This window comes from Rhodanobacter sp. C05 (assembly GCF_002001165.1).
GTDB lineage: Bacteria > Pseudomonadota > Gammaproteobacteria > Xanthomonadales > Rhodanobacteraceae > Rhodanobacter.
Window position 1 is genome coordinate 1 of the sequence record NZ_MUNQ01000013.1, and the last position, 55,822, is coordinate 55,822.

General features: G+C 63.5%; 53 protein-coding genes and 1 pseudogene. 21 read left to right on the forward strand and 33 right to left on the reverse strand.

Features of this window, described 5'->3' with window-relative positions; all coding sequences use genetic code 11:
- From B0E51_RS19880 to dnaA, 6 genes and pseudogenes are all read right to left on the reverse strand, one after another.
- Positions 1-226: pseudogene (locus tag B0E51_RS19880) on the reverse strand (energy transducer TonB); the annotation flags it as partial.
- 203 nt (positions 227-429) lie between these two features.
- Positions 430-1,809, reverse strand: a complete 1,380-nt coding sequence (locus B0E51_RS12760) for a tetratricopeptide repeat protein (protein WP_343124666.1) — start codon at positions 1,807-1,809, stop codon at positions 430-432.
- A 145-nt stretch (positions 1,810-1,954) separates the two neighbouring features.
- Positions 1,955-4,387: a DNA topoisomerase (ATP-hydrolyzing) subunit B gene (gene gyrB / locus B0E51_RS12765; protein WP_077445285.1), complete on the reverse strand. Its 2,433-nt coding sequence runs from the start codon at positions 4,385-4,387 to the stop codon at positions 1,955-1,957.
- A 97-nt stretch (positions 4,388-4,484) separates the two neighbouring features.
- Positions 4,485-5,564: a DNA replication/repair protein RecF gene (recF, locus tag B0E51_RS12770; protein WP_077445286.1), complete on the reverse strand. Its 1,080-nt coding sequence runs from the start codon at positions 5,562-5,564 to the stop codon at positions 4,485-4,487.
- A gap of 95 nt (positions 5,565-5,659) precedes the next feature.
- The gene (gene dnaN, locus B0E51_RS12775; protein WP_077445287.1) at positions 5,660-6,760 is read right to left on the reverse strand and encodes a DNA polymerase III subunit beta; all 1,101 of its coding nucleotides are present in this window, start codon (positions 6,758-6,760) and stop codon (positions 5,660-5,662) included.
- Between the two features lie 255 nt (positions 6,761-7,015).
- On the reverse strand, positions 7,016-8,350 hold the full coding sequence (gene dnaA / locus B0E51_RS12780; protein WP_077445288.1) for a chromosomal replication initiator protein DnaA: 1,335 nt from the start codon (positions 8,348-8,350) through the stop codon (positions 7,016-7,018).
- 190 nt (positions 8,351-8,540) lie between these two features.
- On the opposite strand from dnaA, the gene rpmH reads away from it, so the two are divergent.
- From rpmH to mnmE, 4 genes are all read left to right on the forward strand, one after another.
- Complete coding sequence (rpmH, locus tag B0E51_RS12785) at positions 8,541-8,675, forward strand: 50S ribosomal protein L34 (RefSeq protein ID WP_008211413.1); 135 nt, start codon at positions 8,541-8,543, stop codon at positions 8,673-8,675.
- 14 nt (positions 8,676-8,689) lie between these two features.
- Positions 8,690-9,058, forward strand: coding sequence for a ribonuclease P protein component (gene rnpA, locus B0E51_RS12790; protein WP_143525911.1), 369 nt, complete (start codon positions 8,690-8,692; stop codon positions 9,056-9,058).
- Positions 9,059-9,154: 96 nt separating this feature from the next.
- Positions 9,155-10,879, forward strand: a complete 1,725-nt coding sequence (yidC, locus tag B0E51_RS12795) for a membrane protein insertase YidC (protein ID WP_077445289.1) — start codon at positions 9,155-9,157, stop codon at positions 10,877-10,879.
- A 75-nt stretch (positions 10,880-10,954) separates the two neighbouring features.
- On the forward strand, positions 10,955-12,304 hold the full coding sequence (gene mnmE, locus B0E51_RS12800; protein WP_077445290.1) for a tRNA uridine-5-carboxymethylaminomethyl(34) synthesis GTPase MnmE: 1,350 nt from the start codon (positions 10,955-10,957) through the stop codon (positions 12,302-12,304).
- Here mnmE and rbsK read toward each other — a convergent pair whose 3' ends face one another.
- Positions 12,305-13,198: a ribokinase gene (gene rbsK, locus B0E51_RS12805; RefSeq protein WP_077445291.1), complete on the reverse strand. Its 894-nt coding sequence runs from the start codon at positions 13,196-13,198 to the stop codon at positions 12,305-12,307. It abuts the gene before it with no gap.
- Between the two features lie 116 nt (positions 13,199-13,314).
- The gene (locus B0E51_RS12810) at positions 13,315-13,755 is read right to left on the reverse strand and encodes a hypothetical protein (RefSeq protein ID WP_143525912.1); all 441 of its coding nucleotides are present in this window, start codon (positions 13,753-13,755) and stop codon (positions 13,315-13,317) included.
- Positions 13,756-13,952: 197 nt separating this feature from the next.
- On the opposite strand from B0E51_RS12810, the gene B0E51_RS12815 reads away from it, so the two are divergent.
- Positions 13,953-14,642 carry a glutathione S-transferase N-terminal domain-containing protein gene (locus B0E51_RS12815; RefSeq protein ID WP_077445293.1) on the forward strand — a complete coding sequence of 230 codons (690 nt, stop codon included), beginning with the start codon at positions 13,953-13,955 and terminating at the stop codon, positions 14,640-14,642.
- Between the two features lie 42 nt (positions 14,643-14,684).
- Here the strand turns inward: B0E51_RS12815 and B0E51_RS12820 are convergent, their stop codons facing one another.
- From B0E51_RS12820 to B0E51_RS12855, 8 genes are all read right to left on the reverse strand, one after another.
- Entirely contained in the window at positions 14,685-15,302 is a 618-nt protein-coding gene (locus tag B0E51_RS12820) for a hypothetical protein (RefSeq protein WP_077445294.1), read from the reverse strand.
- Positions 15,303-15,352: 50 nt separating this feature from the next.
- Positions 15,353-16,690 carry an ATP-dependent protease ATPase subunit HslU gene (hslU, locus tag B0E51_RS12825; protein WP_077445295.1) on the reverse strand — a complete coding sequence of 446 codons (1,338 nt, stop codon included), beginning with the start codon at positions 16,688-16,690 and terminating at the stop codon, positions 15,353-15,355.
- 127 nt (positions 16,691-16,817) lie between these two features.
- Positions 16,818-17,354 carry an ATP-dependent protease subunit HslV gene (gene hslV / locus B0E51_RS12830; protein ID WP_077445296.1) on the reverse strand — a complete coding sequence of 179 codons (537 nt, stop codon included), beginning with the start codon at positions 17,352-17,354 and terminating at the stop codon, positions 16,818-16,820.
- Between the two features lie 68 nt (positions 17,355-17,422).
- Positions 17,423-17,755, reverse strand: coding sequence for a GlpM family protein (locus B0E51_RS12835; RefSeq protein ID WP_077445297.1), 333 nt, complete (start codon positions 17,753-17,755; stop codon positions 17,423-17,425).
- A 22-nt stretch (positions 17,756-17,777) separates the two neighbouring features.
- Entirely contained in the window at positions 17,778-18,662 is an 885-nt protein-coding gene (xerC, locus tag B0E51_RS12840) for a tyrosine recombinase XerC (RefSeq protein WP_077445298.1), read from the reverse strand.
- Between the two features lie 6 nt (positions 18,663-18,668).
- Positions 18,669-19,355 carry a DUF484 family protein gene (locus tag B0E51_RS12845; protein WP_077445299.1) on the reverse strand — a complete coding sequence of 229 codons (687 nt, stop codon included), beginning with the start codon at positions 19,353-19,355 and terminating at the stop codon, positions 18,669-18,671.
- A 94-nt stretch (positions 19,356-19,449) separates the two neighbouring features.
- Entirely contained in the window at positions 19,450-20,298 is an 849-nt protein-coding gene (dapF, locus tag B0E51_RS12850) for a diaminopimelate epimerase (RefSeq protein WP_077445300.1), read from the reverse strand.
- 13 nt (positions 20,299-20,311) lie between these two features.
- The gene (locus B0E51_RS12855) at positions 20,312-20,491 is read right to left on the reverse strand and encodes a lipoprotein (protein ID WP_077445368.1); all 180 of its coding nucleotides are present in this window, start codon (positions 20,489-20,491) and stop codon (positions 20,312-20,314) included.
- Positions 20,492-20,609: 118 nt separating this feature from the next.
- On the opposite strand from B0E51_RS12855, the gene B0E51_RS12860 reads away from it, so the two are divergent.
- On the forward strand, positions 20,610-21,299 hold the full coding sequence (locus B0E51_RS12860; protein ID WP_077445301.1) for a hypothetical protein: 690 nt from the start codon (positions 20,610-20,612) through the stop codon (positions 21,297-21,299).
- Between the two features lie 201 nt (positions 21,300-21,500).
- A complete protein-coding gene (locus B0E51_RS12865; RefSeq protein WP_077445302.1) occupies positions 21,501-21,773 on the forward strand; it encodes a hypothetical protein in 273 nt (90 codons plus the stop codon).
- Positions 21,774-21,862: 89 nt separating this feature from the next.
- Here the strand turns inward: B0E51_RS12865 and B0E51_RS12870 are convergent, their stop codons facing one another.
- Positions 21,863-23,356 (reverse strand): efflux transporter outer membrane subunit, encoded by a 1,494-nt coding sequence (locus B0E51_RS12870; RefSeq protein WP_077445303.1) that lies wholly within the window; start codon positions 23,354-23,356, stop codon positions 21,863-21,865.
- A gap of 143 nt (positions 23,357-23,499) precedes the next feature.
- A complete protein-coding gene (locus B0E51_RS12875; RefSeq protein ID WP_143525913.1) occupies positions 23,500-23,973 on the reverse strand; it encodes an N-acetyltransferase in 474 nt (157 codons plus the stop codon).
- Positions 23,974-24,218: 245 nt separating this feature from the next.
- Here B0E51_RS12875 and B0E51_RS12880 point away from each other — a divergent pair, with 245 nt between their 5' ends.
- Positions 24,219-25,703 (forward strand): RimK family protein, encoded by a 1,485-nt coding sequence (locus tag B0E51_RS12880; RefSeq protein WP_077445304.1) that lies wholly within the window; start codon positions 24,219-24,221, stop codon positions 25,701-25,703.
- A 19-nt stretch (positions 25,704-25,722) separates the two neighbouring features.
- Here the strand turns inward: B0E51_RS12880 and B0E51_RS12885 are convergent, their stop codons facing one another.
- A complete protein-coding gene (locus B0E51_RS12885; RefSeq protein ID WP_077445305.1) occupies positions 25,723-25,977 on the reverse strand; it encodes a hypothetical protein in 255 nt (84 codons plus the stop codon).
- A gap of 154 nt (positions 25,978-26,131) precedes the next feature.
- Here B0E51_RS12885 and aroE point away from each other — a divergent pair, with 154 nt between their 5' ends.
- Together aroE and B0E51_RS12895 are read left to right on the forward strand one after the other, a co-directional pair.
- Positions 26,132-26,962, forward strand: a complete 831-nt coding sequence (gene aroE / locus B0E51_RS12890; protein WP_077445306.1) for a shikimate dehydrogenase — start codon at positions 26,132-26,134, stop codon at positions 26,960-26,962.
- A gap of 219 nt (positions 26,963-27,181) precedes the next feature.
- On the forward strand, positions 27,182-27,697 hold the full coding sequence (locus B0E51_RS12895) for an energy transducer TonB (RefSeq protein ID WP_254424517.1): 516 nt from the start codon (positions 27,182-27,184) through the stop codon (positions 27,695-27,697).
- A 12-nt stretch (positions 27,698-27,709) separates the two neighbouring features.
- On the opposite strand, the gene B0E51_RS12900 is transcribed toward B0E51_RS12895, so the two are convergent.
- From B0E51_RS12900 to B0E51_RS12910, 3 genes are read right to left on the reverse strand one after another with little or no spacing between them, the layout of a single operon-like run.
- Positions 27,710-28,039 carry a phosphotyrosine protein phosphatase gene (locus tag B0E51_RS12900; RefSeq protein WP_077445308.1) on the reverse strand — a complete coding sequence of 110 codons (330 nt, stop codon included), beginning with the start codon at positions 28,037-28,039 and terminating at the stop codon, positions 27,710-27,712.
- On the reverse strand, positions 28,039-28,572 hold the full coding sequence (locus B0E51_RS12905) for a gamma carbonic anhydrase family protein (protein ID WP_077445309.1): 534 nt from the start codon (positions 28,570-28,572) through the stop codon (positions 28,039-28,041). The genes B0E51_RS12900 and B0E51_RS12905 overlap by 1 nt, the downstream gene beginning before the upstream one ends.
- Complete coding sequence (locus B0E51_RS12910; protein WP_077445310.1) at positions 28,569-30,335, reverse strand: patatin-like phospholipase family protein; 1,767 nt, start codon at positions 30,333-30,335, stop codon at positions 28,569-28,571. The genes B0E51_RS12905 and B0E51_RS12910 overlap by 4 nt, the downstream gene beginning before the upstream one ends.
- A 142-nt stretch (positions 30,336-30,477) precedes the next feature.
- On the opposite strand from B0E51_RS12910, the gene B0E51_RS12915 reads away from it, so the two are divergent.
- Positions 30,478-32,520, forward strand: coding sequence for a M3 family metallopeptidase (locus B0E51_RS12915; protein ID WP_077445311.1), 2,043 nt, complete (start codon positions 30,478-30,480; stop codon positions 32,518-32,520).
- 111 nt (positions 32,521-32,631) lie between these two features.
- Here the strand turns inward: B0E51_RS12915 and B0E51_RS12920 are convergent, their stop codons facing one another.
- Entirely contained in the window at positions 32,632-32,841 is a 210-nt protein-coding gene (locus B0E51_RS12920; protein ID WP_008438719.1) for a cold-shock protein, read from the reverse strand.
- Positions 32,842-33,178: 337 nt separating this feature from the next.
- Here B0E51_RS12920 and xth point away from each other — a divergent pair, with 337 nt between their 5' ends.
- The 3 genes from xth to B0E51_RS12935 all read left to right on the forward strand — a co-directional run bounded on the left by xth (position 33,179) and on the right by B0E51_RS12935 (position 35,659).
- Complete coding sequence (xth, locus tag B0E51_RS12925) at positions 33,179-33,946, forward strand: exodeoxyribonuclease III (protein ID WP_077445312.1); 768 nt, start codon at positions 33,179-33,181, stop codon at positions 33,944-33,946.
- On the forward strand, positions 33,943-34,620 hold the full coding sequence (locus tag B0E51_RS12930) for a YecA family protein (RefSeq protein WP_077445313.1): 678 nt from the start codon (positions 33,943-33,945) through the stop codon (positions 34,618-34,620). Before xth ends, B0E51_RS12930 begins: the two co-directional genes overlap by 4 nt.
- A 205-nt stretch (positions 34,621-34,825) precedes the next feature.
- Positions 34,826-35,659 (forward strand): pirin family protein, encoded by an 834-nt coding sequence (locus tag B0E51_RS12935; RefSeq protein ID WP_077445314.1) that lies wholly within the window; start codon positions 34,826-34,828, stop codon positions 35,657-35,659.
- Between the two features lie 117 nt (positions 35,660-35,776).
- Here the strand turns inward: B0E51_RS12935 and B0E51_RS12940 are convergent, their stop codons facing one another.
- The 7 genes from B0E51_RS12940 to B0E51_RS12970 form a co-directional block, all read right to left on the reverse strand.
- Positions 35,777-36,598 (reverse strand): carbohydrate ABC transporter permease, encoded by an 822-nt coding sequence (locus B0E51_RS12940; RefSeq protein WP_077445315.1) that lies wholly within the window; start codon positions 36,596-36,598, stop codon positions 35,777-35,779.
- Positions 36,595-37,482 (reverse strand): sugar ABC transporter permease, encoded by an 888-nt coding sequence (locus B0E51_RS12945; protein WP_077445316.1) that lies wholly within the window; start codon positions 37,480-37,482, stop codon positions 36,595-36,597. The genes B0E51_RS12940 and B0E51_RS12945 overlap by 4 nt, the downstream gene beginning before the upstream one ends.
- A complete protein-coding gene (locus B0E51_RS12950) occupies positions 37,479-38,765 on the reverse strand; it encodes a sugar ABC transporter substrate-binding protein (RefSeq protein WP_343124667.1) in 1,287 nt (428 codons plus the stop codon). The genes B0E51_RS12945 and B0E51_RS12950 overlap by 4 nt, the downstream gene beginning before the upstream one ends.
- A 41-nt stretch (positions 38,766-38,806) precedes the next feature.
- Complete coding sequence (locus B0E51_RS12955; RefSeq protein WP_254424518.1) at positions 38,807-40,306, reverse strand: glucoamylase family protein; 1,500 nt, start codon at positions 40,304-40,306, stop codon at positions 38,807-38,809.
- A 45-nt stretch (positions 40,307-40,351) separates the two neighbouring features.
- The gene (locus B0E51_RS12960) at positions 40,352-41,872 is read right to left on the reverse strand and encodes a tryptophan halogenase family protein (protein ID WP_077445319.1); all 1,521 of its coding nucleotides are present in this window, start codon (positions 41,870-41,872) and stop codon (positions 40,352-40,354) included.
- A gap of 120 nt (positions 41,873-41,992) precedes the next feature.
- Entirely contained in the window at positions 41,993-44,986 is a 2,994-nt protein-coding gene (locus B0E51_RS12965; protein ID WP_077445320.1) for a TonB-dependent receptor, read from the reverse strand.
- Between the two features lie 66 nt (positions 44,987-45,052).
- Positions 45,053-46,075 (reverse strand): LacI family DNA-binding transcriptional regulator, encoded by a 1,023-nt coding sequence (locus tag B0E51_RS12970; RefSeq protein ID WP_077445369.1) that lies wholly within the window; start codon positions 46,073-46,075, stop codon positions 45,053-45,055.
- A gap of 598 nt (positions 46,076-46,673) precedes the next feature.
- Here B0E51_RS12970 and B0E51_RS12975 point away from each other — a divergent pair.
- Positions 46,674-47,135, forward strand: a complete 462-nt coding sequence (locus B0E51_RS12975; protein ID WP_077445321.1) for an SPFH domain-containing protein — start codon at positions 46,674-46,676, stop codon at positions 47,133-47,135.
- A 171-nt stretch (positions 47,136-47,306) separates the two neighbouring features.
- A complete protein-coding gene (gene rsmG / locus B0E51_RS12980; RefSeq protein ID WP_077445370.1) occupies positions 47,307-47,936 on the forward strand; it encodes a 16S rRNA (guanine(527)-N(7))-methyltransferase RsmG in 630 nt (209 codons plus the stop codon).
- Between the two features lie 11 nt (positions 47,937-47,947).
- On the opposite strand, the gene B0E51_RS12985 is transcribed toward rsmG, so the two are convergent.
- The gene (locus B0E51_RS12985; RefSeq protein ID WP_077445322.1) at positions 47,948-49,303 is read right to left on the reverse strand and encodes a GH1 family beta-glucosidase; all 1,356 of its coding nucleotides are present in this window, start codon (positions 49,301-49,303) and stop codon (positions 47,948-47,950) included.
- A 133-nt stretch (positions 49,304-49,436) separates the two neighbouring features.
- Between B0E51_RS12985 and ugpC the strand changes: the two genes are divergently transcribed.
- The 5 genes from ugpC to B0E51_RS13010 all read left to right on the forward strand — a co-directional run bounded on the left by ugpC (position 49,437) and on the right by B0E51_RS13010 (position 53,729).
- Positions 49,437-50,528 (forward strand): sn-glycerol-3-phosphate ABC transporter ATP-binding protein UgpC, encoded by a 1,092-nt coding sequence (gene ugpC / locus B0E51_RS12990; protein ID WP_077445371.1) that lies wholly within the window; start codon positions 49,437-49,439, stop codon positions 50,526-50,528.
- 80 nt (positions 50,529-50,608) lie between these two features.
- Positions 50,609-51,487, forward strand: coding sequence for a ParA family protein (locus tag B0E51_RS12995; RefSeq protein WP_077445323.1), 879 nt, complete (start codon positions 50,609-50,611; stop codon positions 51,485-51,487).
- Positions 51,488-51,490: 3 nt separating this feature from the next.
- Positions 51,491-52,360: a ParB/RepB/Spo0J family partition protein gene (locus tag B0E51_RS13000; protein WP_174570671.1), complete on the forward strand. Its 870-nt coding sequence runs from the start codon at positions 51,491-51,493 to the stop codon at positions 52,358-52,360.
- Positions 52,361-52,579: 219 nt separating this feature from the next.
- Positions 52,580-53,296, forward strand: a complete 717-nt coding sequence (locus B0E51_RS13005) for a glycosyltransferase (RefSeq protein WP_077445325.1) — start codon at positions 52,580-52,582, stop codon at positions 53,294-53,296.
- Between the two features lie 64 nt (positions 53,297-53,360).
- A complete protein-coding gene (locus B0E51_RS13010; protein ID WP_077445326.1) occupies positions 53,361-53,729 on the forward strand; it encodes a DUF488 domain-containing protein in 369 nt (122 codons plus the stop codon).
- A gap of 24 nt (positions 53,730-53,753) precedes the next feature.
- Here the strand turns inward: B0E51_RS13010 and B0E51_RS13015 are convergent, their stop codons facing one another.
- Entirely contained in the window at positions 53,754-54,704 is a 951-nt protein-coding gene (locus tag B0E51_RS13015) for a patatin-like phospholipase family protein (RefSeq protein ID WP_077445327.1), read from the reverse strand.
- 13 nt (positions 54,705-54,717) lie between these two features.
- A complete protein-coding gene (locus B0E51_RS13020) occupies positions 54,718-55,701 on the reverse strand; it encodes a YafY family protein (protein WP_077445328.1) in 984 nt (327 codons plus the stop codon).
- Positions 55,702-55,822: the final 121 nt, after the last annotated feature.

Below are 55,822 nucleotides of genomic sequence, written 5' to 3' on the forward strand. Positions count from 1 at the left end.
TCGGCGGCTCCGGCGGCGGCGGCGGCGGCGGCGGCGGCGGTGGCGGCGGCTCGATGAAGTTCACCTGGACGATGTGTTCTTTCTCTTTGTGGTTCTGGTGCGGCGGAGCCATAGGCGCCACCAGCAACAGAAACGCAAACGCATGCAGCCCGATGGCAACTGCCAATGCCCAGGTGCGTTTCCAACTAAACGGCTCGCGCCCGATTTCTTCGTTACTTGAGGCCATCTGTCACTGTCTGGAGCTGATCAATCGGAAGAGAACGTTGCCGCAGGGCGTAACTCGAACTCGTCTGATGCCTTGACGGAGCTCGCCTCTGGGGAGACGCAGGGAAAGGTTTCAACGGTACAACAGCACATGGCTTTTGTATAGCACCTGCGGGGCAGATAGATGGACGTCCATCTGATCCATCAAAGCCAAAGTGCCCGAACTTATTTGCTGGCACTGACTTCCTTGAGTCGTGCTCTGGCTCTCTCGGCAGTATCCGGTTGCTGTTCGGCCTGCTTCAGGGCAGCAATCGCAGCAGATTTGTTTTTCAGTCCGACCTCGCTTTCGGCCAACTGCATGTACGCAGCACCCTTCTGCTTCACACCCTTGCCAATTCCCTGCTCGAGCATGCTTTTGGCCTGGCTGTACTTGTTCTCGCTCAACAGCAGTTGACCGGCACGCACGGCCGCCTCACCGTCCTTGGCTGTCGCCGAAGCCTTGCTGTAGGCGTCGATGGCCTTGCCGGTGTCGTCGGACATCTCGTAGGCCTGCCCGAACAGCATCTCATTATCCGAGCTGGAGGTGATCACACCCTTGCTCGTGCCTTCATCAAGCACCTGGATCGCCTTGAGCGCATTCGGTTTCGAATCGTCCATGGACTGACCTTCAATCAAGTACAGCTTGGCCAGATTCACGTAATTCGATTCCGTCTTGAGCGTGCCGTTGGCACGCGCTTTTTCCATTATCTGGATCGCTTCGGAATTCTTCTGTGCCTGTATCAGCACGGCGACAACATTATTGAGCGCCTCCGGATCATTCGGACTGGCGGCATACGCCTGTTGAGCCGCCTGCGCAGCCTGATCACCCTGCCCGGACTCGGCATAGCTGGCCATCAGAATCTGGTTCCAGCTCGCTTCCGGTTTGTCCGTCAGCGACTGCGCCTTCTTGATCGCGGCAATCGCTTCGGGGTACTTGCCCAGCCGATAGTCGGCATTGCCTTCGAGCGCGTAGGATTCGGCGGTTTCCCTCTTGCCCTCGGCACGCCACTTGGTGACGGTATCCAGTGCCGGCTGATATTCCTCATCGTTCAGCTGCAGCACTGCCAGCATGTATTCGATCTGGAAATAGTCATCGTTCGGCAAGATTCCGATGGCCAGGGATTTCTGGATGGTGACAATGGCTCCCTTGATGTCCCCATTCTCGTACTGAAGGTTGCCTAGTCCTTGCAATGCCTTGGACTGGGCATATTTGCTCTTGCTGCTGTCAACAACCCCCTGCAGGAGCTGTTGAGCTTTGGCCTTGTCGCCGTTGTTCAGCGCTTCCAGACCTGCATTGAGGGGCTTCTGATCTTTTTCGGTCAGATCGATCTTGGGTGCAACGCGGGTGGCATTCGGATACAACGCTTCCTGCTTGTCCTTCGACGAATGACTGTCGCTGGCCAACACTGGGTTGCCGGCCAGCAGCAGCAGCAAGGCTCCGCCTGCCAGCATCATGAACCCTCGAGCGTGCTTCATAAGTATTCCTTCGTATCGGTCGGCGCGCAGCGCAATGGCGCGGGGGATTACGGAGCGTAACCCGAGCAGGCAAGCGATAACAAGTCGCACTGCCGCATAAAAGATTGTTAAAAATCAATTACTTACAAATAGGCCCGCGCAAGAATGATGGCTTTCGCCCTGTCGTCGCGCATCCGGCACGGCCACCGGCAGCCACGCCTGCAAGATACAGGCGCAGCCCACGCCCAGGAGTGCTTCAGATATCCAGATTCGCCACCTTCAGCGCGTTCGCCTCGATGAAATCGCGACGCGGTTCGACCGCCTCACCCATCAGCATGGAGAACATCTGGTCGGCAGCGAAGGCATCCTCGATGCCGACCTGCAGCATGCGCCGGGTTTCCGGGTTCACCGTGGTTTCCCACAGCTGTTCCGGATTCATTTCGCCCAGGCCCTTGAAGCGCTGGATGGTGCGGCCCTTCTTGGCTTCGTCGAGCAACCAGCTGCGCACCTCGGCAAAGCTGGTGACACCACGCGAAGCGTTGCCCCGGCGCACCACCGCCTCGGGCCGGATCAAGCCGGCCAGTTGCTGGCTGGCGTTGAGGATCGGGCGGAATTCGGCACCGGCGAAGAACGGCTGTGGCAACAGCAGCGTGTGGCTGAGGCCGTGCTGGTCACGCACCACCTCGATTGCGGCCGGTTGTTCGCCGTGCGCCGGACGCAGCGAAAGTCTGTAGCGTGGCTTGCCCAGTCCGCTGGCAGCCAGCCGCTGCGCGGCACCGTCCAGCCAGGCCTGCATCGCGACCGGATCAGCCCACAGCGCCGCGCTGATCGATGTGTGCTCGATCAGCGCAGTGAGCACGCTGGTGTCGAAGCGGTGGCCGAGGCGGACGATCTGATCCAGCGCACTCTGGTAATCGCGCAGCAGTTTTTCCAGCGCCTCGCCGGTGATCGCCGGCGCGTTCGGATCGGCGATCAGTTCAGCATTGTCGACCGCATTGGAGATCAGGTAGGTATTGAGCGCCGCGTCGTCCTTCAGGTACAGCTCCTGCTTGCCCTGCTTGAGCTTGTACAGCGGGGGCAGGCCGATGTAGATGTGACCGCGCTCGATCAGCTCGGGCATCTGGCGGTAGAAGAACGTCAGCAGCAGGGTGCGGATGTGCGAGCCGTCGACGTCCGCATCGGTCATCAGGATGATGCGGTGATAGCGCAGCTTGTCCGGGTTGTACTCGTCCTTGCCGATGCCAGTGCCGAGCGCGGTGATCAACGTGCCGACCTCGGCCGAGGCCAGCATGCGGTCGAAACGCGCCTTCTCGACATTGAGGATCTTGCCCTTCAGCGGCAGCACGGCCTGGGTCTTGCGGTTGCGGCCTTGCTTGGCCGAGCCGCCGGCGGAATCACCCTCGACCAGGAACAGTTCGCACAGTGCCGGATCCTTCTCCTGGCAGTCGGCGAGCTTGCCGGGCAGGCCGGCGATGTCCAGCGCGCCCTTGCGGCGGGTCATCTCGCGCGCTTTGCGGGCCGCTTCACGGGCACGCGCGGCGTCGACCACCTTGGAGGCGATCGCCTTGGCCTCGTTCGGATGCTCCAGCAGGAATTCGCCGAGTTTCTCGTTGACGACCTGCTCGACCACCGTCTTGACCTCGGACGAGACCAGCTTGTCCTTGGTCTGCGAGGAGAACTTCGGGTCGGGGACCTTGACCGACAGCACGGCAATCATGCCTTCGCGCATGTCGTCGCCGGACAGTGTGACTTTGGCGTTCTTGGCCAGTCCGGACTTTTCGATGTAGCTCTGCAGCGAGCGGGTCAGTGCGGCGCGGAAACCGGTGAGATGGGTACCACCGTCGCGCTGCGGGATGTTGTTGGTGAAGCAGAACATCGTCTCCTGATAGGAGTCGGTCCACTGCATTGCCACTTCAACCGTGATGCCATCCTGTTCGGAGACCAGACTGATCACGTTCGGGTGCAGCGCGGTCTTCAGCTGTGCCAGATGCTGCACGAACGAGCGGATGCCGCCCTCGTAGGCGAACGTGTCATGCCGACCCTCGCCCCGCTCGTCATACAGGTCGATGGTGACGCCTGAATTGAGGAAGGCCAGCTCGCGCAGGCGCTTGGCCAGGATGTCGTAATGGAATTCGATGTTGCTGGTGAACGTGGCCGGGCTGGGCAGGAAGCGCACGAGGGTGCCGCGCTTGCTCGATGGACCGACCACTTTGAGCGGATACAGCGGCTCTCCAAGTGAGTATTCCTGCAGATGCTCAAAACCGTCGCGATAGATCGTCAACCACAGATGATCGCTCAGCGCATTGACTACCGAGACACCCACGCCGTGCAGGCCGCCGGAAACCTTGTACGAATTCGCATCAAACTTGCCGCCGGCATGCAGCACCGTCATCACCACCTCAGCGGTGGAACGACCCTCTTCCGGATGGGTGTCGACCGGAATGCCCCGGCCATTATCGCTGACGCTGACCGAACCGTCCTCCAGGATGGTGACCACCACGGTGTCGCAATAGCCGGCCAGCGCCTCATCGATCGCGTTGTCGACGACTTCAAACACCATGTGGTGCAGGCCGGTACCGTCATCGGTATCGCCGATATACATACCTGGGCGCTTGCGCACCGCTTCCAGACCCTTCAGGACCTTGATGTTGCTTGAATCGTAGTGGGATTCGTCGAGGGAGTCGTTCATGCGTTGACCGTTTCCTGGCGCCAGCGACCCGCCCGACACGGCGCCGTGAAAGGCCGGGCAAAGGGTTATGCAATCTTTGAGTGATGCAACCTTCCGATTATAGCAGGCGCGTCAGCTTGCCCTGTTCCACGTGGAACACTCGGGAAGGCAGTGTCTGCAAAGCCTGCGGTATCTCGGTTCCGGTCAAGAGCACCTGTGCGTTCGCCGTGGTCAATTGCGTCACCACGGCTACCTGATGGGCTTGATCGAGCTCGGAGGCGAGATCGTCCAGACACACCACCGGCCATTCGCCGCGGTGTTCCGCGTACAACTCGGCCTGTGCCAGCATGCAAGCCAGCGCGGTGAGTTTTTCCTGGCCACGCGAAAGGTGCTCACGCAGCGGCGCCTGTTCAAACGCGATTGACCAGTCAGCCCGATGTGCGCCAAGCGTCGTGTGCCCCCGTGCCAGATCCCTGCCCCGTTGTTCGCGCAGCTGCTGGGCCAGGTCCTGATCCTCGGACCAGCCACGGCGGTAACGCAGGTCCAACTGGCCCAGTTCCGGCAGCAATCCGGCGATGCTGGCAAGCAGCTTCGGACGCAGCAAGTCCAGATAGACGCGACGCTGCCGATCGATCTGATGCGCGCATTGCTCGAGTTCGGCCTCCCAGGGTGCGAACAACTCGTCCGCGGAGACCGTGGTCGAGCGCAGCAGGCTGTTTCGTTGTTTCAGTGCACGCTGGTACCGGCGCCAGCTGGACAGAAAATCGTGTTCCACGTGGAACACGCCCCAGTCGAGATAACGACGCCGCTCCTCAGCCGCACCGGCGATCAGCGCATGCGATCCCGGTTCAAAACAGACCACGGCGCATTCGTGCACCAGTTGTCCGATCGTCACGCTCTCGCCGTCCACCTTGGCTTCCCAACGGACTCCGTCTCGCCCGAGCCCCAACCGGCAGGTGCGTTCGTCTGCATGGCACAGTTCAGCGAACACCGAAAGTTGCGGCGTCCCTCGCTGCAACAAGGCTTCACGTGCGCCGCTGCGAAACGAGCGTGCATGAGAGAGCAGGAAGGCAGCTTCCAGCACGCTGGTCTTGCCGGCGCCGTTCGCACCCACAAACAGGTTGATGGCGGGATCCAGCGCAATGCTGATATCGCTCAGGCAGCGCAAGCCACGGATACGCAACTGCTCAAACCGCATTGCGAGACCACCACAAGCAAGAACGCCGGGGAACCTGATGGCATCCCCGGCGTTGCCTGGTTTTGTCGCCCATGGTGACTACCATGCGGCAGGTGTCAGAGCCGCAACGGCATGATGACGTGACGGGCCTGCTCGTTGTCGTGTTCCTGCACCAGGCAGCTGGATTGCGCATCGCGCAGGCTGAGTCGGGCCTTGTCGCCACGCAGAGCAGCCAAGGCATCGAGCAGGTAGCCCACGTTGAAACCGACGGCGAGATCCGAGACATGGGTGTCGGCTTCGACTTCTTCGACGGCCTCTTCCTGTTCCGGATTGTGCGCCACGATGCGCAGCTTGCCCGGTGACAACTCCAGCCGCACCCCGCGGTACTTCTCGTTGGAGAGAATCGCAGCGCGTTGCAGGGCACCCCGCAGCACCTCGCGGTCCAGCGTGGCGTTCTTGTCGGCACCCAGCGGGATCACCGCCTCGTAGTCGGGGAAACGGCCGTCGATGAGCTTGGAGGTAAACACCACATCGCCGCGCCGCACACGCAGGTGGTTGCGACCAAACTCCAGCTCGACCTGACCATCACCGGTTTCAAGCAGGCCGATCAGTTCGTTGACACCCTTGCGCGGAATGATGATCTGGCGACGGGTAGTCACCGAACTCTGCAGCTCGGTCTGTTTCATTGCCAAGCGATGACCATCGGTAGCCACGCAACGCAAAGTGTGTTCCTGCAGATCCAGCAGCATGCCGTTCAAGTAATAGCGCACGTCCTGGTTCGCCATCGCGAAAGCCGTGCGCTCCATCAGGTCGCGCAGGGCTTCCTCGGGCAGGCTGACCTTCTCGACCAGCTCGATTTCATCGATGGTGGGGAATTCGCTGGCAGGTAACGTAGTCAACGTGAAGCGGCTGCGTCCGGCGTTCAATGCCACCCGGTCGCCATTGAGCTTCAGCTCGATACGGGCGCCATCGGGAAGCGCACGTACGATATCGAACAGCTTGCGCGCGGGAATGGTGATCTCGCCGTCAACCAGTTTCTCGGCGTCGGCGGTAGCCACCATCTCGACCTCGAGATCGGTGCCCGTCATCGAGAGCCGGTTGTTGGCTACCTTGACCAACAGGTTGGCAAGCACGGGCAGCGTCTGGCGGCGTTCGACGACGCCCACCACCTGTTGCAGTGGCTTGAGCAGCGCTTCTCGTTGGATGCTGAATTGCATGGCTTGGCTTCCCCTTCTCTGCTGTTCTGTCTTTTAAAAGAAGTTTAGTGGTTGTAGTAGGTGCTGTGGGTAACTTTTTTTCTTCACTATTTCTTTAAAAATCAGTTGCTTGAATAAAAACTAGGCTGTGTCTGAAGCGGTGTTCTCGCGGTGGGCTATATGTGGATAACTTCAGGGGTGAATTCATCCACCCATTATCCACAGCTTCGGCTCCCGGTTATCCATAATTTTTGCGTGAACATCCGGAAACCGGATTTAACCAGTCAAGGTCCGGATCAACTGTTCCCAGTCCTGCCGCATGCGCGCATCGGTTTCGACAAACTTGCGGATCGTCTTGCAGGCGTGCATCACGGTCGTATGGTCGCGACCGCCGAATGCCTCGCCGATCTCCGGCAGGCTGTGCTCGGTCAGCTCTTTCGACAGCGTCATCGCAATCTGGCGCGGCCGCGCCAGCGAACGCACGCGACGCTTGGACAGCAGATCCTGCAGCCGCACGTTGAAATACTCGGCGGTGATCTTCTGGATGTTCGGGATGGTGATTGCCTGGGCATGCGTGGCCAGCAGATCGCGCAGGGTTTCCTCGGCAAAATCGGTGGTGATCGGCTTGCCGTAGAAATTCGCCCGCGCCGCCAGCGTGTTCAGGGCACCCTCGAGGTCGCGCACGTTGGAGCGGATGCGCTTGGCCAGCAGCATCGCCACGTTCTCGTCCACCGCGACGCCCTTTTCATGCGCCTTGGCCAGCAGGATCGCAGCCCGCGTCTCGAAGTCCGGCGGCTCGATCGCCACGCTCAGGCCCCAACCCAGCCGCGACTTCAGCCGTGGCTCCAGCTTGTCCACTTCCTTCGGATAGCGGTCGCAGGTGAGGATGATCTGCTGCTTGGACTCGAACAACGCATTGAAGGTGTGGAAGAACTCCTCCTGCGTGGTGTCCTTGCCGGCGAAGAACTGGATGTCGTCGATCAACAGCGCGTCGACCGAACGGAAGTGCCGCTTGAACTCATCCATGCTCTTGGTACGCAGCGCTTCGATCATCGAGCCGACGAACTGTTCCGAGCGCAGATACAGCACCTTGCAGTGCGGGTTGTGCTCGCGCATCAGGTTGCCGGCGGCGTGCATCAGGTGGGTCTTGCCCAGGCCGGTGCCGCCGTAGAGCAATAGCGGGTTGTAGGCGCGACCGGGATTTGTCGCCACCTGTATCGCGGCGGCCTTGCCCAGCTGGTTGGACTTGCCCTCGACGAAGGTTTCGAAGGTGTAGTGCGGATCCAGATTGTGGGTGAAGGCGGGCGCTGCCGGCTGTTCCGGCCTGGCTCGCGGCGCGGCAGCCGGCTTGGCCACCGACGCGGGTCGGGCCGAGCTGGAACCCACGTCCAGCCGCACCGGCCACGCTTGTCCGGTCAGATGCAGCAACACGGTCTCGATCTGCGGCAAGTAGCGCTCGCGTACGGTATCCAGGGTGTAGGAATTCGGTGCAAACAGCTGCAGACCGTCGGCCTCGTCACGCGCCTGCAATGGCATCAGCCAGGTATGCAGGTCTTCGGCGCTCAAATCGCCTTCGAGACGCTCAAGGCAGCGCCGCCACAGATCACTCATGGGTAAAATCAACCACTTAGCTTGGCGCTTGCGCGCGGAGAATGGGCTAGTCTAGCAGCAGCATCCGCATGGTCACCGTGAGATATCCACATGAGTATCCACAGGACAATGTCAAGCAGCATTTGACAGCGGTGCCGGATACCGGACATACTTTCTGACCTTTTTATCCACATTCCCTTCGGAGTAAGCCATGAAGCGGACCTTCCAGCCCAGCAAGCTCAAGCGCGCCCGCACGCACGGTTTCCGTGCCCGCATGGCCACCGCCGACGGTCGCAAGATCCTCAACGCGCGTCGCGCCAAGGGTCGCAAGCGCCTGATCCCGTAAACAGGCTGGCGAACATGCCAACCGCCGGGTTGCCGCGCGAGGCGCGGTTACGTCGGCCTGGTGAGTTTGCCGCCTTGCGGACAAGCAGCGGACGCGCAGGCGGCCGCTGTTTTCATTTGCGTTTTCGCGATAACGAACTGGGTCATGCCCGGCTCGGGCTGGCGATCTCCAAGCGTGTCTCCAAGCGCGCGGTGGAGCGCAACCGCATCAAGCGGCTGCTGCGCGAATCGTTCCGACGCATCCGTTACCAGTTGCCGGCGATCGACCTGATGGTGATGGCACGAGAGCAGGCGGCCGGTGTACCGGGTCAGCAACTGCTGATCGAACTCGACGGGTTGTGGAAAAAACTGCTGGCAAACCGGCCCGAGCCGTCCAGCCATTGAAGCGGGCGGATGCCGCCGCCACAATCGTACGTTGACCTTTTCCTTTTGCCCTCCGCGGCGTTCAACAGTCGTGGCGTTACCCGGATTTGCTACGCGATGAATCAAACGCGCACCTTCCTCATGTTCGCCCTGATGGCCACGGCCTACTTCCTGTTCCTGGCCTGGGAGAAGGATTACGCGCCGCCGCCGCCGGCAGCAGTCGCCAGCGCGTCGTCCAGCGCAAGCGCCGATGGCAGCGTGCCGGGCGCCATCCCGTCGGCCAGTGCGGCATCCGGCAAGGTCGCCGCGATCGGCGGTGATGCCGTCAATGCCAGCCAGACACCGGCACAGCTGGTTTCCATCACCACCGACGTGCTGCACCTGACCGTGGACACGCGTGGCGGCAGCGTGGTGCATGCGGATCTGCTGGCGTACCCGAACGCACCACGTACCCGCAAGGAGCCAATGCCGGCTCCGACGGTGCTGCTGGATAACGACCCGGCAGAATACTTCGTGGCGCAGAACGGTCTGGTCAGCAGCAGCGACACGGCTGCGCAGGACCAGCCGAACCACCAGGCCGTATTCCAGAGTGCGAAGACGTCATACACGCTGGCCGAGGGACAGGACGAACTGAAGGTCGACCTGTCCTGGCAGGACACGGCAGGCCTCAAGGTCACCAAGACCTACAGCTTCAAGCGCGGCAGTTATGTGATCGGCTTGAGCCAACACATCGACAACGGTGGCAGCCAGCCGTGGACCGGCAATGCCTACCAGCAGCTGCTGCGGGTCGCGCCTCCGGCGGCCGGCAACTGGCTGACCAATATGTCCCACCCGGAGTCGCGCAGCTTCCAAGGTGCCGCCTGGTACACCGGCGAGAAATTCCAGAAATTGTTGTTCAAGGATTTCAAGGAACCGAAGGATCAACTCGACAGCCAGATCAAGGGTGGCTGGGCAGCGATGCTGCGGCTCTACTTCTTTGCCGCGTGGATCCCGCCGGCCGACCAGACCGATCACTACACCACCGACACGATCAACCCCGACAGTGCGCAGCCGCGCTACCTGATCCGTGCGGTTGGCCCGTCCTTCAGCGTGGCGCCGGGTCAGAGCACTACCAGCGAGGCGCGCCTCTACCTCGGTCCGAATGTGCAGGGCACGCTGGACGCGGTCGCGCCGGGGCTGGATCTGACCATCGACTACGGCATGTTCAAGCTGATCGCCGTGCCGATGCATGGCGTGTTGTCCTTCCTGGATGGGATCGCGCACAACTGGGGCGTGGCGATCATCCTGCTGGTGCTGCTGATCAAGGGCGTGACCTGGAAGCTGACGGCAGTGCAATACAAGTCCAGCGCCAAGATGCGCAAGCTGGCGCCGCGCATCCAGGCGCTCAAGGAGCGTTACGGCGACGACAAGCAGAAGATGCAGCAAGCCACCATGGAGCTGTACAAGAAGGAAAAGGTCAACCCGATGGGCGGCTGCCTGCCGGTACTGATCACCATGCCGGTGTTCTATGGCCTGTATTACGTACTGACCTACAGCCTGGAACTGCGTCATGCGCCGTTCCTGTGGATCCCCGACTTGAGCGCGCACGACCCGCTCTACATCCTGCCGATCATCTACGCGCTGGTGATGCTGGGCACGCAATGGTTGAACCCGGCTGCTGCGGGCATGGATCCGGCCCAGGCCAAGATGATGAAGGTCATGCCGCTGCTGTTCACGGTGATGTTCGCGTTCTTCCCGGCCGGCCTGTGCCTGTATTACGCGGTCAACGGTCTGGTCGGTCTGGGTCAGCAGTGGTGGGTAACCCATCACGTCGATCGCGAGGAAACCGCCAAGGCGGTCTGAGCGTCGTTCAAGCAACACACCGTCAGCCGCGATCGGGTCACCGTCGCGGCTGACTTCGTTTAGAGTCAGCGCATCATGTCCGACCATACCGCCGAGACGATTGCCGCGATTGCCAGCGCTCCCGGTGCTGCCGGTGTCGGGGTGGTGCGCGTGTCGGGCCCCAAGGTGCCGGCGATCGCGCAGGTCTTGCTCGGCCGTGCACCGCAACCGCGCCATGCGCATTTTGCCGCGTTCCGTGATTCTGCCGGCACCCTGCTCGACCGCGGTCTGCTGCTGCATTTCCCTGCCCCCGCTTCGTATACCGGCGAACATGTGCTGGAACTGCAAGGTCACGGCAGTGCCGTACTGCTCGATCTGCTGTTGCGCCGCGTATGCGAACTCGGCGCGCGACTGGCGCGACCCGGCGAATTCACCGAGCGCGCCTTCCTCAACGGCAAGCTCGACCTGGCCCAGGCCGAAGCCGTCGCCGACCTGATCGCCGCGCGCTCGCAGGCTGGCGCACGCGCCGCGTTGCAATCGATGGAAGGCGTGTTCTCGCGCAAGGTCGAGGCACTCCTGCGGGCGCTGATCACGCTGCGCGTGCATATCGAGGCCGCGATCGACTTTCCCGAAGAAGAAATCGACTTCCTCGCTGATCCGGCGATCAGCCGCCAGCTCGAAACGTTGCGCGCGGAACTGACCATACTGCTGCGCGAAGCTCAGCGCGGCCTGCGCCTCAACGATGGCTTGCGCGTGGCGATCATCGGCCGTCCCAATGCCGGCAAATCCAGCCTGCTGAATGCCCTGGCCGGCAGCGATCGCGCCATCGTCACGCCGATCGCCGGCACCACCCGCGACGTGCTGCGCGAAAGCCTCAGCCTCGACGGCATCGCGCTGGAACTGGCCGATACTGCAGGATTGCGTGAGACCGACGACGAAATTGAACGCGAAGGTGTACGCCGCGCACATGGCGAACTGCAACGCGCCGATGTGGCCGTGCTGGTTACCGTCGCCGAACACGCTGATTCCGATCTCGCCCTGCTTGGCACCCTGCCGACCACGGTCGAACGGCTGGTGCTGATCAACAAGATCGACCGCGATGCTCATGCGGGCCCACATCATGAATCGCGTGATGGTGTGCCATGGCTGTGGGCATCGGCAAAAACCGGCGCAGGTCTCGACACCCTGCGCGACCACCTCAAGCAACTTGCCGGTGCCGGTAGCGGCGAAGGCACGTTCAGCGCCCGCCGCCGCCATGTGCAGGCACTCGAACAAGTGCAAGCCCATCTCGATCATGCGGCCAGCGTGCTGGCCCGTAGTCGCGCCGGTGAACTGGCTGCCGAGGAATTTCGCCATGCCCAGCACGCGCTCGGCGAAATCACCGGAAGCTACAGCAGCGACGATCTGCTTGGAGCGATCTTCGGTTCGTTCTGTATTGGCAAGTGATCAGCCACTACGGGCCAGCAGGTCTTCCACTTCGTGCAGCTGTGGCATGCCGCCCTGTGCGCCCAGCTTGCCGACCGACAGTGCGGCGGCAGCGCAGGCCTTGCGCACGGCTGTAGCCAAGCCTTCATGCAGGAAGGCCGCGAGCGCGGCGTTGAAGGTGTCGCCGGCGCCGGTGCTGTCGACCACATCGACCTGGAAACCGGATTGATGGATCGGTTCGCCCTGTTCGCGATACCACGCGCCTTCGGCGCCGCGGGTGAGCACGACAGGGCATGGCGCGCGCCGCATCAATGCACGGAAATCTTCGGTGGGAACAGCGCCGAGCAAGATGGCGAGTTCGTGCTGGTTCGGTGTGACATAGCGAGCGAGCTTCAGCCAATCCACGGGCAGTTTTTGCGCGGGCGCAGGGTTGAGGATCACCGGCACGCCGAGTCGATGGCCGAGCCGCAAGGTGGCTTCCACGGTCTCCAGTGGAATCTCCATTTGCACCAAGACCGCATCGGCGCGGGCGATCAATGCCTGCGCCTGCTCGACTTGCGTCGGAGTCACGCGCGCGTTTGCGGCGGGGACCACGATGATCTGGTTCTCGCCATTGGCGACGGTGATCGAGGCGGTACCGCTGGCGCAATCATCGAGCTGGATGGTGTGGGTAAGAACAATGCTTTCGGCAACCAGCCCCTGGCGCAGTTGTTGACCGAACGCGTCAGCGCCGGTGGCGCCGACCAGCGCCACTTCGGCGCCCAGTCGAGCCGCGGCCACCGCCTGGTTCGCACCCTTGCCGCCTGGCACGGTGAGAAAGCGTTCGCCGAGAATGGTTTCACCGGGGCCGACGAAACGCGGCGCCTGGGTGACCAGATCCATGTTGATGCTGCCGACGACAACGATACGGGTCATGAGATCCCAGGCCGACCTGTTCGAGAAAGGGTCGAGCATAAGCGATTGCGTCGTGCAGTAAAGGCGAAGGGCCGGCAATGAGCCGGCCCTTCGATGGAGGTGCGAGCAGGGTTGTCTTACTGTTTGTCGGAATCGTCGTCGGTCGAACTCTTCTTGTCCTGACGACGCTGCATGGCCTGTTGTTCCATCTGCTGGTATTGCTGCTTCTGGTTGTCGGTGAGCACGGCCTGCAGCTGGGTGTTGCTGTCCTGCATGATCGAGCGCATTTTCGCGCGGCGATCGCGCGGCGCGAGCGTGTCATCCGCGCGCAACTGCTGCATCTGCTGCTGCCGGTTCTGCAGGATCGGCTCGATCTTGGCCGCCTGTGCCGGCGTCAGCTGGAGCTTGCGGCTGAGCCGCGCGATCTGGCGTTGCGGATCGGGTGCCTGGTGCGACGGCTTCATGGATGCCGCGTCGGTGGAAGCGGTGCTGTCCTGGAACGGCTGTGCCATGACGGTGCCGGTGCCGGCGATACCCAGGGCGAAGCCGAGCAAGGCAAGGCGAAGAACAGGTTTCATCGCGAGATCTCCAGAATGAGTGGGCAACAAACCCCGAACGCGAGACCAGACACAAGCGTTGACCCGGGTTTTCCGATTTCATCGCCATGCCTTGCGGTGGCCACACCATATCGAGATGAAGCCGGGCAATCAGCGCTTGAAACATGCAGTGCCGCCCCGATCCTTTACTCGCTGCCACCGTTGTCGAGGATATAGCGATGATCGAACTGCATTACTGGCCAACCCCGAACGGTCACAAGATCACGATGTTCCTTGAGGAGGCGGGGCTGCCGTATGAGATCAGGCCGGTGAACATCGGCAAGGGGGAGCAGTTCAAGCCGGAGTTCCTGCGGATATCACCGAACAACCGGATGCCGGCGATCGTCGATCGTGCGCCGACGGATGGCGGTGCGCCGATCAGCGTGTTCGAGTCTGGCGCGATCCTGCAATATCTGGCGGAGAAGAACGATCGCTTCCTGCCGCTCGATCCGCGCGGCCGCGCCACGGCAATGGAATGGTTGTTCTGGCAGGTAGGTGGACTCGGTCCGATGCTGGGACAGAACCATCACTTCAACCGTTATGCGCCGGAGAAGATTCCTTACGCGATCGAACGCTATGTCAACGAAACCCATCGTTTGTACGGAGTATTGAATAGACGTCTGGATGGCCGGAGGTTCATTGCTGGTACGGAGTACACGATTGCCGACATGGCGGCCTATCCGTGGATCGTGCCGCATGAGGCGCAGGGCATGACGCTGGTGGAATTCCCGCATCTCAAGATCTGGTTCGAGGCGATCCGCGAACGAGCAGCGACGCAACGCGCGTATGCGATCGGCGAAACGGTCAAGGAACAGACCGACCTTCGCACGGACGAAGAGGCGCGCAGGATTTTGTTCGGACAAAGATAGCGCTACAGGACGAACCGGTAGTGCGGAAAGGGAAGTCCGCGCTCAGTGCGCGCGGCCGATCCCGGAGTCGTCACCCTGTTCCAGGGCCGGTGCCGGGCCAGCCACCGCCAGTAGCGACTGCGCGTAGCTGTCCTCGATGCTGACGGTGGATACCTCGTCCCAGCTGAAGAACGAAGCCTCACGCATCCATTCCGCATCGGGGCTGAGTTCCTGCATGTAGAAACCATCGTCGTCGACGCTGACCAGCCGGCCGATGTAGCAGACCTCGGCTTCGTCCTCGCTGTCCACGTGCACGCCGATCACCGGAGCCTGCGCACCGGCGGCCTGGATCACTTCGCGGATATTGTCCAGCGGGAATCCGCGTGGCGGACGCGGCAGGATGTGCTTCAACGCCAGGGCCTTCTCGAAGAACACATGGTGCTTGTCCGGCGACTCCAGCTCGGAGATGTCACGGTGACGCATCACGTACATGCCGTCGTAGGTGATGCCGTCGCCGACTACCCACAGCAGGAAGAACTCGCGCCCGACACCGCCCACGTAACCGCAGAAACTGCCGTGCTCGAGATCCTCGCGCCACAACCGCACCAGCGTCTGCTTCTGCTGCGCTTCACGCAGCTGGGCACGCTGGCCGGTGTTTTTCAATTCGATGATGTTGGTCACGGTGCCATTTTAACAGATCGGTCCGACTCGCTTGTTTACAGGATGTAGCGTTACAGAATGTAGCGGCTGAGGTCTTCGTTCTGGACCAGGCTACCGAGGCTGTTGTCTACATGTTCGGCGTCGATCTTGTAACTTTCGCCGGATTTGTCTGCAGCTTCGTAGGAGATTTTTTCGAGCAAGCGTTCCATCACGGTATGCAGCCGGCGCGCGCCGATGTTTTCGGTGCGCTCGTTCACCTGGAATGCCACCTCGGCCAGCCGGTCGATGCCCGAATCGGTGAATTCGATCGTCACCCCTTCGGTGCCAAGCAGGGCGACGTACTGCTTGGTCAGCGCATTGTGCGGTTCGCGCAGGATCCGCTTGAAGTCGCCGACCGACAGCGCGGACAACTCGACGCGAATCGGCAACCGGCCCTGCAGCTCCGGAATCAGGTCCGACGGCTTGGCCAGCGAAAATGCACCCGAAGCGATGAACAGCATGTGGTCGGTCTTGATCGGACCATACTTGGTCGACACCGTGGAACCTTCCACCAGCGGCAGCAGGTCGCGCTGCACGCCTTCGCGACTGACACCGGCATGGCCGTGGTCGCCGCGCTGGGCGACCTTGTCGATCTCGTCGATGAACACGATGCCATTCTGCTCGGCCGCCTCCATCGCCTGCGCGCGGATTTCCTCGTCGTTGAGCAGCTTGCCGGCTTCCTCGTCGATCAGCAGCGGGCGCGCCAGCTTGATTGCCAACTTCCGTTGTTGCGTCTTGGCGCCGCCGATGTTCTGGAACATCTGGCGCAGCTGCGCACCCATCTCCTCCATGCCCGGCGGCGACATGATCTCGACGCCCACGTTCATGGCGAAGTCCAGCTCGATCTCGCGTTCGTCCAGCGTGCCCTCGCGCAGCTGCTTGCGCAGCTTCTGGCGGGTGTCGCTGTCGATCGCCGGTGTGGCGGTGTCGTGGCTCCAGTCGGTCGGTGTCTGCCGGCGCGGCAGCAGGGCGTCGAGGATGCGGTCTTCGGCGCGATCCTCGGCTTGTGTGCGCACGCGCTTGATCGCATGCTCGCGAGTCAGTTTGTAAGCCACATCCGCAAGATCACGGATGATCGACTCGACGTCCTTGCCGACGTAACCGACCTCGGTGAATTTGGTCGCCTCGACCTTCACGAACGGTGCGTTTGCCAGCGTGGCGAGGCGGCGCGCGATCTCGGTCTTGCCCACGCCGGTCGGGCCGATCATCAGGATGTTCTTCGGCGTGATCTCGTTGCGCATTTCCGGCGGAAGCTGCATGCGCCGCCAGCGGCTGCGCAGCGCTACCGCCACGGCACGCTTGGCGTCGTGCTGGCCGATGATGTAGCGGTCGAGTTCGTTGACGATTTCGCGCGGGGTGAGTTCGGACATGGTCTTCGCCGGGAATGGGTATTTGGGCCGTCATTTCGGCGAAAGCCGGAATCCAGTGTGGTTGCCTTTGAAGTCGCTGGATCCCGGCTTTCGCCGGGATAACGATGAAGATGGCTTTCGCGTGTGGCTACAGCTCTTCGATACTGACGTTGTGATTGGTATAGATGCAGATGTCGCCGGCGATCTTCAGCGCCTTCTCGACGATGGTGCGTGCATCCAGTTCGGTGTTTTCCAGCAGTGCCAGCGCGGCCGACTGCGCGAACGGGCCACCGGAACCGATCGCGATCAGGCCGTGTTCGGGCTCCACCACGTCGCCATTACCGGAAATCAGCAGCGAGGTTTCCTTGTCGGCGACCGCCAGCATCGCCTCGAGCCGACCGAAGCGGCGGTCGGTGCGCCATTCCTTGGCCATCTCCACCGCGGCGCGGGTGAGGTTGCTGTTGTGCTTTTCGAGTTTCTGCTCGAACAGTTCGAACAGAGTGAATGCATCGGCGGTGGCGCCGGCGAAACCGGCCACCACGTCACCGCTCTTGCCGAGCCGGCGCACCTTGCGCGCGTTGCCCTTCATCACCGTATTGCCGAGCGTGACCTGGCCGTCGCTGCCGATCACGACTCGACCCTCGCGACGCACGCAGACGATGGTGGTGGCGTGGAAGGATTCCATGAGAACTCCGCAGTAAGTCGATTCCGCTGAGGTGGGGCTGCGCCGGCGCGAATCCAAGCGGCGGCAGCTCAGCGACGGTTCCACAACAACACGGCAACCGCTGCGAAGATGCACCACACCAGCAGGGCGCCGGCGAGCGCCGGCAACAGGCGCATGCGGTCGACCAGCCAGTACAGCGCCAGCAGGTAAGCCACATAAGGCACTATCGCCCACAGGCCGAACACGATGGTGGCCTTGAGCTCGGCGTTGCCGCGCTCGCTGCCCACTACGTAATGGGCCATCAGCGCGAAGGTGGGGAACAGCGGCAGCAGGCCGGCAATGTAGTAGTTGCGGGTGCGTGCCAGCAGGCCGATCAGCAGCACCATCAGTGCGCCAATCAGTGATTTGATCAGCAGGCTCATGCGCGGGCCGGTCCGATGGCGATCATTTGCGTCGTGCGCGGGGATGCGCTGCGTCGTACACCTTGGCCAGATGCTGGAAGTCCAGGTGGGTGTAGATCTGCGTAGTGGCGATGTCGGCGTGGCCGAGCAGTTCCTGCACCGCGCGCAGATCACCGGAGGATTCCAGCATGTGGCTGGCGAAAGTGTGACGCAGCAGATGCGGATGGATGTGCTTCGGGATGCCCTGCTGCAGCGCCAGCTTGTTCATGCGCAGCTGTACCGTGCGCGGGTTGATCGGCGCGCCGCCGCGACCGCGGAAGACCGCGCCGTCTGCCGGCATGCCTTGCTCCGCACCGAGTGCGCGCAACGCGGCGATCGCGTGCCGGCCGACCGGGACGATGCGGGTCTTGCTGCCCTTGCCAAGTACACGCACTTCGCCGTCATCCAGCTTGAGGTCGGCCCAGCGCAGGCTTACCAGTTCGGATAGGCGCAGGCCGCTTGAATAGAACAGCTCCAGCATCGCGCGGTCGCGAACGGCCAGTTTGCCGCCGCTGTCCGTTTCGACCAACGCACCGGCTTCGTCCACGTCGAGCACCTGCGGCAGCTTGCGGCGCACCTTGGGACCGCGCACACCGAGCAGCGGATCGCTGGCCAGCAGGCCCTCGCGGCTGAGCTGGCGGAACAGGCTGCGGCAGGACGACAGCAGGCGCTGCAGACTCTTCGGCGCCAGTCCGCCGCGGTGTTCGCCGGCGACGAAGCTGCGCATCCGGTTCGGGTCGAGTACATCGAACGAAGCCAGCTGCTGGGCCTGCATGAAACGCAGCAGCTTGGCCAGGTCACGCCGGTAACCGTCGACGGTGTGTGGCGAGGCCTGCCGCTCGCCGGCGAGACGGGCGAGCCAGTGCTCGACCTGTTGCTCAGGCGTCATCGCGTCTCAGGAGACATCCCGCGCACGTGCCAGGGCGGCGGTGATGGTGGCGGCGATCATCTTCAGGAACAGTGTGCCCATGCCCGGCTGGAAGCGGTCCGGGCTGTGGCTGCCGATCGCCAGGATGCCGGCGTCGCCCAGCCGCATCATCGCGACCGAGCGGATCTGCCCGGCATCGGCACCGAACAGCCGGTTGAGCTTTTCGTTGGACAGGCGCCCGGAGACGGGTTCGTTGTGCTGCAGGAAGTCGGCAAACTCCGGCAGCGCGGTGGCGCCGCCGGCCACTTGTTGCAGCCAGTCGGCGCGCGGCAACTGCGGCTCGTCACCGAACAGCATCAAGCTCACCTGTTCGGTGTGGAAATCCGCGCTGAGCTTGGCCATCACGGTGCGCGCGGTCACCTCCAGCGTGTTCGCGCGCAGCAGAGCCACGGTGAGCGCATGCACACGTTCCATCAGCTTCTCGTTCTCGGCGGCGATCTCGATGAGTTCGGCCAACCGGCGTTCCAGTTCGGAATTCTTGTCGCGCAGGCTTTGCAGCTGGTACACCGCCAGCGACGACACCGCACCCTGCTCGCGCGGCATCGTCAGCTTCGCTGCCAGATCAGGGTATTCGCTGAGGAACTCCGGGTGACGCTTCAGATAGGCCGCGACCACGCGAGCCTGGGTGGCGTCATCAAGCAGGGTTGCGGTCATGCGCGAATGTCCTCGAACCGGTGCGGAGCAAGCTGGGAAGGCATGCCGTCAGGCTGGAGTGTGCGATGGACGCGGGCGCGCTTCAACCGCTGCGTCAAGCGGTGAGGGCGGGAACCGTCCATTCGCCCTCGAAAGCGAACGCGGCCGGGCCGGTCATCCAGAGGGCATGACCAGGGCCGGCCCAGTCGATCCGCAGGGTGCCGCCGGGCAGTTCCACCAGGACCCGGTCGTCGACTTCGGCACGCTGATGCAGCACGGCCATTGCGGCGCAGGCTCCGGTGCCGCAGGCCAGCGTCCAGCCGGCGCCGCGCTCGTGCACGCGCAGGCGCAGGTGGCCGCGGTCGACGCGCTGCACAAAACCCGCGTTGGCACCCTGCCCAAAGCGACTGTGGCCGGACAGCAGCGGCCCAAGCCGCTGCAGCTCGGGTGCGTGCAGGTCGGGCACGGTCACCACCACATGCGGATTGCCCATCGACACCGCACCGATTTCCAGCGTGTGGTCACCTGTCTCGATCAAGTAGTGATCGGCGGCCGACGCTGCCGTCAACGGGATCCGGGCCGGTTCAAACACCGGCTCGCCCATGTCCACGGTGACTTCGTGGGCACCGAGCAGGCGCACCGTCACCCGGCCGGACGGACTCTCGATCAAGACATTCTCGCCAAGCGTCAGGGCGCCTTCGCGATGCAGCCACGCCGCTACGCAGCGCACACCGTTGCCGCACTGGCCCGAGGGCGAGCCGTCGGCGTTCCAGATGCCGTAATAGAACGCGCAGGACGGATCACGTGCCGGCTCCACGCTCAGCAGCTGGTCGAAACCCACACCGGTATGCCGGTCGGCCAGCGCGCGGATTTGCGTGGCGTTCAGCGGGAAATGACGTTGCCGGCAATCCAGCACGACAAAGTCGTTGCCGATGCCATGCATTTTCGAGAAATGCAGTTGCATGGTTTGGCCGAGGTCAGTACTGGTCGCTGTCTTGCGTTTCCACGCTTGCCGCCGGGGCCGGCATGCGGGGCTTCGCCGTACTCGATGCCGACACCGGCTTGGTCGGCGGCAGCACCAGCGGGCCTTTCTGGCCACAGCCGGCAAGCAGGGCGACAACAAGGCAGAGCGGCAGCAGCAAGAAGGATCGATGCATGGCGAGTTTCCTGTGGACGGTCGCAGTATAGCGAGGCTCGCTGAACCAGCCGCAGTGCCGGGTCATCGCCGTTATGATGCACGCCAGAGCGCACACCGAGGCGACGAGGAGAGACCCGATGGACTGGAGCACGTTGCTGCGCATGCCGATGACGGTGCTGCTGGTGTTGGCGGCGGTCTTTCTGCTGGTGACACTAATGCAGCTGGTGGTATTGCGCCGGCACCTGCACAACGGTCGACGGCTGGCGGCCAGTTGGCGTGCCCTGCTGTGTCTGCTCTGTTTCGCACTGACCCTCCTGCTGGCCGGTACCGGTGTCGCGCTGCGTGGTTACCGGCTGCTGGCCGAAGAAACACCGGTAGTCGATATCGACGCCCACATCCTGTCGCCGCAGCGTTGGGCGCTCACCTTGAGTTGGCCCGATGGCAGCACGCGGCAGGCGCAACTGTCCGGGGACGACTGGCGCGTCGAGGCGGTGGTGCTGAAGTGGAAACTGCCGGCGCTGCTGGCCGGGTTGCCGCCGCTGTATCGGCTCGACCGTCTGTCTGGCCGCTATGACGATCCCGCGCAGGAGGCAAATGCGCCACGCACCGTGATCAGCCTGGGCGAGGCTGATACATTCGATCTGCTCAATCTCAAGAAGCAGTATCCACAATGGCTGCCCGAAGTCGACACGCTCTACGGCAGCGGTGCGTTCCTGCCCTTGGTCGATCAGGGCCACTACAGCATCAGCCTGATGCGCACCGGCGCACTGGTGGCGCGCCCGGATGACGCCACGGCGCAGCGGATCGGTTCGCCCCTCGGCGGTTGAGGTCGGCGTCGGCTGGATTCGGTCGATGCCGACCAGCTGCGGATAGATCGCAGGAACTTGAGTCCGCGTGCCTGCGCACCACGCTGCTAGATTTGCGCCACCTGCCCGCTGGCTGGCATGCCGCATGTGGATCCGTGGGGTTCGCACATGGCGGATTAGCGAGGCGGGTTCATCGAGTCATATCCCTGTCAGGAGAGAAACATGAAGCGCACACAGTCCTTCGCACTGATCGCAGGTCTTGCCCTCGCCACCACCGCTGTACTCGCCGCACCACCCGTGCGCGATGTCAGCGCGAAGCGCCATCCGAACATTGCCGCGGCACAGCGGCTGACCGATCAGGCGTTCAAGCGCATTACCGACGCGCAGCAGGCCAACGAATGGGACATGGACGGTCATGCGGCGAAGGCCAAGGACCTGCTCGACCAGGCCAGCCGTGAACTCAAGCAGGCGGCTGAGGCAGCGAACCGCCACTGAATGACCTCGGGTCACCTTCGTTGAGGAGGTGGCCAGGCAGTGCAGAGGTGTGTCGTCGATCCCGCCTGCTTCAGGCGGGATCGACTGTCTCAGCGAACCGGAGAGCTGCTGTTGGAACTCGTCTTGAAGGCATCGACACTTGGCGACGGCGACGGGTTTTCTGTGCGGTAACCGCCACCTAGCGCCTGGATCAGCTGCACCGAGAGATCCATCTGCTGGCTGTCCAGCGCCGCCATCCGCTGCTGCGCGGCCAGCAATTGCTGGCGCGCGATCAGCGTTTCCAGTGAGCTGCCGAGGCCGCCCTTGTAGAGTTTCAATGCATCGTCCCAAGCCTGCTGCGCGTCCTGCTGCGCGCGCTGCTCGGCGGCGATCTGGGTTTGCATCGACTTGAGTGCGGCGTAGTTGTCGGTGACCTCATTGACCGCGCGCACCAGGGTTGTGTCGTATTGCGCCACCAGCCCGTCATAGCTGGCGTCGGTTGCCGCCAGATGAGCTCGCCGCCGCCCGCCGTCGAAGATCGGCAGGCTCAGCGCAGGGGTGATGCCATAGGTGCGAGCCGGCAGCTGGAACAGGCCGCTGCTGTCGCCCACCGCGACGAAACCAGCCATTGCGCTGATGCTGATGTTCGGCAGGAATTCAGTCTTCGCCGCCTTGATCTCCTTGCCAGCCGCTTCGACACGCCAGCGCGCGGCGACCAGATCGGCGCGACGGCCGATCAGCTCCACCGGCAGGTTGTCCGGCAGTGCGAGATCGGCCGGCTTCAACACGCGCGGTCGCGCAATCTGCAGGCCGCGATCGGGCCCTTGGCCGAGCAACACGGACAGGCTGCTGCGCACGGCATCGATGGCGTGTTCGACCTGGGCCTTCTGCTGCTGTGCGCTGGCCACTGCGAAGTCGGCCTGATGCAGTTGCTGCGGCGTGCCCAGACCGGCTGTCACGTAACGGCGGGCGAGTTCGAGTACCTTGCCGGTGCGCTGCAGCTCGGCGTCGGCGACGTCCTGCTGGGCGAAGGCATAGCCGAGCTGGATATACGCGCGCGCGACGTTCACCGACAACTGGAGGCGCGCCGCATGCGCATCAATCTCGGCCGCACGGCTGCGACCCAGCGCTGCCTCCCACGCGGCGCGCTTGCCGCCCCACAGATCCAGTCCCCAGGAAAAATCGAGTGTGGCCGACTTGGCCCAGGCAAACGTGCCCAGGTCCTCCACCGGATAGCTGTAGTCCTTGCTCGACAGCCGGACCCCGGGCGCCGCAGCGTCCAGAGCCACCTGCGGGCCACGGGCCGCGCGGGCACCCTGCACCTGGGCTTGCGCCAGTCTGGCTGCCGCGTCGGCAGCGGCCAGACCGGGATTGTTCTTCAGCGCTTCATCGATCAGCGCCGACAGCTGCGGATCGCCCAGGCCAACCCACCAGTCCTGCGCCGGCCATGCCGCTGGAGTGAGCTTCACGTCAGCGAGGCTGCGCTCCATGGTGAGGTTTTGCGGATCGGTCAGCTGGCCGTCGGGGTGCAGGCCGCGACTGCTCGCGCAGCCGGCGAGCGCCAGGGTAAGCGCGGTGGCAAGAGTCAGGATACGCATGGACATCGGGAAATCTCATGAGGCACGACGATTGGACTCACCGCTGCTCGCGGTGTCGCGACGTTCCCTATATCCCCTCGATCGCGGCGACATGATAAACCCACGCTGCAGGTTGCGCGGCGACTTGTCGGGTCACGCAGCCTAGCGAATCAGTCCAGCGATTTCTCGTAACGCCAGGCGTGCGTGCCATCCTGGTAGTACTGCGGGTAGTGGCCGATATGCCGGTAACCATGTCGTTCGTACAGGCGCACTGCACTGGCGTTGTCGTCACGCACTTCCAGTCGCACGGCGTGGCAGCGGCGTTGCCGTGCGGCCGCTTCCACGGCGTCCAGCAGCGCGGTACCGACACCCTTGCCGCGCGCTTCGGGTTTGCTGGCGATCGAGTACAGCCGCGCCACCCGACTGCCCTTGCGGAAGAACACCACGGCGGTGCCGAGGAAGTTGCGGTGATTGGCGCTGGCTACCAGCACCAGCGCGGAGTCGCTGTCCAGATGGCGGCGGTATTGCGTGCGGCTGAGTCGATCGCTGTCGAAAGTCCCTTCCTCCAGCGCCACCAGGTCATCGAGATCGGACGATTCGGCGCGGCGCACGCGCACGCTGGCACTGGCAGGGGAGGCATGCATGCTTGCGGGTGTCTTCCGGTGAGGGCGGTACGGCAGGTAGGAGGATCGGCTGCGCGGACTCTAGCAGGCGGGGTCCGCGGACGCGTGCTTTCCAGGTCCGATCAGGTCGTGCGGGATGCTGTTTATTCATGCTTCAGGGCTTTCGCTTGTGCCACGGCGTCCCTGTGCCAAACTGCGCGCCTTATGTGTCCCGCCGCGCCAGGCGCAGGGCATCTCCGCCATAGCTGGATCACCTGAGTGGTGCCATGACCCGTCTGGTCATCGTTGTCGAAAAAGCTTCCGACTGGAGTTCGTACTACCCCTCCGTCGACGTCATGAGCGCGATGGATTACCTGCGCGAGCCAGTCGGTGGTGACGACGAACGCACCCATGTGATCAACCTGTGCCGCAGCTACAAATACCTGGGTACCGGCTACTACGTGTCGCTGCTGGCCGAGGCACGCGGACACAAGGTGATGCCGTCGGTGCGCACGGTGAACGACCTGCGCCGGCGCTCGCTGTACGGCGTGGACATCAACGACCTCAACCAGAAGCTGACCCACTTCCTGCCGGCCGGCGGCCGCGACACCACCGACTTCGGCATCCTGGTCTACTTCGGCGAGACCGCCTATCCGGCGCTGCAGGATCTGTCGCGCCAGGTGTTCGAATCGTTCCCCTGCCCGCTGCTGCGCATCGAGTTCGAGCGCGATCGCGTGTGGCAGGTCAGCTCGATCAAGCCGGTCGGCCTGCAGACGCTGGACGATGCGCAGGAAGACGCGTTCGCCGAGGAGCTCGACCGCTTCTCCAAGAAACTGTGGCGCAAGCCGCGCGCGCGCAAGCTGTATCGCTACGACATCGCGATGCTGGTCGATCCGGCCGAGCAGATGCCGCCGTCGAACAAGAAGGCGCTGAAGGCCTTCATCGCCGCCGGCAAGCAGCTCGGCATCGAGGTCGATCCGATCGGCAAGAACGACTACCAGCGTCTCGCCGAATACGACGGCCTGTTCATCCGCGAAACCACCGCCAGCGACAACCACACCTATCGCTTCGCCCATCGTGCGGAGAAGGAAGGCATGGTGGTGATCGACGACCCGACCTCAATTTTGCGCTGCACGAACAAGATCTTCCTCAACGACCTGATGGTGTCGCGCAAGCTCGCGGTGCCGCGCACCGAGATCCTCTACCGCGACGACAGCAAGGGCATGAAGGAGGTCGTCGCCAAACTCGGCTTTCCACTGGTGCTGAAGATTCCCGACGGTTCGTTCTCGCGCGGTGTGGTCAAGGTGGAAAGCGAGGCGGCGCTGGAGAAGGCTGCGGGCGAACTGTTCCAGCACAGCGCGCTGCTGCTGGCGCAGGAATACGTCTATACCGAGTTCGACTGGCGCGTCGGCGTGCTCAACCGCGAGCCGCTGTACGCCTGCAAGTACTACATGTCACGCGGTCACTGGCAGATCTACAACCATGGCGCCAAGGGCACCGCGAAATCCGGCGGTTTCGAGACGGTCGCGGTGAGCGAGGCGCCAGCGGAGGTGATCAAGCTGGCGCTGAAGGCAACCCAGCCGATCGGCGACGGATTCTATGGTGTCGACCTCAAGCAGGTCGGCAACAAGCCGGTGGTGATCGAAGTCAACGACAATCCGTCGATCGATGCCGGTGTGGAAGATGCCCATCTCGGCGATGCCTTGTACCTGCGTGTCATGCAGGAGTTCCTGCGCCGGATGGAACGCAAGCGACAGGGTATTACCAGCTGAATCGGAGGCCGCAAAAGGCTCAATGCCACACCGCGCGATGCGATGTGTGGCGCCGCGGCCGGCAAAGCGCCAGCAACTGACGCGGCAGCGACGGTTCCAGCACCAGCAAGACGGCCAGCGGTGCACCGACCAGCCAGAACGCCGGTGTCCAGCCGAGCAGGTCGGTGCGCACCGGGACCAACGTAGTCAGCAGGAGAGCACTGCCGCCGAGCAGCCACAGCATGGCGGCGGCAGGCAGGTGCGAGTGACGTGAGGGATGTGTCTGCGGGCGCATCGGGCGTATCCGTTCGGTGAGGGATGACGGCATCCTGCGCGGCGCTCATCTCACGGGCTGCGACCGGCGTGCGGATGAAGGTCACGGCCGTCATGGCTTGTAGAATGCGTACCGGTACGCCGCCACGGCGTCCGCCATCAGCCAGGGAAACCACGTGGATCCAGCCCAGTTTGCCGTGTTCGGCCATCCGATCAGCCACAGCCTGTCGCCGCAGATCCATCAGGCGTTCGCGCAGCAGTTCGGTATCGCGTTGGAGTACCGCACGATCGACGCGGCACCGGCCGACTTCGCTGAGGCGGTGCGGCGTTTCTTTGCTGACGGCGGACGCGGCGCGAATGTCACGCTGCCGCACAAGGCGGCGGCCTTCGCATTGGCTGACCAGCGTAGCGAGGCAGCTACACGTGCCGGCAGCGCGAATGTGCTGACCCGGCTGGCGGACGGAAGACTGGCCGCGCACAACACCGACGGTGACGGCATGGTGCGCGACATCACCGAACGCCACGGCGTCGATCTGCGCGGCCATACCGCGTTGCTGCTGGGTGCCGGTGGCGCTGCGCATGGCGTAGCGTGGAACCTGCTGGATGCCGGCGTGGACACGCTGACCATCGTCAATCGCTCGCCCGCCGCGGGCGATGCGCTGGCCGGTGCGATCGGCGAACCGGCGCGTGCACATACGCGCTACTGGGAGGATCTGGCCGACATCGGCAGCTACGACCTGATTGTCCAGGCCACCTCGGCCGGCGTGCTGGGCGCGTCGCTGCAGCTGCCGTTCTCGTTGGTCGGTGCACGCGCGCTCTGCTACGACTTGTCCTATGGCATCGCGGCCAGCGGCTTCCTGAGCTGGGCGAAGACGGCTGGTGCGCGCTACGCGTTCGACGGCCTCGGCATGCTGGTGGAAACCGCCGCCGATGCGTTCGAGCTGTGGCATGGCCAGCGGCCGGAGACCGAGCCGGTGTACCAGTTGCTGCGCCGACATATGGCCTGAGTGTGCTGGGCCGCCGGATCTGAGCCATGCCGCTGACGCGACCGAAAGCGGCCACGGCAATGCACGGAAGCGGTGCCGCCATATCGCTGAAACACTTGAACACTATGGTGGCGCCAGCCGCCGGGAGCGTGCCGACGGCGGCAACTTCCGCGCGCGGCCATTTTCTACGCAGCAGGCGTCATGTTTCGCTCACTTTCCCTCCTGGCGCGTCGCCATACGATGGTCCTCGTTTCCGTGCTGTCGCTGATGGTGCTGGTTGGCGGGGTGTTCTGGTACAACCATGCCACCACCGAAGCGTCGGTCGTCGATGCCGGGACGGCGCCTGCCGGCGCGTCGACTGCATCCGGCAGCGACGCACAGAGCGGTAGTCAGATCCTGCTCGGGCTGGCCCGCGATGCCATCCATGACGGCCGCCTGGTGGCACCGGCGGGCAGCAATGCCTACGAGTTCTATCTCAGCGTGCTGCAGCTTGAGCCGCAGAACCGCACGGCGCAGGAAGCATTGCGCGAGTCCTTCCCGCGCGCCTCCGAAGAGATCGAGCGAACGATCAACCAGAACGATCTGGACGAGGCGCGGCGCGAGATCGACCTGCTGCGCGAATTCGACAGCAACAACTTCACGCTGGCGTTGCTCGGCGGGAAACTTTCCGCAGCACGCAACATCGAAACCAAGCGACATGAAGCGGAAGCCGAGCGCATCCAGCAGACGAACACCGGGCACTCTGCGGGGATGTGAGCGCGTTCAGCGTCAGCGCAATAGCGGGCCGGCTTTTTCCAGCAACAAGCGGACCAGCTCCGGCTGCATGAATTCGTAGCGGTCGGGGATATCCAGACAGATCACTCGTTTGCCCTTGAGCCTGGCACGATGTCGCGCGTGCAGGCGCCGCCGGTGGCTGGATTCCATCACCACGATGAGTTCGGCCCAGTCGAGCTGCTCGGCCGTCAGCACCACCTCGGCATCATCGGCCAGACCGGCGGAATCCACTTCCAGTCCTGGCCATGCACCGAACACCTGTTCAGCGGTGGGACTGCGCAGGCGGTTGCGGCTGCACAGGAACAGTACGCGGCGCGTGGCCATCAGGCCGAAGCCAGATACTCGTCTTTCAACCGCACGTAATGGTCGGCTGAGTAATGCAACTGCTCGACCTGACGGTCGCTGAGCAGGCGCACGAACTTCGCCGGATTGCCCAGCCACAGCTCACGCTCACCCACCACCTTGCCCGGCGGAATCAACGCACCGGCGCCGACGAAGCCGTACTTCTTCACCACCGCGCCATCGAGCACGCTGGCGTGCATGCCGATCAGACAGTAGTCGCCGATGCTGCAGGCATGCACCACCGCAGCGTGACCGACGGTAACACCTTCGCCGATCAGGCAGGGAAAGCCCGGGCCGTACGGACCGGCATGCGCGACGTGCACGACGCTGCCGTCCTGGATGCTGGTACGTGCGCCGACGCGGATGTAGTTCACGTCGCCGCGCAGCACCACGCCAGGCCAGATCGATACATCGTCACCGAGCACCACGTCGCCGATCACGCTGGCGGCGGGGTCGACATACACACGATCACCGAGGGTCGGCGTGATGCCCTTGTAGCTGCGTAGAGAATTCATGGGTGCATGGTAACCGTCGTCGTGCCGTTGCGTGCACGGGCTTCGAGTACCTCGATCGTATGCCGGTAACCGGCATCGATCGCACGCTGCCAATCCTTCCAGTCGAGCATGCCGATGTGTTCAAGCGGTGGCGTGATCAGCAGATCGGCGCGTTCGCGCCGCTGTTCGCTTGCTGTCTCGCCGTTGACCATGCCGGCGCGTACCAGGGTCGATACCAGGCCCGGCCGGCGGATGTCCTGGCGCCGCTGCAGCAGCAAGCGCCACAGCGGCGGTGTGGCGGATTCTTCGGCGGTGGTGAGCAGGGCGATATCGGCGCGGATGTCCAGCGCGGTGATGTGCGCGATGCCATCGGCAGCCATCACATCGGTCGGCAGGTTGTTGACCAGCGCGCCGTCGACATGGACGCGGCCCTGATGCAGCACGGGCGGCAGTACGCCGGGAATTGCGCTGGAGGCACGCAACCACAGCCACAGCGGGCCGCGCCGATGCACCGCCATGCCGCCGCCGGACAGGCGGGTGGAGATGCAGAAATACGGCAGCGGCAGATCCTCGATCTCGAGTGCGCCGAAGGCGCGCTGCAGCATCAGCGAAGCGCGCCGGCCACGGGTCATCGCCACCAGCGGCAGCGTCCAGTCCGACAGCGGGCGACCCTGCACGAAGGCGTGGCGCAAGGTTTCCGTCATCGCCTGCAGTTCCCAGCCACAGGCAACGCCGGCACCGATGATTGCGCCGATGCTGGTGCCGCCCACTGCGTCGAAGGCGTGGCCTGCTTCGTGGAGCGCGCGCAATACGCCAAGGTGCGCCACACCGCGTGCGCCGCCGCCGGCCAGCACCAGGCCGCGGCCATGTCCGCTGACCAGTCGCGCCAGCCGTGCGATATCGCCGTCGTGGCAGATGTGGTGGTGCCGCAGCTCGCCAGTGAACGGCGTCCGCCAGCGCTGCGCCGTGCCGAGGCTGACCTGGTGGCCGGCATGCAGCAGGACCAGATGGCGCGTGCGGTGACCGGTGCGTTTCGGATCCAGCAAGGCGGCTTCCGGCCAAGCGTGCGCCGGTTGCGCGGCCAGTGCCGGCAACAGCAGCACGTCGGCCTGGCGCAGGCAGCGCTGGCGCCACAGCGGGTCGCCGCTCGCATCCAGATAGATCACGAAGCGCAACTTCGCCTCGCGTTCGGCAAACCAGTCGCCGCTGCGCCCGGCACCCAGCTCGCCATCGATCACGGCGCAGCTGCCATAAGCCCCCAGTGCCTGCGCCAGTTGCATCGCCAGCACGCGCGCCGGTACCGACTGATCGATTGGCAGGATCGCGAATGTACGTGGTGCGCCGGGTTGATCCGCACCTCGGTCGCGCTGTTGGAGCCGTTCGATCGCCATTCGCGCCACACCCAGCATGGCTTGCGGATGCCGTCCGAGCAGTCGCTCGAAGGCGTCGCGATCGAGCCGCAGCAGCTCGGAATCGCGCAGCGCACGTACCGTGCGAATGCGCTGTTCACCGCCGAGCAGGCTGGCTGCGCCCACGCATTCACCGGCGGCGATCAGCTGGGTCAGCTCGGCGTTATCCTCCGGCGAACGGTCGTCGAACACGCCAAGGCTGCCGCTTTTCAGCAAATACAGCGAATCAGCCGGTTCACCGGGTTTGAACAACGGCCGTCCGCCGGGCAGGCCCAGCCACACCAGCTCGTGGGCCAGCGCTTCACGCGCAGGTGCATCCAGTTGAGCAAACATTCCGCTGCGCGCAAGCAGCTCGGTGACATCCGATGGCGACATGGCAGCAAGGTTACGGTGCGATCCATGACAAAACGGCATCACCGTGCCAGTCGCGGGGCTGTGCCAAGGTCGGTACCGGGTCGCGCGGCGTGCTTGATTTCAGCTGGCGCGATCGCCACGCTGGTGGCCTCAAGGAGATCCCATGAACCAAGACAATCCGCTGCTGGCCGACGACACCCTGCCGGTGTTCTCGCAGATCCACCCTGAACACGTCGAGCCAGCGGTCGACGCGATCCTCGCCGATTACCGTGCCGGCATCGACGCGCTCATCGCGCCCGGCGCACCGCGTGATTTCACCACCGTAATGCTGACCCAGGAACGGCTGGAGCAGCGGCTTGCCCGCGCGTGGGCTCCGGTTTCCCATCTGCATTCGGTGGCCGACAACGAGGCCCTGCGCAAGGTCTACGGACCGTCCGAGGAAAAACTCACCGAGCACGCGATCGAACTTGGTCAGAACCGTGACCTGTATGCCGCGGTGCAGGCGCTGGCCGATGCGCCGGACTTCAGCACGCTGCCACGTCCCGAGCGTGCACTGGTCGAACATGCGCTGCGCGATTTCAGGCTTTCGGGCGTCGCACTGGAGGAACCGGCGCGCTCGCGCTTTCGCGAGATCGGCGTGGAACTGTCGAAACTCTCCACCGAATTCTCCAACGCCGTACTCGATGCCAGCGAGGCTTGGCACGAGCACATCACCGACGAGCGCGATCTCGCCGGCATTCCCGAATCCGGCCGCGCCGTGCTGCGCCGGTACGCCGAGGATCAGGATCTGGATGGCTATCTGGTGACGCTGAAGCAGCCCAGTGTGCAGGCTGTGCTGACTTATGCCGACAACCGCGGCCTGCGCGAGCGGGTGTATTGGGCGTACCAGACCCGTGCATCGGACCAGGGTCCGAATGCGGGCAAGTTCGACAACAGCGCGCGCATCGAGCAGATCATGGCGCTGCGTCACGAGGCCGCGCAGCTGCTCGGTTTCGCCAACGCCGCGGAAGAATCGCTGGCCACCAAGATGGCCGGCTCGCCAAGTGAAGTGCTCGAATTCCTGCGCGACCTGGCCGTGCGCGCGAAACCGGTGGCGCAGCAGGAGCTGGCGCGACTGCGCGAATTTGCGCATGCCGAGCTGAAGCTCGACAACCTCGAATCCTGGGATGTCGGCTATGCCTCGGAGAAGCTGCGCCAGCAGCAGTACGACCTGGATCAAGAACAGCTCAAACCCTACTTCCCGCTGCCGGCCGTGATCGACGGCCTGTTCGGCCTCACCTCGAAGCTGTACGGCATCACCCTCGCCGCCCGCGATGGCGTCGACGTATGGCATCCGGATGTGCGCTATTACGATGTACGCGATGCCGGCGGTCGCGTGTTCGCCGGTGCCTATGTCGATCTGTATGCCCGCAACGGCAAGCGTGGCGGCGCGTGGATGGACGTCTGTCGCTCGCGCTTCGACGATGGCGAGCAGTCGCAATTGCCGGTGGCCTTTCTCACCTGCAACTTCGCGCCGCCCACCGAAGGCCGGCCGGCGCTGCTCACTCACGACGACGTGCTCACCCTGTTCCATGAGTTCGGCCACGGCCTGCACCATTTGCTGACAGAAATCGCGCTGCCTTCGATCGGCGGCATCGACGGCGTCGAATGGGACGCGGTGGAGCTGCCCAGCCAGTTCATGGAGAACTTCGGTTGGAATCGTGAGGCGCTGGATCTGTTTGCGCGGCATTACCAGACCGGCGAGCGGCTGCCGGATGAACTGTTCCAGCGCATGCTTACCGCGCGGTATTTCCATGCCGGCCTGTTCCTGGTGCGCCAGCTGGAATTCGCGCTGTTCGATTTCCTGCTGCACCTGGAATATGACCCTGCCGAGGGTGCCCGCACGCTGGCCGTGCTGGAACAGGCGCGCAAGCAGGTCGCCGTGCTGTATCCACCCGCCTGGCAGCGTTTCCCGCACGGCTTCAGCCACATATTTGCGGGCGGCTACGCTGCCGGCTATTACAGCTATCTGTGGGCCGAGCTGCTGTCAGCCGATGCGTTTGGCGAATTCGAGGCACATGGCGTGATCGATCGTGCCACCGGCGAGCGTTTCCGCCAGGAAGTGCTGTCGGTCGGCGCCAGTCGTCCTGCGCTGGAAAGCTTCGTCGCCTTCCGTGGCCGCAAGCCCGAGCCAGAGGCGCTGCTGCGCAGCCACGGGCTGGTCTGATCGATAGCCGCGCGGCCTGTCCTGCCATCGTGCGGGCAGGCCGCGATGGCTTCAGGGCACAAAAAAACCCGCCGAAGCGGGTTTTTTCGAGGCGCTCAAGTCCGAAGGACTTCAGGCAGCCTGGACTTCCTCAGCCTGCAGGCCCTTCTGGCCCTTGGTGACGATGAACGTGACGCGCTGACCTTCCTGCAAGGACTTGAAGCCCGTGCCCTGGATCGCGCGGAAATGCACGAACAGGTCATCACCGCTTTCCGGCGTGATGAAGCCAAAACCCTTGGCGTCGTTGAACCACTTGACTGTACCGCTCTGACGATCCGACATGTAACATTACCTTTGAAGCATGGATGGTTTGCGGCTCGGAGCGAGTAGCACTTGACCGCAATAGGAGCAGGAAATCGGGGTTACCCCGGACTCTTGCCTGCTCAGCATACACCGTAATGCAAGGTTTCGGTGGTTTTGCTTGCAAATTCATGGAAATTGATTGGCTGGGGTTGCCAAACACCCGTTTCTTGCCGGTTTTGCGATCCGACACGGCAGCCAATCCGACCGCCGTGAGGTTGTCGCCGAACGGGTTTGTCCCCGTGGTTTCCTGGTAACGATCTGGAACCATGCCGCCGTTTCGACCGGTTCATGTCCATGCATCCCTTACAATGCCGCGATGAAGATCGCCTCCTGGAACGTCAACTCGCTGAACGTGCGGCTACCGCATCTGACCCAGTGGCTGGCCGACGCGCAGCCGGACATCGTGGCGCTGCAGGAAACCAAGCTGGAAGACGCCAAATTCCCGGTCGACGAGCTGGCCGCGGCCGGTTATCGCGCGGTGTATTCGGGTCAGAAGACCTACAACGGCGTGGCGATCCTGGCACGCAAACAGCCCACCGATGTCATCACCGACATCCCCGGGCTGGACGATCCGCAGCGGCGGATTCTCGCGGCCAGCATCGGCAAGCTGCGCGTGGTGGATCTGTACGTGGTCAACGGCAAGGCAGTCGGCGACGAGAAATACGCCTACAAGCTGGACTGGCTGGCCAAGGTTCGCGAGTTCCTGGCACGCGAGCTGGAGCGCCATCCGAACCTGGTTGTGCTGGGCGATTTCAACATCTGCCCGGACGATCGCGACGTCTACGATCCGGTCGCCTGGGGCGAAGACATCCTGTGCTCGCCGCCGGAGCGCGCCGGACTCAAGGCGATCACCGACCTCGGCCTGCACGACAGCTTCCGGCTGTTCGAGCCGGGTGCGCAACATTACAGCTGGTGGGACTACCGGCAAGCTGCGTTCCGTCGCAACATGGGCCTGCGCATCGATCTGATCCTGATCGGCGAGGCATTGAAATCCGCAGCCACGGCGGCGGCAATCGACCGCGAACCGCGTCGTTGGGAGCGTCCTTCCGACCACACGCCGGTGACGCTGGAACTGGATATATGACCACAAAAACCGAATGGCCCAGCTCGCTGGACGACAACGAACTGGATGAGCTGGATCGCTACCTGCGTGCGCACACCGGCGAGGGCGATCTGCTGCTCGACGGCGTGCACGGCCTGCTCAGCGCGCTGGCGGTCGGTCCGCTGCTGGTGCTGCCGGACGAATGGCTGCACGAGGTGCTGCACGAGCCGTTCGCCGACGAGGACGAAGGCAACCGTGTGCTGGCGCTGCTGGCCAAGCTCAACGATTCGATCAGTGCCGAGCTCGACGTCGATGCCTATGAGCCGATTCTCGGCGAGGTCGAGCAGGAAACCGGCCCGATGCTGTCGGCGGCCGGCTGGTGCGAGGGTTTCAGCCGCGGCATCGATCTGCGCGCGAGCCTGTGGGAAACCCGCCTGGCCGAGGATCCGCAGCTGATGGAACTGCTCGGCCCGGTAATGGCGCTGGCGGTGGATGAAGGCATCCTCAGCGCCGACACCGAGTTCGAGAAACTCAGTGACGACGAATACGACGAGTGCCTGTCGCAGGTGCCGGCCGTACTCGGTGCGGTCAATCAGTACTGGCAGGCCAAGCCCGTCACCGAAGCCGAGGTCGAGGCGATGGTGCATCAGCAGAAGCCGGGCGACGAGGACGACAACTCACCGCCGCGTCAGCGCAGCGGGCACTGGGTGCATTGAAAAACAGGAGTTGAGTGGAGAGAAGTGAGAAGTGAGAAGTGAGAAGTGAGAAGTGAGAGAAAAGCTTGGGCACACCAAGTGCCTTCTCTCACTCCTCTTCCCTCATTTCTCGATCTGCGTGAACGATCCGTTCCGGCCATGGCGCTTGGATAAACCTGGCAACAGCGCCATCTTGGCGGTCAGACATCTCAGACTGGAGCCACCCATGAGCGATCGCCACATCACCCGCCGCATCCGCGGCACCGACACGTCCGACGGCGCCGGCGTGAAGCTGAAGCGCATCATCGGCCAGCCCGGACTCGACATGCTCGATCCGTTCCTGCTGCTGGACGAGTTCCGTTCCGACGACGCAGGCGACTACATCGCCGGCTTCCCCGAGCATCCGCATCGCGGCTTCGAAACGGTCACCTACATGCTGGCCGGGCATATGCAGCACGGCGACAACCATGGCAACCGCGGCGACCTCACCCCGGGCAGCGTGCAGTGGATGACCGCCGGACGCGGCATCCTGCATTCGGAGATGCCGCAGCAGGAAAATGGCCTGATGTGGGGTTTCCAGCTGTGGGTGAATCTGCCGGCGAAGGACAAGATGACCGCGCCGCGCTACCAGGACATCGGTCCCGAACGGATTCCGGTGGTGCATCCGGCCGAAGGTGTGGAGGTGAAGGTGATCGCCGGCGAACTGGCCGGCGCGACCGGTCCGGTTGAAGGCATCGTCACCGCACCGGTGTATCTGGACATCAGCCTGCAGCCCGGCGCGTCGTTGACGCTGGATCTGCCGACCGGGCATCACGGTTTCGCCTATGTGTTCGAGGGCGAATCGGCGCTGGTCGGTGGCGAGTCACTGCAACGCAGCGAGCTCGGCGTGTTGTCCGAAGGCGAGCAACTGCAACTGGCCGGTGGCGACAAGCCATCGCGCGTGCTGGTGGTAGCCGGCAAACCGCTGAAGGAAAGCGTGGCACGCTACGGGCCGTTCGTGATGAACACGCCCGAGCAGATCCACGAGGCGATCGCCGACTTCCGCGCCGGCAAGTTCTGAAGCTTTGCTCCCTCTCCCCCAGCTCTTATTTAACTTGGGGAGAGGGCTGTGACCGGGGGGAATCCCCTTTTGGGAGGGTGAGAGGCGGGTACTCGCAGGAAAACTCGAAAGAACCGCTCAGCCCTTCACACTCCCCAGCAGCAACCCTTCCAGGTAATAGCGTTGCATCGCCAGGAACAGCACGATCACCGGCAGCACGGTGATGACGGAACCGGCCATCATCAGTTCGCTGTCCTGCGCGTGCTCGCGTGCGAGCGAAGCCAGTCCGATCGGCAAGGTGTAGTGCTCCTGCCCGGTCAGCACGATCAGCGGCCACATGAAGTCGTTCCACGCGGCGAGGAAGCTGAAGATCGCCAGCGTCACCATGATCGGCTTCAGCAACGGCAACACGATCTGCCCGAAGATGCGCCACTCGCCGGCACCGTCGATGCGCGCGGCCTCCAGCAGCTCATCCGGAATGCCGCGGGCGTACTGGCGCACCAGGAAAATGCCGAACACGGTGGCCATCGCCGGCACGATCACGCCTGCGTAGCTGTTGACCAGGCCGATGTACTTCAGCAGCAGGAACAGCGGCAGCATTGCTACCTGGGCGGGTATCACCAGCGCGCCGATCAATGCCTGGAACAGCCGCTCGCGACCGGCGAAGCGCAGCTTGGCGAAGGCGTAGCCGGCCATCAGATTGAACGCCAGCGACAGCGCGGTGATCACACTCGATACTGCGAGGCTGTTGAGCAGGTAGCGGCCCATGCCGGCATGCACGAACAGCTCGCGGTAGTTGCCCAAGGTGGCGTGCGCCGGCAGCAAGGGCGGCGGCAACGCACTGGCTTCGCCCGGCTGCATGAACGACACCGACAGCATCCACAGCAACGGGAACAGCGCCACCACCGCGCCCCCGATCAGCAGACCGTTGATCAGGGCTTTCGCCAGGCGCGGGTTCATGCCGGTTCTCCATCGTGTCCGCGCCGCGCCAGCTTCAGCATCAGCGCGGTCACCGCGAACATGATCAGGAACAGCAGGAACGCCACCGCCGAGGCGGAGCCGAGGTTCCACCACTTGAAGCCTTCGTCGTACATCAGGTACAGCACACTGGTGGTGCTCTGCAGCGGACCACCCTCGGTCATCACGTAGGGTTCGGCAAATAGCTGGAAATAACCCGACACGGTGAGGATGCTGACCATCAACAGCGTGGGCCCGAGCATCGGCAAGGTGATGTGGCGGAACTGCCGCCATGCCGAGGCGCCGTCGATGCGTGCGGCCTCGTACAGATCGAGCGGGATCGCCTGCAGGCCGGCGAGGAAGATGATCATGTTGTAGCCGAAGTTCTTCCACACCGCGAACAGGATGATCGTCGGCATCGCCCAGTGCGGATCGCCCAGCCAGTCGACCGGATGGATGCCGAGATGGCCGAGCACGAAGTTCGCCATGCCGTACTTGGTGTTGAACAGGTAACGCCAGATCACCGCCACCGCCACCACCGTGGTCACCACAGGCGCGAACAGCGCGGTGCGGAAGAACGGCTTGCACCGCGCCAGCGGTGAATTGAGCAGCAACGCGGCGCCGAGCGACGTTCCCATCGACAGCGGCACGCCGACCGCCACGAAGTACACCGTATGCCCCAGCGCCGACCAGAACAGTGGTTGGTGCAGCAACGCCCAGTAATTCTGCAGAGCCACGAAGCGCAGGTTGTGGATATTCGCCAGCGCGTAGAGATCGTAGTCGGTGAGGCTCAGCACCAGCGCGGCGATCACCGGCAGCAGGAAGAACACACCCAGCACCAGCAGGGCGGGCGTGAGGAACAGCCATGCGGTGCGTGACGAATTCATCGGTTCGCTTCCGCCGATGGATGCGTGTGATCGAGGATCCAGCGCCGCTTCTCCAGGATGCGGTCGGTGCGGCGATCCATCTCCGTGGTGGCCTGGTCGATCGTCAACTCCCCGGCAATCGCCTGCGCGGCGACCAGCTGCATCTCGTTGGCGATGCGCTCCCATTCCGGTACCGCCGGTGTCGGCCTTACACGTTCCAGCTGTTCGCGGAACGCACGTGCCTTCGGGTCGTCATGCAAGGAACCACCCGCCCACGATGCGCGCCGCGGTGGCATGTCGCCGAGCAGATCATAGAAGCGCTGCTGCACCTGCGGTTGCGACAGGTATTCGATCAACTGCCAGGCTGCATCCTTGTGCTTCGCCGTGCGGAAAATCACCAGGCTGGAGCCGCCAGCCGCGCCGATGCCGGCATCGTCCGGTCCTGGCAGTGGCGCGGTCGACCAGTCGTCCTGCTGTGCGGCAGGCAGACGCTTGCGGAACTCTCCGATATTCCATGGGCCGGACAGATAGAACGCGTAGACACCGCGACCGAATTCCGACCACGGATTGCCGGCTTCCACATTGGTGATCGGCGGGGCCTGATGCAGGCGAAAAGTGTCCACGTAGAACGTCAGCGCGCGTTTGAAGCCCGTACTCTCGAAATTGCCGTAGCGGCCGCCGTCGCGCAGCAGCGGATCGGGCTCCTGCAGCGCCAGCGACATCAGTTGTTCGTATTCGTTGGTCGGCAACAGGATGCCGTAGGTATGCTGCTGCAGATCGCTCAGGGCGGCGAGCATGCGCCGCCATTCGGCCCAGTCGCGCGGTGGTGCATCGAAGCCGGCGGCCTTGAGCAGATCCTTGCGATAGAACAGCAGTCGCGTATCGACGTACCACGGCACACCGTACAGCTTGCCGCCGACCACATTGGTCGCCCAGATGCTGGCGAAATAATCGTCCGGCTTGATCACCGTCGAATGGTCGACGAGCGGCTGCAGCGGCTCCAGTGCATCCAGCGCCACCATTTCCGGCAGCCAGGTGTTGCCCAGCTGGGTCATGTCCGGCATCGAACCACCGGCGAAGGCGGTGAGCAGCTTCTGGTGTGCCGCCGACATCGGCAGCTGCTGCACGTTCACGTGGATATCGGGATGTGCGCGTTCAAAATCCGGCAGCAACTTGATGATCGCCTCGCCTTCGCGGCCGATTGTCCAGAACGTGAGTTCATGGTTTTCTGCCGAGGCATGTCCACAACCACTGATCAGCGGAGCGCAAAGGAAAACGCACGCCAGCCGCAGGCCGCACCGTATCGAGCGTAAATGAAGCGATCGATGCGGGCGGCCGCCGAGATTCATTTCGTCGGTGTTTCTGCGCCCAGCCAGCTGCCGCTGAAACCGGCGCGCTCGAGCCCCTTGCGCATATACGGATTCTTCTTCATCACCTTCCACACGAAATCGCTGCGCCAGTTCTCGATCATCAGCACGATCGGCCCCTGGTCGATACCCAGCTGCAGGGTGTCGACCCAGCCCAGCTCGGGCACCAGCTTGCCGGTGCGCAGTTCGGTCTTCGCATGGAAGCTCGGATTGAATGCATCGACGAAGCCGTACCGGTTGTAGATGGACATGCCGTATCGTCGCTTCATTTCCTGCAATGCGGGTATCACGATCTCCGGTGCGAACGCGATCGAGCCCCCAGCCGCGGTCGGTGCGATGGTGCCGTCGTCGGAAATGTAATCCAGGCCAGCGCCGCGTGCGGTGTATCCGTCGAAATGGTGTTCACCCGTCGCGCTTTTCACGACGAAGTCGCCCGGACCATTGCTGGCGGTGAGGCCCCACATATTGGCGCCGTAACCGGTCCAGCCACCGGAATTGGCAATCGCGTAGGCGCGCTGCGCATAAGTTGCGCGGCGGCTGTTCTCGAAGTAGTCGAGATCGTGCTCGCGGCTCCAGGCATCGCGGATACCGCGGAAGTCGACCCAGACCTCGGTGTACTGGTGGCCGAACAGCGGAGCGAAGTTCAGAAAGGTCTGGCCGTAGAACTTGCCCCAGGTCCGCGGGTTGGTGGACAGCCACGCCGCCCACGCATCGGGTTCGACTGGATGGGTTGGCGAGCCGAGCGCGAGGATATAGACCAGCATGCCCTCGTCGTAACCTTTCCAGTCGGCCGGAATGAACTTGCCGCCCGGCGTCCAGCCCATGCTGATCAGCGGCTTGCGCGGCTGCATCCAGGTCCAGTCGACATCGCGGTAGATCGCATCGGCGAGTTGCCGGATCTCCTTCTCTTGCGGCGTGTCGCGGTCGTAGTACGACTCGGCGAACAGTACGCCGCCGAGCAGCAGGGTAGTGTCGACACTGGAAAGTTCGACAGAGCGCATCGCCCGCTTGCCGGTCTGCATGTCGAGGAAGTGGTAGTAGAAACCGTGGTAGCCGGCGGCATCGTCCTCGCTGTCGTTCTGCGGCGCATGCCTGAAGAAGCGCAAGGTCGCGAGGGTGCGCTCGATCGCCTGCTCGCGTGTGATGTAGCCGCGCTCAGCGCCGACGCCGTAAGCGGTCAGACCGAAGCCGACCGCCGCGATGCTGGAGAACGAATGGCCAGGGTACGAGTCGGGTACCAAACCGGTCTTCGGATTCGCGCTTTGCCAGAACCACTCGAATGTGCGCTGCTCCAGATCGTCGACCAGCTGCTGTTGCTGCCTGGGCATCGCAGCGTAGCCATGGTCGGGTGTCCTGGCGGCGAGCGGCGATTGCCAGCCCGCGCCAAGCACGAGCAGAGTGGTGAGTACGGTTGCTTGCAGGGTCCGGAAAAGCTTGTCGTGCATGATGAAGTGCTCGATCTCACAATGGGGAGTCATGCAGAGCCGTGTGGCGGTTGTCCGTCAGGCGGCTCGGGGGAATGGTCAAGCCACTACACTCGGTGCAATGCAGTGGCGATCGATGAACGCCTGATGCGACGGCATCGCATCGACGCAGCTGGCGACCACCTGGCCGACGCTGGCCATGAACCCGACCAGCTCCTTGTCGGGCATCTGGTCGACCAACGGATGGTAGCTCTGCGGCATGATGCGCTGACCTAACATCACCTGTACCCAGCTCGTGGTCGCGAACATTTCCTCGGCATCGCGGAAGAAGCGACCACTGTCCTTGAACAAGCGGATGTTGTCCTGCAGCTGCGCCGGGATCGACATGGTGCGGCACTGGTTCCAGAACGGCGTGTCGTCGCGCTCGGTGGCGTGGTAGTGCAGGATCAGGAAATCGCGGATGTGCTCGTACTCGAACGTCGCCTGCGCGTTGTAGCGATCGATCACGATTTCGCTGAAATCGCGCTGCGGAAACAGGTTGAGCAGCCGCGCAATACCCGACTGGATCATGTAGATGCTCGTCGACTCAAGCGGTTCCAGGAAACCGCTGGCCAGACCCAGCGCCACCACGTTCCTGTTCCAGGATTTCTTGCGCACGCCGGTGGTGAAGCGCAGCAGGCGCGGGTCGCCCATCGGTTTGCCGTCGAGATGCTTGAGCAAGGTCGCCGCCGCCTCGTCGTCGCTGACATGCGCACTCGAATACACGTAGCCGTTACCGGTTCGGTGCTGCAGCGGAATGCGCCACTGCCAGCCGGCCGGGCGCGCGGAGGCGCGCGTATAAGGCGTGGGTGGCTCGACCTTCTCGCAGGCGACGGCCAGCGCTCGGTCGCATGGCAACCAGTGGGTGAAATCGATATAGCCAGTGTGCAGCGCCTGTTCGATAAGCAGGCCGCGGAAGCCGGAGCAGTCGATGAACAGCTCGCCTTCGACGCGTTCGCCGCTCTCCAGCACCACCGCCTCGACGAAGCCGTCATCTGGCCGCAGCACGGTCTGCGCGACCTTGCCCTCGGTGCGGCGCACGCCACGCTTCTCGGCGTAGCCACGCAGGAATTTCGCATACAGGGTCGCGTCGAACTGATAGGAGTAGGCGATATCAGCCAGCGGCGAACTGGCAGGTACGTCGGTGGCCGAGGTCATGAATTTGCCGCGCGGCGCCGCCAGCGTGTTGATGCAGTAGGCGCCGATATCCGAAGCCACGCCCTTCTGCATGGCCTTGATCCAGAACTGGTGGAACGGCAGCAGGCTCACGTTGTGGCCTATCGTGCCGAAGCCATGGATGTACGAATCACCGAGGCGACTCCAGTCATTGAACTGCACACCGAGCTTGAACGTGCCCTGGGTGTTCTGCATGAACTCGATATCGTGGATGCCGAGCAGATCGTTGAACAGCTTGAGGTGAGGCACCGTACCCTCACCGACACCGACCGTACCGATCTCTTCGGATTCCACCAGCCGGATCGAATACTCGGCACCGAGGACCTTGGAGAACGCCGCTGCGGCCATCCAGCCCGCGGTGCCACCGCCGACGATGACAATGTTCTTGATGCGAGAGTCGGTCATGGGAAGTCTGCCAGTAGCAAGAAGGTAATCATGACGAGGTACTGCAAAACAAAGCCCGCACGCTGCGGGCTTTGAGTGAGGCCGGTATATCGTTGCGAGTGGTGGCCTGCAAACGTGATCCTAGAAACTTATGCCCATCGAGACTTTCACGGTGCGTGTATACCCGGTGATATCGCCGGTCGGGTTGTAGATGACCGGCGTCTTGTTGAGCACACCGTTCGAGCCCCAGCTTTCCAGGTAGTTGACGTAATTGTTCCAGTTGAATGCATTGAGCAGGTCGAAGCGGACATAGGCGTTGAGGCCGCCATAGATCTTGAAGTTCTTGGTGGCCTGGAAGTCGAAATCGCGATAGCCGTAGATCTTTCCGCCAAGCAGGAAGCGACCGTTGCCTGGCGGCGCGATCGATACCGAGCGGCACCCGCTCGCCGTGTCCGCACCGTAGCAGGCCAGATTGAGGTCAGGAATCGGCGTGGCCAAAGTCAGCTTGGCACCCATCACGAAGCCCCATGGCCCATCCAGCGTGCCAGTGGCAACGAGGCGATGCTTGGCGACCGCAGCGCCGGTGAAGGGATAGTCGCCGATCGTTTCCTCGTCGAAAGCGTACTGATCGGTCGGATCCTGGTTGTCGTTGTTCTGCCGTGCATGGGTGTAGGTATAGGCGATCGTCGTACCCCAATGAGATTCCGTGGTATACGGCTTTTCGGCGTACAGCAGCAACTGTGTGGTGCGCGTTTCCAGGCCGTTGTTGCCGATGATCAGGCTTCCGAAGCCAGGAATGCCGTTGCCCCAGGGCTGGCTGCCGTTCTCCCAGAAATCACCATTCGGATAGCGGTTGCCAAGGGTGTAGACAAGACCGTCATAGCTGCGAACGACAGCCACCGTGGCGCTGGTGTTCCAGTCGCCGATCTTGTTGCGCATGCCGATGCTGAACTGGTCGGAGTACGGCGCCTTCAGGTTGTTGTTGACCATGTCAACTTCCTTGCCGGCCGTGGTACCGGCCACCAGCGCCTGCAGGGTGCTGATATCCAGATATTTCGGGTCCCACGTCAGGCAGCTTGGACCAAGGTTGCAGGGCTCAAGCGGTGTATTGAAAAGGAGCGTGGGCTGCGACAGCACCGACTTGGTCTGCTCGACCTGCAGCGACTCGTACAAGTCGCGATCGTAGGAGCGGCCGATGCCGCCGAAGATCACGTGGTCCTGGTCGCCGTTGAGGTCGTAGGAGAAGCCAAAGCGTGGCTGGAACTCGTTCTTCGGCGCCTTGCGGTTGTTGCCGGTACTGATGTAGTCGTTGATGTTGACGCCGCCCTTGGCCAGCGTCTGCGCATAGGTCTGTCCGGCCGGTGCATTCGGGTCCTGGCTGTTGAACGCGGCAATCACGTTGGCCGGGGTGACATAGTTGAGGTACGAGGGGGTTTCCTCGTAATCCCAGCGGATGCCGAGGTTCAGGGTCAGGTGGTCGTTGACTGCCCAGTCGTCCTGGATATAGGTGCCGAACTGCTTGTCCGTACTGGTGGCGACCGGACTTTGTCCCGGTGTCGGCGAGCCGAACTGCACCTGGTACGGAATCGCTTCCGTACCGTTTGTGGGGGTCACCGCATAGCTGTAGAGCGCATTGCTGTCGCCCGCATCTTGCGCGGTCAGTTTCACGGCCTTGTACTTGACGCCCATCTTGATGACATGGTCGCCATGCCATTCGAAGTCGTTGAAGGTCAGGTCGTCCTGCAGGGACGGACCCTTCTGGCCCTTGTTCTGCTGTGCCAACGGTGAATTGCCCGTTTGCAGGATGTTCTGGTTCAGGTCGCTGGCTTCGACATAAAGCGCACCATCGCCCTTGATCACCGGAGTCGGCGTGTAGAACGCGTTTTCGTAGGTGGCTTGCAGGCGGTTGAACCAGCTATCCGTGCTGTGATCCCAGCGGATGTCGAAACGTTTGTCGGTGTTGACCAGGTTGAGCGCGGCCGAAGCGGTGGTGATGCCGCCGATACCGCTGAGCGCGTTTTCGTCACGGTATTTTCCGCTCATCTCCAGTCGGTCGCTGTCGGTCGGTTCCCAGTCGATCTTGCCGAACCAGTCGTTTTCCTTGAACGGCAGGCTGGCCGGTCCGATCTGTGCCTGAGCGCTTTGTGGCAGCTGGGTCGCGTATATGGCTTCACCGCCCGGCACCACGGCGACCGGAGTGTCGAATTCCTTGCCTTCGTAGGCGATAAAGAAGTGTGCCTTGTCCTGCACGATCGGGCCGCCGAGGTCGAAACCGTAGTCCTTTTCGTGCGACGGAGTCTTGAAGTCGTTAGCCTCCTCGGAGGGAGTCTCGGCGCGCAGGCGAGTGTTGGTGAAGCTGCCGAATACATCGCCGTGAAACTCGTTGGTTCCGGACTTGGTTTCGGCGGTGACTGCGGCACTGGAGATCTGGTCGTATTCCGCCTTGTAATTGGAGGTGATGACCTTGTACTCGGCGATTGCCAGCTGCGGGAACGGGTTGCCCTGGCTGCCGGTCTGGCCGGTGACGCCACCTTGCAGCACATAGTTCTTCTGACCGACACCGTCGATGTAGACATTGACCGCGCTGCTAGCTTGGGCACCGGAGCGGATGCTGGTATTGCCGCTTGCATCCCGCGTGAACACCATGCCCGGCACGGTGTCGGCGAACTCAAGGAAATTGCGCGAGGCTTCCGGCGTGGCGTTGATCTGGCGTAGCGACACCAGGGTGCCCACTTCGGATGTCTTGACTTCCTGCAAGGCAGCGCCGGTAACCGTCACTGCGCCGAGAGTGGTGGGGCTGCCGGCCGGCGGCGCGCTGAGCAGATCAAGTGTGGCGGTGGCGGCCACGCTGAGTGTGACCGTATGCTCGGTACCCGGACCGGCATCCACCTGATAGGTGCCTGGCGGCAGGCCAACCAGGGCGTAACTGCCGTCGGTGTCCGCCTTGGTGCGGCGCACGGCGCCCGTGTCCACGGCTTTCGCGGTCACGACTGCTCCAGCGGCAGCGTGGCCGCGGAGAGCGGCATCGGCGCTTGCAGCCATGGCCAGCGATGATGTGCCGACGGCAAACGTAGCCACCGAGGCCTTGATGAGATTCGCGAGCAGTTTCTTCTTGAAGTTCGTGGGCGCTTTCATGGTTCCCCTCCCGGATATACCTGCTGAACTTGTTTTAGGTCGCTACGTTCTTCGCGAACGGGGCATTTATGTGGATGGCGCTCTGGTGAGATTTGCCCCGCAGCTTTCGCGGATCACGATTTCGCAACCAAGCGTTTGCGCGGACGGGATCGACTGCTCCGGTGCTTCAAACAGTTCGGCGAGATGATCGAGCGCGCTTCGGCCTAGATCCGCGATACGCACGCGCACCGTGCTGAGTGCCGGCGTGATGTAGCGTGCGATGGGAATGTCGTCGAACCCGGCCAGTGCGATGTCCTGCGGCACCTTCAGGCCGGCATCCCGGAATGCGTACAGGCAACCGACCGCCATCATGTCGTTGGCGGCGAACACGGCATGCGGGCGTGTCTTCTGCGCCAGCAACAGCTGGCCGGCCCGGTAGCCGGATTCTTCGGTGAAGTCGCCGGCCACGACATGCGGCGGCATGGCTGGTGCGTGTTCGGCCATCGCCGCGCGATAACCCTCGTCGCGTTGCTGCGCATCGAAATTGCCGACTGGGCCGGCGATGTGGGCCACGCGGGTGTGGCCGCTGCCGAGCAGGTGCCGCACCATCGCGTAAGCGCCGCCATGGTTGTCTATGTTGAGGACGGGATACGTCTTGCTCTTCACCGCACTGTTGAGCAGCACCGCCGGTACGCTGGCGGACAAGTTGGCCCGCAGGAAGGCGGCGTCCACTTGCGTCGAAAGGATCAGCATGCCGTCGACACGACCCTGCATCGCGCGCAAGGCCGCCGCTGCATCATCGGCACCTTCATGCGAGCTGGAAACCAGCAGGTGCAGGCCGCGTGCCCGCGCTGCCAGATCGATGCCGCGAATCAACTCGGAAAAGAATTCGCCATACAGATCCGGCAGCAGGGCGCCGATGGTATGCGTGCGCCGGGTGATCAGCGTGCGTGCCGCTGCGTGCGGCACATAGCGCAGGCGGCTGGCGACCTCGCGGATGTGCTGACCGGTTTCCGCAGTGACACCGCTGCCGCCATTCAGGGCGCGTGAAACGGAGGCCACGGAAACCCCGGCCTCGCGCGCCACGTCTTTGATGGTTGTTGCCGCCATATGGGGTAGTCCGAAGATGCCGAAACCCTGCCGCGGCGCCAACGTAATCGTTTTCATGGAGTTTTGTAAAGCGCTCGTAAACGAGCATTTCTGTTGCGCCGCGGCAGGTTTTTGCCTGCACCATTTCGATACCGATAGACAAACCAACATCCACGCGTCGTGCCACGCGTCGTCATGGATGAACATGCTTATGGCAACGCAACAACGAAGGCGTGGAACCCATCAGGAATTGTTGGGTCGGTGTTGCCGGATTGGTGAGGACGCATCCTCCTTTTCCGCCAACGACCTGGTCAGCAGCAAGTTTTCTGTAGCGCTTTGGCAAGGTTGATGCTTTCAAATCAGCAAGCGTCGAGAGGTACGCGAAGGCAGCCCGGTTTCCGGTCTGGGACTGACACGCTGGGGCAGAACTGGCATCGACAGGGCCGTTACCAACATCCGTCATTGAGGACGGCATCGCACTTTCAACGGGTTCAGTCACTTGTTAAAAAGATATTTTCGCTGTTAAATGTAGGTTAATCTTTGCTGGCTCAACCGACTGTACACTTAAGCTGTTGCGACAGTTGAACAAATCACTGACAAGTTGTTGTTTTTAAATACCATGATGACTCTACTGACCTTGCTGCTTATGTTGCCTGCCGCGCTGATCGCCAGCGCAGCGGTCAAACGCGTGCCGGTCGGTCAGGTCTACAGCCTGTATCGGCATGGCAAGCCGGTGCGCCTGCTGCAGGCGGGCACGCATCTGGTGCTGCCGTTGCTGGACCGGGTGGAACACAAGATCAATCTGGCTGGACAGACGCTGCACTTCGAGGAGTCCCGCGCCGATGCACATGACGTGCGCGGTACGGTGTACTGGCAGGTGCTGGAGCCGGAGCGCGCCGATGCGGTATTCGAACAGGTCGACCAGTTGATCCGTCGTGGCGCACAGGAAGCTTTGCGCGATGAACCTGAGGTCGATCGCGCCGATCGCCGTGATTTGGGGGCGCGCCTGAAGCAGTCGTTGAACCATGCATTGCGCGAACGCGGCATGATGGTGACCCGGGTCGAGCTGGATGTAGCCTGAGTAGTGAATCGCGCCAGGGCGCCCGAGAGCGTCCGCGCCACAGGGGATTTGTAAACCTTGAAACCCGCTACGGCGGGTTTTCTTTTGCCGGCTTGCTTCAGGCATGACCCGCTGGCATCGTCGCCATCCGGCCCCGATACTGCCGACCTCGAACACGTACAGGAAAGCACCATGGCAGCACGCGACGCCTTGCAGGCCCGGCTGGAACAAGGCATCGCCGCACTGGGGCTGACCTTGTCGGCCGATGCGGTATCGCGGCTGCTCGACTATCAGGCGTTGCTGGAGCGCTGGAACGCCGCCTACAACCTCACTGCCGTGCGTGATCCGGCGGAGATGATCACCCGCCACCTGCTCGATTCGCTGGCGATCCTCCCGTATGTGCAGGGCAATACACTGGCCGACCTGGGCACCGGGCCGGGCCTGCCCGGCATTCCGCTGGCGATCGCCGCACCCGGGCGCGACATCCTGCTGGTCGATTCCAATGGCAAGAAGGTCCGCTTCCTGCGCGAAGCGATCCGCGCACTGAAGCTGGACGGCGTACGCGCCGTGCAGTCGCGGGTGGAAGAGGTCGAAGGCCAGTACGACTGCATCACCGCGCGTGCCTTCGCCAGTCTCGCCGACATGCTCGGCTGGGGCGGCCATCTGCTTGCACCGAACGGAATCTGGCTGGCGATGAAGGGCAAGCGGCCAGATGAAGAGTTGCCTGGCATACCGGCCGGCTTTGTGGTGCGCGGCACGCATGAACTGAGCGTGCCGGGACTGCCGGCCGAGCGTCATCTGCTGGTACTCGGCCGCGTCTGATCCGAAGGCGCTTAGTCGTCCAGCACGCTGCCGTTGCTTTCGATCACCTGCGCATACAGCTTCGCGGTGGCCTTGGGCGTGCGCTGCTGGGTGGCGAAGTCGACGTGGTACAGCCCGAACCGCTTGGAGAAACCCAGCGACCACTCCAGGTTGTCCATCAGCGACCAGGCGTAATAGCCCTTCAGATTCACCCCGGCCTCGATCGCGCGGTGCAGTGCCTGGAGGTGCTTGCGCAGATAGCCGGTGCGCAGCGGATCGTCGAGTACGGCATTTTCGGCCACCGGCGGATCGTAGAAAGCGGAACCGTTTTCGGTGATGTACAGCGGGATATCGCCGTAGCGACCCTTGAACCAGGTCAGCGTGTCGGTGAGGCCCTGCTCGAACACTTCCCAGCCGGTCTCGGTATAGGTCCTGTTCGGTTGGCGCACCGGCACCGCTTTCAGTGGATAAGCGTCTGGATCGTGCTTCACAACCGCACGGGTGTAGTAGTTGATGCCGACGAAATCGACCGGCTGGTGGGTCAATTTGAAATCTTCCTGCGGAAAATCCGGCCACGCCTCACCGAAGATTTCCTGCAGCTCGGGCGGGTAGCTGCCGAGCAGCGCCGGATCGGCGAACTGCTGATTCATGTACGCATGCGCTCGACGGGTCGCGGCGAGATCTTCGGCGCTGTCCGAATGCGGGTATTTCGGCTCGATGTTGAACACCACACCGATCTCGTGTCTGCCGTGCGCGCGATACGCCTGGATGCCGGCACCGCTGGCGCGCATCAGATTGTGCGCGGCGATCGGTGCCTCGAACTTGTTGCGATGGCCGGGCGCCAGCGCGCCGTGCAGGTAGCCGCCATCGGTGACCACCCACGGCTCGTTGAGGGTGGACCAGCGCGGTACGCGATCGTCCAGCGCCTTGAACATCACTTCGGCGTAATCGGCGAACCAGTGCGCGATGTCGCGGTTGAGCCAGCCGCCGCGGTCATCGAGTGCGGCCGGCAGGTCCCAGTGGAACAGCGTGGCATTCGGCACAATGCCGTTCTCCAGCAGTTCGTCGACCAGCCGCGAATAGAAATCCAGCCCTTTCGCATTGACCCGCCCGATACCCTCGGGCAGCACGCGCGCCCAGTTGATGCTGAAGCGGTAACCCTGCAGGCCCAGCGCCTTCATCAATTGCACGTCGTCCTTGTAGCGACGGTAGTGATCGCAGGCGACATCACCGTTGTCGTTGTTGTGCATCATCCCCGGCGTGTGCGCGAAACGCTGCCAGATACTGGGGCCGGCGCCATCGGCCAGCGGTGAGCCCTCGATCTGGTAGGCCGAAGTGGCGGCTCCCCAGTGGAAACCGTCGGGAAAGCGGAAACTGCGGCGTGTCATGGGGCTCCCTGCGACTCGATACGCTTGATGTAAACGATTACATGGGCAGAATAGCCCAACGTCCCGCCGAAGTGCAGACAAGCGCATGCTCTGGCGGGACGGGCCATCGTGGCCAACTGCACCGGAGATGTCGATGGCCGCCGTACATCTGGATCAGCTGCGCAAGGTCTACCCGAACGGCCACGTCGGCGTGGCCGGCGCCAGCTTCGACATCGCCGATGGCGAGCTGCTGGTACTGGTGGGGCCTTCGGGCTGCGGCAAGACCACCTTGCTGCGGATGATCGCCGGGCTGGAATCGATCAGCAGCGGCACCCTCAGCATCGACGCCCGCGTGGTCAACGAGGTGGCGCCGAAGGATCGCGACATCGCGATGGTGTTCCAGAACTACGCGCTGTATCCGCACATGACCGTGGCGGAAAACCTCGGCTTCGGCCTGCGCCTGCGTGGGCACAAGCAGGCCGAGATCGACCGCCGCGTGACCGCGGCGGCCAAGACGCTGGAGCTGGATTCACGACTGGCCGCGCGCCCGGGCGCGCTGTCCGGGGGCCAGCGCCAGCGGGTAGCCTTGGGTCGTGCGCTGGTGCGCGATCCGAGGGTGTTTCTGCTCGACGAGCCGCTGTCCAATCTCGACGCCAAGCTGCGGTTGTCGATGCGGGTGGAGATCGCGCGGCTGCACCGGCAGCTGAAGGCCACCATGATCTACGTCACCCATGACCAGATCGAGGCGATGACGCTGGGCCAGCGCATCGTGGTGCTCGATGGCGGGGTGATCCAGCAGATCGACACGCCGATGAACCTGTACGAACGGCCGGCCAACCTGTTCGTCGCCGGTTTTGTCGGCAGTCCGGCGATGAACCTGCTGCGCGGCACCCTGCGCAGCGATCACGGCTGGATGCTGACCACTGACCATGGCGACATCGCCCTGGGTGATCCACCGCAGGCTGCCATGTGGCAGTCGTGGCGCGATCGCGAGGTGGTCCTGGGGATCCGCCCGGAACATCTGCAACCGCAGGCCACCGGCCCGACCGCATTGAGCGCCCGGCTGGAAGTGCTCGAACCGGTCGGCAACGAGATCTTCCTCAACCTGCGCCATGGCACCCAGCCGCTGGTTTCGCGTGTGGCGCCGCAGGTCCTGCCCGAACCGGGCAGCACGGTGGCGCTGGGCCTGGTGATGGAGCGGCTGCATCTGTTTGATGGCGCCAGCGGTGTACGCATCGATGCCTGAGGTGCACCCATCGGGCGGGAAGCGCTCGGCAGGGGTAGGCATTACACTAACCCTCTCCCGCGTACGGTAGCTATCCATCCATGGCTCGCATCATCGCTGTCGCCAACCAGAAAGGCGGCGTCGGCAAGACCACCACTGCCGTCAATCTTGCCGCTGCGCTGGCTGCCGCGAAGCGCAAGGTGTTGCTGGTCGACCTGGATCCGCAGGGCAATGCGACCATGGCTTCGGGCATCAACAAGCGCGACGCCAAGCCGGGCGGCTGCGAGGTATTGCTGGAAGAGGTCGAGATCGCTGCGGCGGTGGTGCCGACCGAGGGTCACTACGACTTGTTGCCGGGCAATGGCGACCTCACCGCCGCCGAGCTGAAGTTGATGGATGCGCTGGCGCGCGAGCATCGGCTGAAGGAGCAACTGGCGAAGATCGGCGCGAAATACGACACCATCCTGATCGACTGCCCGCCGTCGCTGAACCTGCTCACGCTGAATGCACTGACCGCCGCCGACGGCGTGCTGATTCCGGTGCAATGCGAGTATTTCGCGCTGGAGGGTCTGTCCAGCCTGCTGGACACGATCAAGGCGGTGCGCCATCGATTGAATCCGACACTGGAGATCGAAGGCCTGCTGCGCACCATGTACGACGTGCGCAACAACCTCGGCAACGAGGTTTCCGCCCAGCTCACCCAGCATTTCGGCGACAAGGTGCTGCGCTCGATCATCCCGCGCAACGTGCGGCTGGCCGAGGCGCCCAGCCATGGACAGCCGATCCATCTGTACGACCGCAGTTCGCGCGGCGCGATCGCCTACATCGGCCTGGCCGGCGAAATGATCCGGCGCGAGCGCGGACTGCCGCCACGCGCTGACTCGGTCGAGCACGCCGATCCGGTCGATGACATCGAATCATCAAGGCATGACGACGGCGACGCGATCCTCGAGACGCCGCTCGCCAACCATCAGGAATAAAGCATGGCTGCTGCGAAAAAACGTGGATTGGGACGCGGGCTCGATGCCCTGCTCGGTGGCGACGGCGAAGCTGCGCCGTCGGTGATCGGGCAGGAAGGCGAGCTGCGCATGCTGCCGATCCAGCAGATCCAGCCGGGCAAGTACCAGCCGCGCCGGCACTGGAACGACGAGGCGCTGGACGAGCTGGCCGCGTCGATCAAGGCGCAGGGCCTGATCCAGCCGGTGGTGGTGCGCTCCATCGGCAAGAACAGTTACGAGCTGATCGCCGGCGAACGTCGCTGGCGCGCCGCCCAGCGTGCCCAGCTGGCCGAGCTGCCGGCACTGGTGAAGGTGGTGCCGGAGGCCGCGGTACCGGCGATGGCGCTGATCGAGAACATCCAGCGCCAGGACCTTACTCCGCTGGAAGAAGCCGACGCGCTGAAGCGGCTGATCGACGATTTCGATCTCACCCATCAGCAAGCTGCCGACGCCGTCGGCCGTTCGCGCGCGGCCGTGTCCAACCTGTTGCGGCTGACCGAACTGCCCGCCTCGATCAAGAAGCTGCTGGATGAGGGCAAGCTGGAGATGGGCCACGCCCGCTGCCTGCTGACCTTGCCCGAGCGCGAAGCCGAGGGTCTGGCGCTCGAAGCGGCGCGCAACGGCTGGAGCGTGCGCGAGCTGGAAGAGGCGGCCCGACGTGCGCAGCAGGCGCCGAAGGGCAAGGCGAAGAGTGCGCCGCCGCGTGATGCCAACATCGCCGACCTGGAGCGTCAACTCAGCGAACGCTTCGCCACTCGCGTCGAGCTGACCCAGGGCCGCGGTAGCCGCGGCAAGCTGGTGATCCATTACCACAGCAACGACGAGCTGGAAGGCATCCTCGGCAAGATCCGCTGAGGTTTTGCTTTTGCTCCCTCCCCTGCTCGCAGGGGAGGGTTGGGGAGGGGTTGCTCTCCGCCACGCAAGGTCAAAAGCTTTACCCCCTCCCAACCTCCTCCTACTTGCGGGGGGGGGAACAGTCAAGGCTATGGGAGGAGGCGCGCTCTGCCACTTGGCATTAAACTGCCCCGCTGCTGCACCAGACGCAGCAGCTGCCCCAGCTGAAAGGCTTTCCCCATGCCGCAACTTTCCGTCGTCGTCCCCGTCTTCAACGAACGCGACAACATTCCGCCGTTGCTCGCCGAAATCGCTGCTGCGCTGCGCGGCAAGGTCGATTACGAAGTCATCTACATCGATGACGATTCCAGCGACGACAGCCGTGCCGTGCTGGCTGCGCAAAAGGTCGCGCATCCCGAGCTGCGCGTGCTGCACCACGTCACCCGCAGTGGGCAGAGCACGGCGGTGTGGAACGGCGTGCGTGCGGCGCAGTCGCCGTGGATCGCCACGCTGGATGGTGACGGCCAGAACGACCCGGCCGACATTCCCAACCTGCTCGCCGCGCGCGACAAGGCTGCCGCCGAGACACGGCTGTTTGCCGGCTGGCGTACCACCCGCCGCGACAGCTTCAACAAGCGCATCTCCTCGAAGATCGCCAACGCGGTGCGCTCGCGCATGCTCAGGGACGCCACGCCGGATACCGGTTGCGGGCTGAAGCTGTTCGAGCGCGAGGTGTTCCTGCGCCTGCCCTACTTCGACCACATGCATCGTTATCTGCCAGCACTGGTCAAACGCGCCGGCTTCCAGAGCCAGAGCGTGCCGGTCAGCCATCGCCCGCGCACGGCTGGCGTGTCCAAGTACGGCATGCTGGATCGGCTCTGGGTCGGCCTGGCCGACCTGCGTGGCGTGGCGTGGCTGATGCGGCGCGGCAAGGTGACCAGGGTCGAAGAACTCTGATCCGGATCACGCCGGGCTGATCCGGCCGTCGTATGCTGGGAATCTTCCGTTCGGGAGATCGCCCGTGAGCATTGCCGTCAAACGTGTCTACGAACCGGCCGCGAAAGCCGATGGGTATCGCGTGCTGGTCGATAGGCTGTGGCCACGTGGGTTGAAGAAGGAAGACGTGTCGCTGGATCAATGGGCGAAGGAGCTGGCGCCCTCCACCGCATTGCGCCAGTGGTTTGGGCATGAACCGGCACGCTGGGACGGCTTTCGCCATCGCTACGCCACCGAGCTGGATGCTGCGGCCGAGCACTGGCGGCCGCTGGCCGAGCGTGCGGCACGGCATGTGGTCACCCTGCTCTACGGCGCGCGCGATGAGGAGCACAACAACGCGGTGGCGTTGAAGTCTTATCTGGAAAACTGGTTGCGCACGCACGGCCCGCGTTGACGCAGCTGAATTCGGAGAAAGCGTTCAGGGCTGGCGCTGTGGTGTCGCCGCTTTCGACCAGTGCGCCAGCGCCTCGCGCGTCTGCGCGCGACCACGTTCGATCAGTTCGCGGGCGCGGTAGAACTCATACGCAGTCGATACGTTGCGCGGCAGCTGGATCAGCAGATCCGGCTCGTAGGCAGCCAGGCGCAAGCGAGAGAGGTTCGCCTGCATCAGGTCCATCGACTGATTGAGCAGATCCCAGGCGCCGGGCTCGCGTGGCTTGCCTTCGCTGTGCGGCAGCAGTCGGCCGAAGAATTCGCCGAGGCGGTGGCGGTAACTGGTCTCGTCGACGGGATCATCGGCTGGAGTCACCACGGACGCCAGCTCCGCCGGACCATCCATGCTGACGGCGAACAGGTAGTCGGCTGGGTCGCGGATCAGCGGCGTGACCGGCACGGGATTGAGCAAGGCGCCGTCAAGCAGGCGGCGCTCGCCAATCGTGTAAGGCCGGAACACTGTTGGAATCGAGATCGAGGCGCGGATCGCGTCGAATAGCGAGCCGCGGGTCAGCCACACTTCGCGTTCGCGATCGAGATCGGTGGCGACCGCGGTAAAAGCGAGCGGCAGTTCCTCGATGCAGACGTCACCGATCATTTCGCGCAGCGTGCCGATGATCCGCTCGCCCTTGATCAGGCCGCCGCCGGAGAACGTCCAGTCGAGCAGCTTGAACACGTCGAGCCTGGCCAGCGTGCAGACCCAGTCGCGATAGACATCGAGCTTGCCCATCGCATATACGCCACCGATCAAGGCGCCCATCGAGGTGCCGGCAATCGCGGTGATCTGGAATCCCTGCGCCTCGATCTCTTCGATCACGCCGATATGCGCCAGGCCCTTCGCACCACCGGCACCGAGCGCCAGCGCGATGGTGGGCTTGCGCGGTACCACGGCATCGGCCGGTGCCGCGCTGGGATCGGCGATATCGGTGTGACTCATCGCGGCGCCTCGCTCATGCCTGCGATTGCTGGTAACCGCCCAGTGCCAGCTGCAACATGATCTTCATTTCCTCGCGCAACGGCAGCGGCGCCGTGACCTCTGCATCCGGGCCGTACTTCAGCACGTCCATCAGCAGCTCCCTGGAGTTGGAGTAGGGCACCTTCAATTCGTAGCGGCCATCGGGCAGCCATTCGCCCTTCTGCTGCGAATGCCAGTGTTCGTCGGCAACCCAGCGTGCGGCGTGCGAGGAGAAGCGAATGGTTGCCCACGCTTTGGGCTTGCCGGCGAAAATGCCGTAGCTGGAGGCGAGCAGTTCGTTGAGATCGCCTTCCGCGACATCGGTGGCCGCGGCATCCAGCGCATGCGCTTCGGCGATGCGATCCACCGCGAAGCTGCGCAATGCCTCGCGGTCGTGATCCCACACGTCCAGATACCAGTTGTCGCGGTAATGGGTCAGCCGTTGCGGCGATACGGTGCGGTGGCTGTCGATATTGGTGGTGCGTGCGCGGTAGCGGAAACGCAGCTGCTTCCGCTCCAGCACTGCGCCGGCGGCAATGCGGAATACTTGCTGGTCGAGCTTGCGCTCGCCCCAAGGGATTACCCGGATGCGTTCGATCGGCAATGCCTTGCCACTGCCCTGATCGGACAGTAGCCCCTCGATGCGCGCCTTGAACGGAGCCAGTGCACCGGCCAGCACGCCGGGACCGGAGCGGCTGATCAGCTCGTTCAGGGCCAGCAGCGCGGACAGCTCGTCGGAGGTCAGCCACAGTCCTGGCAATTCGAAGCGTTCGCCCTCGCCGACCTCGTAGCGGAACGCGGCCTGGTCACCACCGGCGCTTTCGATGGGTGCGCGCAATGCATCGCGCAGAAACGCGATGTCGCGATACAGCGTGGCGCGCGAGCACTCCAGTTCACCGAGCAGGCGCGACAGCGGAACCGGGTAGTGCGCTGATTTCAGCAGGCGGTGCAGGGTCAGTATGCGTTCGTAACGATCCATGGATTCGGCGGCATATCGTGGGGAAGGGCGTTATGTAGCATGGTGGCGAGCCGTGGTGGCCGCAAGCCGTGCATTGCGCCACAAGTATTGGGCTGTCGTGTGTGTGCATCGCTGGTGCCGG

What these genes read in the sequence shown, in the direction of transcription:
- B0E51_RS12870 (WP_077445303.1), bottom strand. Translation starts at nt 23,356, where the DNA reads ATGTCCATGCGTATCCTGACTCTTGCCACCGCGCTTACCCTGGCGCTC.
- B0E51_RS13000 (WP_174570671.1), top strand. Translation starts at nt 51,491, where the DNA reads ATGGCTGCTGCGAAAAAACGTGGATTGGGACGCGGGCTCGATGCCCTG.
- B0E51_RS12835 (WP_077445297.1), bottom strand. Translation starts at nt 17,755, where the DNA reads ATGAGCCTGCTGATCAAATCACTGATTGGCGCACTGATGGTGCTGCTG.
- B0E51_RS13015 (WP_077445327.1), bottom strand. Translation starts at nt 54,704, where the DNA reads ATGAGTCACACCGATATCGCCGATCCCAGCGCGGCACCGGCCGATGCC.
- B0E51_RS12895 (WP_254424517.1), top strand. Translation starts at nt 27,182, where the DNA reads ATGGTCCTCGTTTCCGTGCTGTCGCTGATGGTGCTGGTTGGCGGGGTG.
- B0E51_RS12810 (WP_143525912.1), bottom strand. Translation starts at nt 13,755, where the DNA reads ATGAAACCTGTTCTTCGCCTTGCCTTGCTCGGCTTCGCCCTGGGTATC.
- B0E51_RS12865 (WP_077445302.1), top strand. Translation starts at nt 21,501, where the DNA reads ATGAAGCGCACACAGTCCTTCGCACTGATCGCAGGTCTTGCCCTCGCC.
- B0E51_RS12880 (WP_077445304.1), top strand. Translation starts at nt 24,219, where the DNA reads ATGACCCGTCTGGTCATCGTTGTCGAAAAAGCTTCCGACTGGAGTTCG.
- dnaA (WP_077445288.1), bottom strand. Translation starts at nt 8,350, where the DNA reads ATGAGTGATCTGTGGCGGCGCTGCCTTGAGCGTCTCGAAGGCGATTTG.
- B0E51_RS12900 (WP_077445308.1), bottom strand. Translation starts at nt 28,039, where the DNA reads ATGGCCACGCGCCGCGTACTGTTCCTGTGCAGCCGCAACCGCCTGCGC.
- dnaN (WP_077445287.1), bottom strand. Translation starts at nt 6,760, where the DNA reads ATGCAATTCAGCATCCAACGAGAAGCGCTGCTCAAGCCACTGCAACAG.
- yidC (WP_077445289.1), top strand. Translation starts at nt 9,155, where the DNA reads ATGAATCAAACGCGCACCTTCCTCATGTTCGCCCTGATGGCCACGGCC.
- B0E51_RS12975 (WP_077445321.1), top strand. Translation starts at nt 46,674, where the DNA reads ATGATGACTCTACTGACCTTGCTGCTTATGTTGCCTGCCGCGCTGATC.
- xth (WP_077445312.1), top strand. Translation starts at nt 33,179, where the DNA reads ATGAAGATCGCCTCCTGGAACGTCAACTCGCTGAACGTGCGGCTACCG.
- B0E51_RS12965 (WP_077445320.1), bottom strand. Translation starts at nt 44,986, where the DNA reads ATGAAAGCGCCCACGAACTTCAAGAAGAAACTGCTCGCGAATCTCATC.
- B0E51_RS12905 (WP_077445309.1), bottom strand. Translation starts at nt 28,572, where the DNA reads ATGAATTCTCTACGCAGCTACAAGGGCATCACGCCGACCCTCGGTGAT.
- B0E51_RS13005 (WP_077445325.1), top strand. Translation starts at nt 52,580, where the DNA reads ATGCCGCAACTTTCCGTCGTCGTCCCCGTCTTCAACGAACGCGACAAC.
- B0E51_RS12930 (WP_077445313.1), top strand. Translation starts at nt 33,943, where the DNA reads ATGACCACAAAAACCGAATGGCCCAGCTCGCTGGACGACAACGAACTG.
- B0E51_RS12960 (WP_077445319.1), bottom strand. Translation starts at nt 41,872, where the DNA reads ATGACCGACTCTCGCATCAAGAACATTGTCATCGTCGGCGGTGGCACC.
- hslV (WP_077445296.1), bottom strand. Translation starts at nt 17,354, where the DNA reads ATGGAATCCTTCCACGCCACCACCATCGTCTGCGTGCGTCGCGAGGGT.
- xerC (WP_077445298.1), bottom strand. Translation starts at nt 18,662, where the DNA reads ATGACGCCTGAGCAACAGGTCGAGCACTGGCTCGCCCGTCTCGCCGGC.
- rbsK (WP_077445291.1), bottom strand. Translation starts at nt 13,198, where the DNA reads ATGACCCGTATCGTTGTCGTCGGCAGCATCAACATGGATCTGGTCACC.
- mnmE (WP_077445290.1), top strand. Translation starts at nt 10,955, where the DNA reads ATGTCCGACCATACCGCCGAGACGATTGCCGCGATTGCCAGCGCTCCC.
- B0E51_RS13020 (WP_077445328.1), bottom strand. Translation starts at nt 55,701, where the DNA reads ATGGATCGTTACGAACGCATACTGACCCTGCACCGCCTGCTGAAATCA.
- B0E51_RS12845 (WP_077445299.1), bottom strand. Translation starts at nt 19,355, where the DNA reads ATGACCGCAACCCTGCTTGATGACGCCACCCAGGCTCGCGTGGTCGCG.
- B0E51_RS12815 (WP_077445293.1), top strand. Translation starts at nt 13,953, where the DNA reads ATGATCGAACTGCATTACTGGCCAACCCCGAACGGTCACAAGATCACG.
- ugpC (WP_077445371.1), top strand. Translation starts at nt 49,437, where the DNA reads ATGGCCGCCGTACATCTGGATCAGCTGCGCAAGGTCTACCCGAACGGC.
- hslU (WP_077445295.1), bottom strand. Translation starts at nt 16,690, where the DNA reads ATGTCCGAACTCACCCCGCGCGAAATCGTCAACGAACTCGACCGCTAC.
- rnpA (WP_143525911.1), top strand. Translation starts at nt 8,690, where the DNA reads ATGCCAACCGCCGGGTTGCCGCGCGAGGCGCGGTTACGTCGGCCTGGT.
- B0E51_RS12945 (WP_077445316.1), bottom strand. Translation starts at nt 37,482, where the DNA reads ATGAATTCGTCACGCACCGCATGGCTGTTCCTCACGCCCGCCCTGCTG.
- B0E51_RS12885 (WP_077445305.1), bottom strand. Translation starts at nt 25,977, where the DNA reads ATGCGCCCGCAGACACATCCCTCACGTCACTCGCACCTGCCTGCCGCC.
- rsmG (WP_077445370.1), top strand. Translation starts at nt 47,307, where the DNA reads ATGGCAGCACGCGACGCCTTGCAGGCCCGGCTGGAACAAGGCATCGCC.
- B0E51_RS12955 (WP_254424518.1), bottom strand. Translation starts at nt 40,306, where the DNA reads ATGACTCCCCATTGTGAGATCGAGCACTTCATCATGCACGACAAGCTT.
- B0E51_RS12910 (WP_077445310.1), bottom strand. Translation starts at nt 30,335, where the DNA reads ATGTCGCCATCGGATGTCACCGAGCTGCTTGCGCGCAGCGGAATGTTT.
- B0E51_RS12940 (WP_077445315.1), bottom strand. Translation starts at nt 36,598, where the DNA reads ATGAACCCGCGCCTGGCGAAAGCCCTGATCAACGGTCTGCTGATCGGG.
- B0E51_RS12995 (WP_077445323.1), top strand. Translation starts at nt 50,609, where the DNA reads ATGGCTCGCATCATCGCTGTCGCCAACCAGAAAGGCGGCGTCGGCAAG.
- B0E51_RS12935 (WP_077445314.1), top strand. Translation starts at nt 34,826, where the DNA reads ATGAGCGATCGCCACATCACCCGCCGCATCCGCGGCACCGACACGTCC.
- B0E51_RS12860 (WP_077445301.1), top strand. Translation starts at nt 20,610, where the DNA reads ATGGACTGGAGCACGTTGCTGCGCATGCCGATGACGGTGCTGCTGGTG.
- rpmH (WP_008211413.1), top strand. Translation starts at nt 8,541, where the DNA reads ATGAAGCGGACCTTCCAGCCCAGCAAGCTCAAGCGCGCCCGCACGCAC.
- recF (WP_077445286.1), bottom strand. Translation starts at nt 5,564, where the DNA reads ATGCGGTTTGAGCAGTTGCGTATCCGTGGCTTGCGCTGCCTGAGCGAT.
- B0E51_RS12970 (WP_077445369.1), bottom strand. Translation starts at nt 46,075, where the DNA reads ATGGCGGCAACAACCATCAAAGACGTGGCGCGCGAGGCCGGGGTTTCC.
- B0E51_RS12920 (WP_008438719.1), bottom strand. Translation starts at nt 32,841, where the DNA reads ATGTCGGATCGTCAGAGCGGTACAGTCAAGTGGTTCAACGACGCCAAG.
- B0E51_RS12985 (WP_077445322.1), bottom strand. Translation starts at nt 49,303, where the DNA reads ATGACACGCCGCAGTTTCCGCTTTCCCGACGGTTTCCACTGGGGAGCC.
- B0E51_RS12915 (WP_077445311.1), top strand. Translation starts at nt 30,478, where the DNA reads ATGAACCAAGACAATCCGCTGCTGGCCGACGACACCCTGCCGGTGTTC.
- B0E51_RS12875 (WP_143525913.1), bottom strand. Translation starts at nt 23,973, where the DNA reads ATGCATGCCTCCCCTGCCAGTGCCAGCGTGCGCGTGCGCCGCGCCGAA.
- B0E51_RS12855 (WP_077445368.1), bottom strand. Translation starts at nt 20,491, where the DNA reads ATGCATCGATCCTTCTTGCTGCTGCCGCTCTGCCTTGTTGTCGCCCTG.
- dapF (WP_077445300.1), bottom strand. Translation starts at nt 20,298, where the DNA reads ATGCAACTGCATTTCTCGAAAATGCATGGCATCGGCAACGACTTTGTC.
- gyrB (WP_077445285.1), bottom strand. Translation starts at nt 4,387, where the DNA reads ATGAACGACTCCCTCGACGAATCCCACTACGATTCAAGCAACATCAAG.